A 56,365-nucleotide genomic window follows, 5' to 3' on the forward strand; every position below is an offset into this window, starting at 1 on the left:
ATCAAGATCAAGCTGCCCCTCGAACCACTCCTGGCGCTGTTTCAGGATGTCTGGCCGGTCTTGTTCGGATGCGTGGAGCGTCTTTTTTTTCGAGTGATGGCGTGACGCACGAAGAAGCGTTGAATCGTGCCGAATCCGAAGCGGTGACCACGCGCGCTCAGAGCTTGCCGCAACTCCTTGATCGTAATGTCGGGCGCCTCCTCCAGCAGCGGTAGGATCAAAACCTTACAGGCGTCGATGCGTCCGGATCGAAGATCACCGCCCAGCGCCTTGGGACGAGGCGCTCCCTGATCGCGCTCACGCGTCCTCCAGCGGCTGACACTCGCAGCGCTGACACCAAAGCGTTCAACTGCCTGGCGATGGCTGAGCCCGCTGGCCCGGCGGCGAAAACACTTCTGCGAAGGTCGAGCGAGAGAGCTTTAGACATGTCCACCGGCCTCCTCATCCGGCAGACATGATGAATCAGAAACGCGTTGATTTGGGAACCCGCACCGATTCATTCAGCTCGGGTGACGCTCTAGCCGGACAACAGCCTCATTCACCTATTCCTGGCTCCGTCCCGTCAGGAACACCTTGGCCCCTTCGGAGATGAGCTTTTCGGCCACCGCGAAACCTATTCCTCTGGTTCCCCCTACCACAAGGGCGATCTTATCCATCATCATTCGGCGCTCCTTTAGCGAACTATTGATGGCCATCTAGATATACGCAATAAATCTGCTATCAAGAACGCACTTAAGGTAGCGCAGATATGGTTGACTATACTGACTGGTCCTCCGGCATAGCTTGCACTGCGCCCAACCTGAAACTGGTGCGGCCCACTCTTGAAAGAATTGCCGACAAATGGACGATACTTATCGTCACCGTGATTAGTGGGCGCCCAATGCGGTTCAATGAGATCAAGCGGAGCCTGGATGGCATCACGCACAAGGCATTGTCCGATGCGTTGAAGCGGCTGGAACGAAATGGTCTCGTCACTAGGACGATACTGCCGACCAAACCAATCGGCGTGGAATATGCCATCACGCCATTGGCGTTGTCGCTGGGTCCTCCATTCCAGGCACTTTTCCGTTGGGCGCTGGAATTCGGCGAACAAATGGATGCAGCCAGCGCAAAGTATGACGCCGGCCAGCCAACGACCTAGATCCAGTCAATTTTCTGATACGCCCATTCCGGTCGCTTCCGGGATTTATGGATCTGCCTTGAACGGCAAAGATTGCGTCGACTGCGGAACGTCAGCTTTGCCATTTCCTCCCCGAAACCCGCCGGTCCGGAATCGGCCCCCGATTCTGCCCCGATTTTGCGAGCTGAAACTGCTTTCAGTCATCTTTCACGAACTCATCTGGCAAATGCACACAGAAGTGCATACCCATCGGGTCGCTTGGACCAATAGCTTTCAAAATCAGCAACATAACTGAATAGAATGGCGGAGAGGAAGGGATTCGAACCCTCGAGACAGTTACCCGCCTACGCCCTTAGCAGGGGCGCGCCTTCGACCACTCGGCCACCTCTCCGAGCGGGGTGGTAGCCCGGATCATGCCGGTAGTGCAAGGCATTTTTCCCTCCCGGGGATGGAAACGCACAGCACACTGCCGCGAAGTGCGCTGCTTGAAAAGCAATGGGCGCGGGATGACCGCGCCCATAAGGCTTGCGACGAGTAATCGTATGTCGGATCAGAACACGGGCGGGTAGGGACGTCCGCCGCGATCCAGCGTGATCCAGCGGGTTTCGGTGAACGTCTCCAGCGACCAGCGCCCGCCATGCTTGCCGACGCCCGAGGCCTTGAAACCACCGAACGGAACATGCGGCTCGTCGTTCACCGAGGAGCAGTTGATGTGGCAGTTGCCTGTATCAAGCCGGTTGACGATGGCCAGCCCGCGGCCTTCGTCGCGCGTCATCACGCCCGCGGAAAGCCCGTACTCGGTGTCGTTGGCAATCTGGATTGCCTCGTCGTCCGTGCGGAACGGGATGACCGGCACGACCGGCCCGAATGTCTCGTCCTGATAGAGCTTCATGTCGGGGGTGACGCCGGTGAGAATGGTCGGCTCGACGAAGCGCCCGTCGATCTTACCGCCCAGCACCACTTTGGCGCCCTTGGCGACTGCGTCCTCCAACTGCTCGCGCACCTTGCCAGCCTGCTTGTCGTTGATGAGCGGGCCGATGATGTTCTCCTTGCTTTTGGTTGGATCGCCAACCTTGAGCTTGGACGCGCGTTCGACAAATCGCTTGAGGAAATCGTCGTAAATCTTTTCGTGGACGAGAACTTTTTCGACTGACATGCAGATCTGGCCTTGATGCATGAACGAACCGAAATTTGCCGCTTGTGTTGCACGCTCCATGTCCGCGTCCTCAAGGACGATGAGCGAGTCCTTGCCGCCGAGTTCCACGCAGCATTTTTTCAAATGCGCCCCGGCCTTGGCGGCGATCTGGCGGCCCACAGGGGTCGAGCCGGTAAAGGAAATGCCCTTGACGTAAGGATGCTCGATCAGTTCGTCGCCGACTTCGGCAACGTTTTCACGCGAACAGGTGACGACGTTGAATACGCCCTTGGGCAGCCCGGCTTCCTCGAAGACTTCGGCAAACAGCAGCCCGCCCAGATACGGTGTTTCCTCCGAGGGTTTCAGGACGATCGTGTTCCCCGCGGCTAGCGGGAACAGGAAACCACGGGCCGAGAGAATGCAGGGGAAGTTCCACGGGCTGATGACGGACACGACGCCCATCGGGCGGCGGACGGCCATGGAGACCTTGCCGTATTCGGATGGCAGCACCTCGCCGGTCGATTGCCACACCGAGGCAGCGGCGGCGTGGAAGACCTCGGTCACATAGCCCGTTTCGAACATGCCCTTGCCGAACCATCCGCCACCTTCGGCCTGAATGGCATCGACGATGTCCATCCTGCGTTTTTCCCAGACCTCTGCGGCCTTGTGCAACACATGGGCGCGCTTGGAGAAGGGGAGCTGAGACCACTCCGGGAAGGCGGCGTGTGCGGCTTCGATGGCCGCAGCGGTTTCGCTGCGACCGGCATCGGGCACTTCCGCCCAAACCGAGCCGTCCGCCGGATTAAGGTCCTTGAAGGTCTTGCTCGCAGCGGTCCAATTGCCGCCGATATACATGCCTCCGAAAGAGCGGGCCATTTTCAGGTCTCCTTGTCTATTTCCTGCCCGTCGGGGTCAGGGTTGTCGTGGTTCTCGTAAGGGGCGGCCGCAAGGGCCGGCATCTTGAAAGCCTTGAGGCGGTGTCGCTCTTCCGCGGAAGGAAAAGCCGAAACTGCCTTGCGTTGGCGCGCTATGTGCGCGGCATGGATGGCAGCCGCACGCGCAACGATATCGGCGATGGACAAGCCGCTGGCCGAATCCTTGGCTGCGTCCTGCTCGGGCTCGTTTTCGATTCCGAACGCCGCGCTATTGTGGCCAATTTGCCCGTGGCGACCGGTCTGGTCGGGGGGAGGCGTAACTTCTGCGGCGCTGGAAATCTCGCGGTGCGACTTTGCTTCGGCAAAAGCGCTGGGCAGGGCCGCCGACATGCGCATTTTTGCGATATGAGCGCTCATCCTCTCGCTGGCCCGGCGCGCCAGATCGATGGGCGACTCGATGGTTGAATCGGTTGTCCGGCTGGAAGGCGCGGTTGTCGCCGGCGGCGGCGCTTTCTGCTGGCGGGCCTGGGCAAAGGCGCTGGGCTGGCGCTGCGAGAGGCGCAGGGAGCGGATATGCGCCGCGAGCCGGTCGGTCGCCTGCCGCACCATGGCGTCGGTGCGCCCAGCCAGGTTCCGTACATCAGCACCGACGGCGGGCGGGCTGGAGGGAAACGTTTCCCGGGGTACCATTGCGATGTCCTCCCATGGATCAGGCCCGGCTTTGGGATCGTAGCGCCCGACAAAGGCCGAGGGCAGGGCGCTGCTGCGCCTGAGTGCGCGAATATGGGCCTTCTGAATATCTCCGGCCCGGGCACCGAGCGCGGGGACCGATCTGCCGATCCCGGAAAGCGAACCGGGGAGGCGAAACGGCGGAGGCAGGGTGACGGTGGGCTTGACGGGCGTCCTGCCACCGCCGCCGCCAAGATAGGCACTGATGACCGCAGGATCGTCGGCCAGCGCATCGGCCGTGCCTTCCCCAACCACGTGGCCGTTCTCGATAAGGTATCCGCGCCTGGCGATCTTGAGGCTCTGCTTGGCGTTCTGTTCAACGAGAAGAATGCCGACGCCGCTCTTTGCAACTTCACCCAGAGAACGAAAGAGCTCAAGGCTCAGAAGAGGGGAAAGACCGAGGGAAGGCTCGTCGAGCATCAGGATATGCGGCTTGGACATCAGCGCGCGGCCGATGGCGACCATCTGCTGCTCGCCGCCCGACATCGTGCGTGCGATCTGCCGCTTGCGCTCGGCAAGGCGCGGGAAGAGTTCATAGATCCGACGCAGCGTCGTCGCTTCCTCGCCGCGCGCGCGGGCAGCGAACGCGCCAAGCTGGAGGTTTTCGGCGACCGTCAGGTCACCGAAAATCCCGCGCCCCTCGGGGACGAGGGCAATGCCGGCCTCCACGATCTTGTGCGGCTTGAGCTTTGTGATGGACATTCCATTCATCACGATCTCGCTGCCGGGATCGGCCCGTTCCATCCCCGCGATAGCCTTGAGCAGCGAGGATTTGCCAGCGCCGTTGGCGCCGAGAATGACGCATATCTCGCCTTTCTCGACGGAGAGGTCGATCGCCTCCAGGGCGCGATGGAACCCGTAGGTAACCGAGAGATTCTTGACCTCAAGCATCGTCGTCCCCGAGGTAGGCGCGTATGACTTCGGGGTTCGACAAGGTCTCGTCGACGCCGCCTTCGGCGATCTTGACGCCGCTCGACATGACGACGCACCGCCCGCATAGCGAACGAATGGCGTCCATGACGTGCTCCACCATGATGATGGTACGGCCCTCGCGGTTCACCTGCTCGATCAACGCGATGCCGATCTTGAGCTCGCTCGGATTAAGCCCCGCCAGCCATTCGTCAAGCAGCAGGACCCGAGGGTCCGAGGCGAGTGCCCGCGCAAGCTCTACCCGTTTCTGGTCGATATAGGTCATGGCGCCGACGGGCATGTCGCCTCGACCCTTCAGGCCTACCCGCTCAAGCAACTCGTGGGAGAGATGCAAGGCCGCCTCGCCCCAAAGCCGTCGACGACCAAAGACGGCCCCCGCCATGACGTTCTGGGCAGCACTCATCGAGGGCAGGACACGCACGAGTTGGAAGGTCCGCGCCACGCCCTTGCGGGCAATCCTGTGAGCGGAAAGGCCCGAAATGCGTTCCCCCTCCAACGCGATTTCGCCCGTAGTGGGTTTGAGCGCACCGGAGATGAGATTGAGCATCGTGGTCTTGCCGGAGCCGTTCGGACCGATGAGCCCCAGCAATTCGCCTTGCCTGACCTCAAAGCTAACATCATTGACGGCAACGAGGCCGCCGAAGGCCTTGCGTGCGGCGTGGACGCCTAAGATAACCGCGCTCATGCTGCCTTCTCCGCAGCGGGCTTGGCGGTGCGGCGCGATTGGAGCCTGTTCCAAACCTGCTCGAGGCGTCCAGTGACTCCCTGCGGGAGAAGAAAGACAATGGCCAGGAAGGAAAGACCCATGGCGATCGGCATGTAGTTTGAGAACCGGACTGTGATGAAGTCCATGAGGATCACGAAGGGGATTACCCCGACGATCGGACCCCAAAGCCGTTTGGTGCCACCGAGAAGAGCCATGATGACGACAAGGAACGAAGTCATGGGATTGAAAGCCGTAGTCGCCTGGATGTAGCCGTAACGCGGCGCGCATATGGCACCGGCGATGCCGATGAAGGCGCCGGAAATGACGAACAGGGCAATCTTGGCTTTGGCGGTATCGATGCCCGAGTGGCGCGCCACCGTTTCGTCGTCGCCGATGATGCGCATGGCAAAACCGAGGCGCGAGCGGTTGATGAGCCAACCCGTGAGGAACACCAGCGCCGTAAGCGCGAGCAGCATCCAGTAGATGTGCATTTCCCGCAAGTCGGTGAATACATACAGCCCCATCCGGGTCGTGAATTTGCCCTGGGCCCAAGTGACGATCTGGCGCACAAGTTCTGCAAGGCCGAGCGTGAAGATCACGAAATAGACCCCCGAGAGGCGAAGCGTAGCAACGCCCACGAGCGCCGCCAATGCGCCTGCGGCAACTGCTCCGAACCCAACGAGAAGCGGGAAGGGGAGCACGTCCACCCAGAGCGCCACGGCGTACGTGCCGAGACCGAAGAACGCGGCTGTCGCCAGCGAAACATAATGGGTCGGCCCGGAAAAGAGGGTCCAGGCCGTGCAGAGCGCGGCGTAAAGCGTGATGTTTACCGCAAGGGAGAGGTAATAACCCTGATCGACGAAAGGCAACATTGCCGCTAGTGCGAGAAAGAGAATGGCGGCAACGCCGATGGCGATTTCCTTTTGCGAGAGGCGCGTCATGTGGTCTGCCTCCCAAACATGCCCTGCGGGCGGAAGAGAAGAACCACGATAAAGAGCGTGTAGGTGGCGGCCAGCGTCAGGCTCGGATCGATCAAGCTGGCGACGGCGGTTTCCGCAACGCCGAGGATCAACGCCGCCAGCACCGCGCCGCGCACGTCACCCACCCCGCCCATAATGACGATAATCAGCGCCTTCATGGTGAACACCACACCCATTGAGGCATTGAAGGTGTAAAACGTTGAGAGCAATGCGCCGCCGCAGGCCGTCAACGCACCCCCTAGCGCAAACGCAATTGCGGCCGTGCGCGCAACGTCGATGGCGACGAGATTGGCCGATTTCGGATCAACTGCCACGGCGCGCATGGCGGTGCCGTGGCGCGTCCGATAGAGGAAAAAGTAAAGCGCAACGGCGATAGCCACGGCGGCAGCGAACGCTACGACCCGATTGAGACCATAGCCCGAGCCCAGGATTTCAAAGCGCTGGGCGAGAAATGTGTAGTTGAAATATTCTCCGCCGAAGGTAAGCAGCATGATGCCCTGGAAAAGGAACAACAGACCGAAAGTCGCCAGAATCGAGTCGACCTCCAACTGTCCTCGGCTCTTGGCGCGTTTGACGAGCGGCTCGAGCGCGACCCGGTAAATACCCCAGTTGGCCGCGAAGGCCGCCGGCGCAATGATGAGCAGGCCGACGACTGGATTAATCGTGAGGGTCGCGAATAGCCACATCGCGATGAAACAACCGGCAACTAGGGTTTCCCCATTTGCCAGGTTCATGATGCGGGCGACGCCGTATTGCAGGGTCAGCCCCAGGGCAATCAAGGCGTATGTGCCGCTCAGCAAGATGCCGGTGACTAGAATTTGGGTCATGAACTCATTCTACCATCGAACCGCTCCGCCGCGCCCGCACTCGCAACGGAAGGTTTTATAAAGGCAGCGGGCGCGCCTACCCTGGAAGCAGGCGCGCCAAGTACCAGGACTACCAGGCCGGCTTGACGACCGGATCGGCGCCAACCGAAATACCATCGGCCGCTACCGCGACGAACTTGCCGTCGCGCCACTGGCCAACGGTCCAGACATTGGGGTTGACGTTATCGATGAAGTCGATGGTGCCGATAACGGTGTCGAATGTGCCGTTCTTGATGGTCTCGATCACCGCGGCCTTGTCGGTCGATCCGGTCTGTTCGATAGCCTGAGCGAGGACCTGGAGGCCGGCATAGGTCGTAGCGCTAGCCCAATAGTCAGGTTCTGAACCGGCGATCTCCTGATGGCGCGCAAAGTAGTCCGCTACCTTGGGATCTTCCGCGTTGACCCCGCCAATGCCCATGATGCCTTCTGAGGCATCACCGAAGCGGTCGCGGAATCCGGGGAAAGCCGTGCCGACACCGGTATAGAACGCGCCGACCTCAAGCCCCTGGATCTGGGCCTGCTCGGTGAGCGCGAAGGTATCGCCGGGATAGGAAAAAGCAATGAAGCCATCGGGTTCGGCAGCCTTGGCAGCAGCAACGATCGGTGCCACGTCCTGGGTACCGAACGGGTAGGACGCCTCGTAAACGATGTCGAAACCGGCTTCGAGAAGCTGGGGCTTCGCCGCGGTCACGAGTTCCTGCCCGAATGCGTCACCGACATAGACAAGAGCGATCCTGTCGCCGATATCGCCGGCATCGCGCAGTTGCGAGAATGCCTGAACCACACCCTCGCCCAACTGGCTGGCCGTGCCGAGCATCCAGAACGAGTTCGGCCAGCGCCGGGCGAATTCCACGACGCCATCGGTCGCTGCGCTGGTCGTGATGTGGGGATAGCCGTGCTGATTAATCATCGGCGCGGTGGCGACGTTGATGCCGGTCGAGTATGGCGTGACGATGAAGTCGACATTGTCGACGGTTGCGAGGCGCTGGATGTTCTGAATCGCAATTTCGGGGTTGGTCTGATCGTCATATTCGATCAACTCGATAGTCATCCGACGATCACCGACCTGCAGCCCGCCGGCCTCGTTGATCTCGTGCATCCAGAGCCGGATGTTTGGCCAATGGGTCACGGCGCCACCGCCACCAAGTGGCCCGGTCTTGGGCGCACTGGCGCCGATTCTGAGCACGTCCTGCGCGAACGCGCCGGGGGCAACCAATAACCCGGCAGCGCACACCGCCGTTGCGAACAAGGTTCTTCTTTTCATAGCCTGGATCCTCCCAAGGGTTCTTATGATCTACACCTGCCGCCCCATCCGGCATATGTTCTTTTCGCTGCCTGGTCGGCAGCGGTCTTCCGGCAATTGCCGCTCAAGCGTAGTGAATAGTCTTTGTCTCGAGATAGTTCTCGAGGCCTTCCGGACCGCCCTCACGTCCCATGCCGGACTGCTTGTAGCCGCCGAACGGGTGCTTCGGATCAACGATCATGCCGTTAATCGTGACGCTTCCCGTCCGCATCCGGCGCGCGACAGCATAGCCGCGCTCGGGATTGGTCGTGTAGACTGCACCCGAGAGCCCGTAGGGCGAATTGTTGGCCTTGGCGATGGCGTCGTCTTCGTCCGAATAGGTCAGCACGGAAACGACTGGTCCGAAGATCTCCTCCTGAACGATCTTCATGTGCGGCGTGACATCTGTGAACACTGTCGGTTCGACATAATAGCCGCGCTCCAGCCCGGCAGGGCGACCGCCGCCGCATGCGACCATTGCCCCTTCCGCGCGGCCGGCGGCGATATAGCTTTCAACGCGGGCCCGCTGGCGGGCCATTGAAAGAGGCCCCATCTGGGTATCGGGATCGAACGGGTCGCCCACCCTGATGTTCCTGACCGCGCCCACATAGAGATCGAGAAACTCCTGCTTGCGGGTTTCGGGCACCAGAATTCGGGTGAGCGAGAAGCAAACTTGGCCGGTGATGGGCATTGTATAGACCATGAGGCTGGGCAGGGCCGCCTTGAAATCGGCATCGTCGAGCAGGATTGCGGCGGACTTCCCTCCCAGTTCGAGGCTGACGCGGGCCAGCCTATCGGCGCAGATCTTCGCGATGGCCTTGCCCGCTGCCGTTGAACCGGTAAAGGCAACCTTGTCGATGGATTTATGGCTGACGAGGTATTCGCCGCCTTCTCGATCGGCTGGGACGAGGTTGAAAACGCCCGCTGGCAGCCCGGCCTTTTCGATACACTCGGCAAGTATATAGGCTTCGAGGGGCGTTTCGGGCGAAGGTTTGGCTACGACGGTGCAGCCTGCGGCAAGCGCCGCGGAAACCTTATAGCTCAGAAGCACCATCGGTGCATTCCAGGGCGAAATCGCCGCACAAACGCCCACCGGCTCCTTGGCAACTCGGACGCGCCCGCCATCGTCGCGCTTGCGCTCATCCACGAAGGGGAAGGATTCGATGAGATCGGCATAATAATTGAACAGCGTGGGGTTCTGGCCGACGAGCTTTTTTGTAAGCATGATCGGCGCGCCAACCTGAAGCGTCCATGCTTGGGCGATGTCCTCGAGCCGTTCGGAGAGATATTCGGCGACCTTGCGCAAATAGCGCGCGCGCTCGGAAGGCGACATGCTTGGCCAAGGTCCATTGTCGAACGCATCGCGCGCTGCGGCAACGGCGCGGTCGATATCCGCTCTACCCGCTTCGGGATAACTGATGACGAGCTCTTCGGTAACCGGGGAGACGACTTTGAGCTGCTGGACGGAGATCGGCTCAACCCACTTGCCACCGATAAAGAACCGTTCCGGTGCTTTCGGCGCCGCGATATTGCGAAACGCTACGTTCATTACCTGTTCCTCCCTACCGCCCCGCTGCTTCGCCCTTAAGGGTTCCTATGCTGCAGTTAGGCATATTTTCGGGCGTTCCGCCATGCGCGGCATCGCAGAACTCCCGACCTCTCCCCACAGAATGTATACATAAATACATTGTCTGCAAATATCAATCTGTCAGCTTCGTCGCCAGACATGTCAATCCTACCTCTTTGAGTATCTGGTTAAACTGACTTTTCCTAGAAGCTCACCTCCAGTCCATTTGGTATACATTTTGTTTCTATCCCGGCACTGCGTTGCCAGAAATTTGACGTGGTGGCATCCAGCGAAGGGCGCCCATGCCGGGGCATCCTTCCCCTGCAGTGTATTTGCACGAGGCCAACTCACTGTAGCTGGTTGGTAGGACCAGTTAGGCATAAACACTGCCACAATTGACGGTTGCGCTTGGAAAATCCAATTGACAGCGGTATCATCGCTCAATTAGCGTCTGCTGGTCCAACAAATAAGCGCGGGATACGCTCGAAATGTCGGCCGCCGGAAGCGCATTGCGAAATGAAGATGGCGGGGAGCCTTCGGATAGGCGCGCGTACTTGGCTGATTCTGCAGTGGAGACGGTGGTCGACGGCATCAAGTCACTCATCGACAAACGCAATCTCAGCGTCGGCGACGCGCTGCCGTCCGAACGCGAGCTCTGTGAGATGTTTGCCTCATCCCGGAACACGGTACGCGAGGCCATGCGCATCCTGAAGGCCTACGGCGTGGTGGATGTGAAGCCCAAGATCGGGGCTATCATCATCGATCGGCGTATGGATGCGGTGTTTGAGCTTTATTCCTTCAATACGCTGGAACTAAGCCGCGAGACGTTTCTCGACACCCAAGGATTCCGCACTCTCGTGGAAGTTGGCGCTGTGGATCAGTTGTTCGAAAAGGCTGAGCCTGCCGATATTGCCGAACTGCGCCGCCTTAACGAGGTCATGGCGGCCGCAAGAGAAACGCGTCAGGCCGCGGAGGGCGACTTCGCTTTTCACTACTACCTCATCAGCATTCTCGATAACCGCCAGCTCAAGGATGTCTATCGCATCATGAAGCCGGTGATGCTCAAGATTATGGAAAATGGCATCGCCAAAAGGAAACAGGGTTGGGAGAGCTTTGTCGAACATGGAGCGATCATCGACGCACTGGAGGTGCGGAACAGGATCGCGTTCAAGTTTGAAATGAGCAGGCACCTCGAAGCGGGCCTTGCTCTTTTCAAGGAGGGCGCCGGACCCGGGTAGGGAGTTGGGGTCGTGCGTCAACGTGGGAGGACGGCCGTCGGAGGATCGGTTGTCCTTTGGCGATAAGCCAAAACAATGGGAGGAACTGTTATGATACGCATTGGTACCGCTATCATCGCTGTCTCGGCTTTGATGGCATCTACATCCATGACATATGCCGGCCCTGAGATCGTCTCGGGTCCTGGCCATGATCCCGCCTGCTTTGCACCTTGGGACGACGATGTCAGCTATTTCCAGTGGCCGGCGCGCGAAGGTCCATTCCGCATTGCTCTTGTCAACGGCTTCGTCGGTAACACCTGGCGCATCCAGATGGTGCAGACGGCAAAGGCTGCTGTTGCCGAGCAGGATATCGGCGAAAAGGTCTCCGAATTCCGTGTTGTGTCCACGGGCACCGACGCTCCGGCCCAACTCGGTGCAATCGAGGACTTCATCAACCAGGGATTCGATGCCATCGTGACCATTGCCGTCGCGCCGGAAGGCTTTGACCGTGTGATCCGCCTGGCAGATCAGAACGATGTGGTGCTCGTGCCGTTCGACAACGTGCTCGACACCGGTGCCGTGATGCAGATCAACGAGAACCAGATCGAAATGGGCCGGACTTGGGCTCAGTTCGTCGTCGACGAACTCGCCGCACAAGGAAAGACTTCTGGCCGTCTATTGGAGGTCCGTGGGCTTGCCGGCAACTCGGTCGATCGTGACCGCTCGATCGGCATCCACCAGGTGCTCGATGAATCGGGCGGTGACTGGGAAGTCATCCAGGTCGTCGGCAATTGGGACGACGGCACCGCGCAACGGGTGACTGCTGACGCTATCGCCGTTCACGGCCATTTCGACGCCCTTCTGGTACAGGGTGGAACCACCGGTGCCGTTCAGGCGCTGATTGATGCAGGCCACCCCTTCGTGCCCGTTGCCGGTGAATCGGAGAATGGCTTCCGTAAGCTCGTGGCTACGCACGCCGACGACGGCCTCAAAGGGCTCTCCATCGGCCAATCGCCAGGTATGGTTGCCGTTGCGATAAAGGCGGCGATTGCGGCGTTGGAAGGCAATGTCATGCCGAACCTGATCGCGATTCCCCTGCCGATGGCTCGTTACGACGAACTGGAAGATGGGGTGAATTACTGGTCGAATCTGCCCGACAATTTCTTCACCACCAATGAATTTGCGCCCTGTGGCGTGAATATCTCCGGGCCCTCGATCATGGCCCAGACTGAAGCCGATTCCTGAGCTCAGTAATGCGGCGCCGGTTTTTGCCGGCGCCGCAATATCCAAGTTTCTTGCCGAACGGGGATGATCCCGGGCGTGGAAACTGTGCCGCCATCGGAACTGCGGGACGCAAATGAATACCAGTTTATACGAACACCCATTTGTCGAGTTGAATGGCGTTTCCAAATTCTACGCGGGAGTCCGGGCACTCGAGGGTGTCGACTTCGCCTGTCGGCGCGGCTCGATCCATGCCGTGCTCGGCGAAAACGGCGCAGGCAAATCCACCTTGATCAAGGTTATGGCGGGCGTCGTAAGCCCCACCGAGGGTACATTGCGGGTCGAAGGCAGGGCGTGCAGCTTTTCCGGTCCTTCCGAGGCGGTGAGCGAGGGAATTGTCTGCGTTTTCCAGGAACTTTCCCTGATGCCCGACCTGTCCGTGGCGGACAATATCTCGATTTCCGACCCACCGCGCCGGATGGGCCTGATCGACAGGGGCGCCCAGAACCGGCGCGCCGAGGAGCTGCTGGCACGCATCAATTGCGAGGATGTAGACCCACGGATGCTGGTGCGCGAGCTTTCCTTGTCCCGCCGACAGATGGTCGAAATCGCCAAGGCGCTTGGCAAGAATCCAAAATTGCTCATCCTCGATGAAGCGACCTCTGCACTGACCGCGCGGGACGTCGAGACCGTCTATCGCGTTCTTGGCGAATTGCGGGATGAAGGCGTGGGTATGCTGTTCATCTCGCACCGCATGCATGAGGTCGAAGCTCTCTGCGACCGACTGTCCGTCTTCCGCAACGGCAAGCATATCGAAACTTTCGACAGGGGAGAGCGTACGCAGGACGATATCGTCAAGTTGATGATCGGTCGCGAAGTTGAGCACCAGTTTCCACCCAAGCCCGAGCCCGTTGCACGCCCGGCGCATCTGATCGTCTCGAATCTTGCCTGGGAGAACCGGCTGAACGGCGTCGATCTGGCTGTTGGACGTGGGGAGATCGTCGGTCTCGGAGGGCTGGACGGCCAGGGGCAGAAGGAGCTTTTGCTCGCCCTATTCGGCTGCCTGCGTGGCGTGAAGGGGAGCGCGAGTATTGGCGGTAATAATGCGCTTACGCTGTCGCCGGCTGAGGCCAAATCCTCTGCACGTCGTATTGCCCTGGTTCCCGAGGATCGCAAAACCGAAGGTCTGATGCTGCCAATGTCGATCACGGACAATCTGCTGGCCGCATCCTTCAGCCGGGTTTCACGGGGCCCGTTCATCGATCCCCAGAAGGCGAAAGCCGCGGTTGCCGCAGGTATCGAGAAGTTGCGGATCAAGGCCGGAAGTCCCGACGCCGCCGTTGCGACGCTCTCGGGCGGCAACCAGCAGAAGGTGGTGATCGCCAAATGGTTGATGACTGACCCTGAACTGATTCTCCTCAATGATCCTACGCGCGGCATCGATGTCGGCACCAAGCAGGAGATCTACCGCTTGATGCGCGACCTCGCCGACGCCGGCAACGCGATCCTTTTCTATTCGACTGACTACGCCGAACTCATTGGCTGCTGCGACCGGGTTGCCGTCATGTATGGCGGGCGCATCGTCGCCGAGCTCCAGGGAGAGGCCATAACCGAGGAAGCGATCATCGCGGCCTCGCTCAACATTTCTACCGCCCGGACGGCGGCTATATATGCGGAGTCAGGCGTATGAGGAGCCTGTTTGCCACCCTTGGCGTTTCCATCCGCCAGAACCGCGGTTTTTATGGCGCGCTGGCGATGTTCTGCATCATCTACTTTTTCTATCATGTTCTGCATCCGCGCGGGTTCTCGACCAACGTCCTCGTCGCCAATGCCAATGAATCCGTAGCGCTGGCCTTCGTCGCGATGGCACAGGCAATCCCGGTGCTGATCGGGGGACTCGACCTATCGGTTGGTGCCGTCATGACCCTAACCGCCTGTATCGCCTCCGGGTTGCTCCATGGCAGCCCGGAACAGATCGTCTTCGGCATGGTCGTGACCGTACTGACGGGCACGGCATTCGGCTTTTTCAATGGCCTCGTCATCGTCTTGGGCCGTTTGCAGCCCATTATCGTAACGCTCGCCACTGGCGCTATCGCCATGGGTTTCGCCCTACTCGTCCGGCCGTCACCTGGTGGGCGCGTGGATGGCGATCTCAACTGGGCACTGACCAACTCTCTCCGCGAATTTGCTGATGTCTATGGACTGGCAGACGGGGGGAGGGCGGATTGGTTCCAGCCTGTCGCCTGGGTACCAGTCCCGTTGATCATCCTTTTTGGCGTGGCGGCTCTGGTCTGGGTGCCGTTCCGGCGTACCGTTACGGGCCGGACGCTGTATGCGATTGGTTCGGCGGAAGGCGCGGCTTACATGTCGGGCCTGCCGATAGCGCGCGCCAAGATCGCCGCCTTCACGCTGGCTGGCTTCTTTGCAGGCTGCGGGGGTCTTTATCTGGCCATCCAGACGTCGACCGGCAACGCCGACATTCCGCAGGCAGGCGCCTATACGCTCAATTCGATTGCCTCGGTGGTTCTTGGCGGTGTCTCGCTGCTGGGAGGCATCGGGTCGGCCATTGGTGCCTTGATCGGAGCACTCATCCTGCGCGTCATTTCCTTCTATTTCCGGATTCTGGCCATCGATCCGCTACTCCAGCCGCTGGTCGAAGGTATTGTCCTGTTGCTCGCGGTGAGCCTTGGGGCGGTGCGCGCCCTGCGCGTCAAGAACCGCCTCGAGCTGTTCCGATAAGGGGAGGGAACGATGAACGCGATCATTAATCGCATCAAACCGGATGATTTTCCAATTCTCATCGCCGGCGGTTTCGTGGTGATCATCCTTCTCGCAGGCACCGCCTACACCATGACGGTAATGGGGACCGCGCCGCTGCTCACTCCCAATTACCTCATGACACAGTTGCAGATTGGCGCCTTTCTGGGCATCGCGGCAATCGGGATGATGATGGTCATCCTGCTCGGGCATATCGATCTTTCCATTCCCTGGACAATGGCGGCGGCGGCCATGATGGCGACCTCGGTGGGCGGGCCTGCGGCCATTCCCACCGGGCTCGCCATCGGGTTGCTCGTCGGGTTGTTCAACGGTTTTGGCGTCGCTTACCTGCGCATACCGTCAATGATCTTCACGCTCGGCGTGGATACGGTCTTGCGCGGGCTGATGGTTGCTCATACCGGAGGCTACGCGCCACAGACCGAAGCGACCGAGTTGATGCGTTGGCTCGCTTCGGGCCGCGTATTGGGCATTCCCAATGCCCTGTTCGTCTGGGCCGCAATTGCTCTGATCATCGGCGTGGTCCTGCAACGCACGGCGTTCGGTCGTGCCATCTATGCGACCGGCAACAAGGAAGCGGCTGCTTACCTTTCGGGAATCCGCACGCGCTGGGTGATCGTCGGATCCTTCGTCGTCTGCGGCCTGTGCGCCGCCGCCGCCGGGATGCTGCTTGCCGGATATTCGACCCGGGCCTATCAGGGCATGGGTAACGCCTATCTGTTGCCATCCATCGCCGCGGTCGTCATCGGCGGGACGCGCATTCTGGGCGGGAGTGGGCGACTGACTGGGACCGTCGTCGGCGTTATCCTGATCGTATTGCTCAACTCGGTCCTATCGATCATGCAAATGCCCGAGGCAGGACGGCAAATCATCTATGGGACTGTGATCGTGGGGATGCTGCTCGTCTATGGCCGCAACGCCAAAATCACCTCGTGAGCCACCGCCCTACAGCCGACCGGTCACTCGGAACTGGTCCACTTGGCGACGACTTCCGCGCTTGGAGCAGTGCCCTTTGCATGTGCTTCGACGCTCACCGGTTTGTGGTGCACGCTGATGACCGTGAGGAAATGCGTGGCACCGTCATAATCGCACGCGATCCGGTCACCCGGGGAGGGTGCGGAGAGAAAAGTATAGTCGCCCCAATCCTGGGACTGGAAATTGACCGACCCGCGTTCGACCAGAAGCCGGGCTGAATACATCTGCACTTACTCCCACAGATAAGGACAGCGCGATACCGGAAGTTGTTGATTTTCTGCGCGAACCACGCGCCGCGACCGGCCCGTCGCAATACTAGAATGAACGTTTTTTGTGAGACGTGTCCAGCGTATTTTTGCACAGCATTGCGCTTTGGGCTTGGCTTATGGGGGCAGGCGCGGTAGTAACCGCGCCCGTATCGCATTGCTCGGAGACCGAGAAATGAGAGTTGTCGTTTGCGGGGCCGGCCAGGTCGGCACCACTATTGCCCGACATCTCGCGACCGAAGGCGTTAACGTCACCGTCATCGATAACGATCAGGACCAGGTTCGCCGGGTCGATGAGAGCTATGACGTGCGGGGTATCGTTGGGTATGCCTCTCATCCGGCAACGCTGCGCAAGGCTGGTGCCAAGGACGCGGACATGCTGATTGCCGTCACGCGGTCCGACGAAGTGAATATGGTGGCCTGTCAGGTGGCCTATTCGCTGTTCGGCGTCAAACGCCGCATAGCGCGCCTGCGGCACGCCGGTTATCTGTCACAAGACAAGACGGGGCTGTACGCGGCCGAGCATTTGCCGATCGACGTCATTATCTCGCCCGAAATCGAAATCGCCGAAGGCATCTCCCGCCGCCTGCGCACGCCGGGTGCGTTCGATATGGTCCCGATGGCCAATGGCGAGGTGGAACTGCTCGGCATTCACGTCGAATCCAACCGCTGCGCCGTTGTCGGCGAGCGCTTGATGGACATTTCGCGTAGCGACGAGCTCGACGGTGTGTCCATTGTGGCCGTTATCCGAAAGGGTCGGTTCTTTGTCCCTGACGATAACGACAGGGTCGAGGTTGGCGACGACGTTTACGTCATCGCGCGCGCCGACATGGTGGATCAGGTGATGATGGCCTTCGGGCATCGAGAACGCGTGGCGCGGCGGCTGGTGATGGTGGGGGCGGGCAACGTCGGGCTTCATCTCGTGCGAAAGGCCCGCAAGGCATCTCCGGGCATCGACATCAAGATTATCGAACGCGATCGCCAGCGTGCAGAATATGTCTCGGGCGAATTGGGCGGCGCCGCCGTCGTCCTTCAGGGCGATGCGCTGGACCGCGCGCTACTTGAGGAGGCGCAGGCTGGACTGGCGGAAACCATCGTTGCCGTAACCAATGACGACGAGACCAACATTTTCGCTTCGGTGCTTGCCAAGCAGGCGGGCTGCAAGCGTGCCATTACGCTCGTCAACAAGAGTTCGTATGAAAGCCTTATCCCCACGTTGGGGATCGACGCTGTGGTCAATCCAAGTGCGGTGACCATCTCCACTGTATTACGCCATATCCGCCGCGGGCCGATTGCCGCGCTCTACACCTTGCGCGAAGATTTCGGCGAGGTCATCGAGGCCGAAATTACCGAAGGCTCTCGCATGTTGCGGCGCCCGCTCGACCAACTGGGCCTACCCCAGGGCATGAAGATCGGTGCAGTCGTCAGGCAGGGCAGGGTTTTCATCCCCGAGCCCAGCACTCAGCTTGAGCAGGGAGATCATGTCGTGGCTATGGTGACCTACAGTTACCTGCGGCTAGCCGAGGCGCTGTTGGGCGCCGAAAGGACACATCTGGGATGATGCCCGCCCGCGCCAGAAGCGTAGGTGTTAAATCCACCGTCGCACCGGGGCTGAAGCCGGTGCTCTACCTCGTGGGGCTGGTACTCCTGACCGCCGCCGCCATGATGGTCTTCCCGATGCTCGTGGACATTTACTACCGCAACCCCGATTGGCAGGCGTTTGCGTCAGCTGCCATGCTGGCGGCGGTCATAGGCGGATTGCTGGTCCGCTACGGGCGCAAATCGCTCAAGGTTGGGCTGACGTTGCGCCAAGCCTTTTTGCTGACACCTTTGAGCTGGTTCAGTGTCGCCGCCGTAGGGGCATTGCCGTTCTATTTCTCCGAATACGGGATTGTCAGCCGATCCATCGTCGATTCGGTCTTTGAATCGGTTTCGGGCATTACGACCACGGGCTCCACGGTCCTGAGCGGGCTCGACGGAGCGCCGCCAGGCATGTTGCTCTGGCGCGCGTTGCTGCAATGGATGGGTGGCATCGGGATTATCGGGACGGCCATCGCCATTCTTCCCGCTCTCGGCATCGGCGGTATGCAGCTGTTCCGGACCGAATCCTCGGACCGCTCGGAAAAAGCCATGCCCCGGGTCAGGCAGATCGCCGCGAGCATCGTTCTCGTCTACCTCGGGCTTACCGTCCTCGCCGCAATCGTCTACTGGGCGGCCGGCATGCGGCTCTTCGATGCTGTAGCCCACGCGCTGACGTCGATCGCCACCGGCGGTTATTCCACCTCGGACTCCTCGTTTGGCAATTGGGAAGAGAACGGCATTCAGTGGTTCGCGACCTTGTTCATGCTCTCAGGAGCTATTCCCTTCGTGCTTTACGTCCGCCTGATCGCGGGAGAGGGTAGGGCGCTGTGGGATCAGCAGGTCCGCACGCTGGTCGCCTTTCTCGCCGTTGTTATCCTGGCGCTAGGCCTTTGGCTGACCTTGTCCGGGCAATACGATCCCGAGCCAGCCTTCCGGCACGCCGCATTCAATGTGGTGTCGGTCGTAACCACGACGGGTTACGCCACGGCGGATTATGGCCTTTGGGGCAATTTTGCCATTGGCCTGTTCTTCGGCTTGACGTTTATCGGCGGCTGCACTGGTTCGACATCCGGCGGGATCAAGATCTTCCGCTTCGAAGTCATGGCATTGATGCTCAAGGCGCATTTCATGCGCTTGCTGTATCCGCGCGGTGTTTTCCGCAGCTACTACGGCGAGCGCCCGGTCGGCGATGAGGTCATCGGTTCCGTCGTGGCGTTCTTCGCCGTGTTTTTCCTCTGCTATGCGGTGTTCACAATCGCGCTGATGGCACTGGGGCTCGATTTCCTCACAAGTGCCAGTGGGGCAGTAACTGCGCTGGCGAACGTAGGCCCCGGATTGGGTGAAATTATCGGCCCTGCCGGCAACTTCGGAACGCTGCCCGATGCCGCGAAATGGCTCCTGAGCCTTGCAATGCTGCTCGGACGGCTGGAACTGTTCACCGTACTGATCCTGTTCGTTCCTCGCTTCTGGCGAGGGTAGGTCTCAGGTTCGCGCCGCTCCAGCGTTGATATTTTCGAGCATCTCGTCGGGAATGTCGTCAAAGCTGGCGTAGTTCATGTTGTAGAGCTTGGCATAGAGCCCGCCTTTTTCCATCAGTTGGTCGTGGTTCCCCTCTTCGATCAGTTCGCCGTTCTGGAGGACGATAATGCGATCCGCACCGCGGATGGTGGCGAGACGATGCGCAATGACCATCCCCGTGCGGCCCTTGAGCAGTGTTTCGAGCGCCTTCTGTATTTCCCGCTCTGTATAGGAGTCGATACTGGCGGTCGCCTCGTCCAATACGAGGATTTTCGCGTCCGCAACTAGCGCGCGGGCAAAGCTCAGAAGCTGTCGCTGACCAAGCGAAAGATTCGAGCCGCGCTGTTCGAGAATTGTGTCGTAGCCTTGCGGCAGTCGCTCGATAAATTCGTGCGCGCCGACGGCTTTAGCCGCGGCAACGACATCATCACGATGGGCCCTTTCAGAATTGTAGCGAATGTTCTCCAGAACCGAGCCGGTAAACAGAAACGGCTCCTGCAAGACCATTGCCACCTGCCGGCCGAGCGATTCCTGGGTGACTTCGCGCACATCATGGCCCCCCACCAGAACGGCACCCGATTGTACTTCGTAAAACCGGTGTACCAGCGCCATCGCGCTCGTCTTGCCTGAACCCGTCGGTCCGACGATGGCCACCGTTTCCCCCGGATTGACCCGGAACGAGACGTTTTTGAGCACGGGACGATTGGGGTCGTATCCGAATACGACATCGCGGAACTCGACCGAGCCATCCATATCGGCAGTGAGCGCAACGGCGTCCGGCTTGTCGTCTATAGCGACAGGCAGATCCAGCACTTCGATAATGCGCCGCCCTGACGTCATGGCGCGCTGCATGATCGAGTACTGCATGGTCAGCGAACGTATGGGATCAAAGAACCTCTGAATGTAAAAGAGGAAGGCGACGACGATACCGACCTGCAGGCTTCCATTGAGCACCAGCGATCCGCCAGCGACGATCACCGTCGCCATCGCAATCCCGGTCAGTGTATCGACGATGGGCACCATCACCTGGGCATATTTGGAGCCGGTGAGTTGGGTCCTGAGATTGTGATAAGCGCGGTCGTCGTAAAGGTCGAGATTGACCTGCTGGCGGTCTAGGTTCTGGATGGTCCGCACCCCGTTGATGCCCTCGGCCATCGCTCCATTGGTGAGCGAATTGGTTTCGTGCGCCTTCCAGAAGGCCCGCTTTGCACGCGGCAGCCAGAACAGGCGGACGACGAACAGGGCCGGCATGGTGGATAGCGTGAGCAGCCCCAGTCCCCAATCAAGGCTAAGCAGCACGACGACGATGCCAACGAGAAGCACTGCGTCACCCACCGAAACGATGGACGTTTCGAGGAATTCCTGCATGGAGTTGACGTCGCCTTGAAGCCGGCTCATTAGCCGCCCCACCTCGGTCTTGTCCATGAAACTCAGCGACACGGCCTGAAGGCGAGCGAACATGGCCCGGCGCATGTCGAACAGGACGTTTTCCGCGACGTGGCCGACCTGGATTTCCTGCAGGTAGGAGGCTCCGTAATTGAGCAGTACCATGGCGGCGAAGGCCGCAATGGCCCAGCCGAGATTAGTAAGGTTGCCCCCTTCCACCATGCCGCTGTCGATGGCGTAGCCGATGATTAGCGGAATCGCGAGTTGGGTCACGGTGAAGGCGAGTACCGCAGCGATGGAAATGTATATCCGGCGCCGGTAGGGGTGCACGAACTTCCAGATCCGGCGGACCGTCCGGGGGTCATAGGCCTTGCCGAAGACTTCTTCCTCGATTGTGTGGCTGCCTACGGTTGCGTGCGGCGGGCGGCGCTGGGTGGAATAGGCGCTGGCCATTTGTTCTTCGTCGGGATTTGTCGTCTTCATTGGGCCGCACCTCCAAGTTCCAGCACTTCCGGAGGACGGGTCTGCAGATCATAGAGCGCCCTGTACCGCCCTCCCAACGCGAGGAGGGTTTCGTGATTACCTTCCTCCGTGACGCATCCACACTCGAGGAACAGAATCTTGTCCGCGTGCATGAGTGAACTCAAACGGTGCGAGATGATGATGGTGACGCGATCTTCTGCATAACGCCTGATAGCTCTGCGGATGCGGTGTTCGGTGCCCGCATCGATTGCGGCCGTCGAGTCGTCGAAGATCATGATGGCTGGCTTGAGCAAGAGGCTGCGCGCGATGGCCAACCTCTGGCGCTGGCCGCCTGAAAGCGAAACCCCCCGCTCGCCCACAACCGTATCGTAGTCGGCCGGAAGGCCCGCGATGTAGTTATGAAGCTGCGCGCTTTCCGCTGCCCGCTCGATGCGGGTTTCCTTGGCCCAGGGGTCGCCATAAGCGATGTTGTTTTCAATGGTGGTGGTGAACAGGAAAGTATCCTGCTGCACCACGGCTACGGCGCGCCTCAGCGAGTCCAGTGTGACATCACGGATGTCCTGGCCGTCGATAGTGATCCGGCCCGCCGTTACGTCATAGAGCCGAGGAACAAGATGGGCGATAGTGGATTTCCCGCTTCCCGGCGCACCGACGATTCCAATCGTCTGACCAGCACGAGCCTCGAAACTGACCCCGCTCAAAGTGGAATGTTTCGCGCCGCCATAGGCAAAGTGGACATTCTCGAAGCGGAGCGTGCCCTTCGTTACCTCAAGTGGCTTGGCATCGGGCCTGTCTTCAATTTCGACAGGCAGGTCGAGCACCGAAAAGAAGCGATCGCCACAGATCGAGGCGCGGGCAAAGGAATTGACCATCAGCCCCAACTGACGCACTGGCATTTGCAGGATCGTCATGAAGGTGAGGAACGAGGCAAGTGTGCCCACGGTCATCTCGCCGGCGATGACCTTGGTGCCGCCGGCCCACAGCACGAGGCCCATCGCGATAAAGAAGGAGAATGTCATGACCGAGGTATTGCGCACCCTGATGCCGACTCGCTCATGCGCCAATTCGAGCGCGTCGCGGGACGCCGCGTCAAATTTTTCGAGTTCGTGTTTCTGCCCCGAAAAGGCGCGCACGACACGGATGCCGCCCAGGTTCTCGTCCATGACTCTGGTGAGGGCGGAAAGCTTGTCCTGAAGAATCAGCCAGGTCTTGCGCAGAGCGAGCTGCGCAGACGAAGAGCGCCAGGCGACAAAGGGGGCGAAGCTCAGCGAAAGCAGGCCCAGCAAGAGGTCGGTGGAAATCAAAAGCCAGGCGCCAAATCCAAGCAGGACCGACAGCAGAACAACCCGGATGAGACCCGTCGAGAAAAAGATGCGAAGGCCTTCGAGATCGAGCAGGCCGACGGTGATGAGGTCACCCGAATGTACCTTGTCGTGATAGGAATAGGGAAGCCGCTGCACCTTGTCGTAAAAGGCCAGGCGCAACTCGTAGCCGACATGGTGACCGACCGATTCCGCGAAATAGTTTTGTAATAGCGTGAAGATACCGCGCCCGATCGAGACGGCGAGCAAGGTGAGCGCGCTCCACCATAGCGCCTGTTCAGCCCCTTCCGTGGTAACCGAGAGTATATTCTGCGCCCGGTCGATCGCTTCGCCAAGCAGACGCGGTATCGTCAATTGCAGCAATGCGGCAATAACAGTCGCACCTATGGCAATGGTCGCCTGCCAGTAGTGGCGCAGGGAAAAGAGCGTCAAACGGACGAGCGGAACGCGGCCTTTCCCGCTATGGGCAGCCGCAATATGGCTTCTCGCATCGCCGCGAGCACGATCGCGGCCAGCCTTGAGCGTGATCAAGGGATATTCCAGACGTCAAAAGGCGACGAAAGGGGGCTTCGTCGGCGAAATTGTGTGAATAGACTCGCAAAGAATGATTGAAGGGCGATTTTTTCGCCAGATCAAGGGGTAAGGCAATAAAAGATGAGCCCTTGACCTTCCCATGATGGGAACCTCTACATTGCGTTCACAATGAGGATACGCCCATGAGTGAACTGGATTTGGAGCCCAAACGCACGCCGCTGATCTTCCCGGTCCGAGGAATGAGCTGCGCTTCTTGTGTAAAGCGGGTTGAAGGGGCTGCCGCTAAGGTGCCGGGCGTCTTGCACGCAACGGCCAATTACGCCAGCGACACGCTGAGCGTCGAAACCGACGGCGAATTCGATCCCACTGCGCTGGAGCAGGCGGTGCGGGAAGCGGGCTATGATCTTTCCGTCTCGCATGTCGAGATCGGCATCGAGGGCATGTCGTGTGCGTCCTGCGTCAAGCGTGTCGAGAACGCGATTTCCGCTGTGCCCGGCGTCGTTTCGGCATCGGTCAATCTCGTTTCCGAGCGCGCCACGATCGCATTGGTCCAGGGAGACGCTGGGCTGGCCGACGTGGAAGCCGCGATAACCAGGGCGGGCTATACGCCGCGCCGGCTTTCAGGGCGGACCGGAGCATTGCGCCAGGATGCCAAGGAAAAGGAAAGCGATGAGCTCAAGCGCGACGTTCTGATTGCCGGGCTGCTGACGATCCCGCTCTTCGTTCTTGAAATGGGCGGGCATCTTTATCCGCCTCTACATCATTGGCTTATGGGCATTGTTTCGATGCAGTGGCTGTATGTCGGCTACTTTGTCCTGGCCAGTATCGTCATGTTCGGTCCGGGGCGCCGGTTTTATGTCAAAGGCTTCCCCGCACTTATCCGGGGCGCTCCCGACATGAATTCGCTGGTGGCGATCGGAACAAGCGCCGCCTGGCTCTATTCAAGCGTCGTCACCTTTGCGCCGCACCTGTTGCCCGCTTCCGCGCGCAATATCTACTTCGAGGCCGCCGCCGTTATAGTCGCGCTGATCCTCGTCGGCAGGCTGCTCGAAGCAAGGGCAAAGGGCCGGACCAACGAAGCCGTCAGGCGACTGATCGGCCTGCAGGCCAAAACCGCACGCGTGGAGCGCGGCGGCGAAACGGTGGATGTACCCATCGATCAGGTAAGACTCGATGACATCATCATCATCCGACCAGGCGAGAAAATCGCCGTCGACGGAAAGGTGACCGAGGGTGCATCCTATGTCGATGAATCGATGATCTCGGGTGAGCCGGTGCCGGTTGCCAAGGCAGCAGGGGACTCGGTTATCGGCGGCACGATCAACAAGACCGGCAGTTTCCGCTTTCGCGCAACCCGCATCGGGGGCGATACGATGCTGGCCCAGATCATCCGGCTGGTCGAAGCGGCACAGGGCAGTAAGCTGCCCATTCAGGCGCTGGTCGATCAGGTTACGGCATGGTTCGTTCCAGTCGTGATCGCCATCTCGGTCCTGACCTTCGGCGTCTGGGCAATCTTTGGCCCCGAACCGGCGCATACGTTTGGACTTATAAATGCCGTCGCCGTACTCATCATTGCGTGTCCGTGTGCGATGGGGCTTGCGACGCCGACTTCAATCATGGTCGGGACGGGGAGGGCGGCCGAATTTGGCGTCCTGTTCCGCAAAGGCGAGGCGTTGCAGCGGCTGCGCGATGTCGGCGTTGTCGCGTTGGACAAAACCGGTACGCTGACCAAAGGCGCACCGGAAATGACCGATTTCATCGTTGCCGACGGGTGGGATGAAGCCGAAACGCTGGCGCTCGTCGCGGCCGCCGAGGTCGGTTCGGAACACCCGATTGGAGAGTCGATCGTTGCTGCGGCGAAGGCCCGCGGCTTGGCGCTGGAAAGCGCACAACAGTTCGATACGGTCGCCGGTTCGGGCGTAGTCGCGACAGTCGCCGGTAAAAAGATCGAGATCGGAACCGACCGGTTCATGACCGGCTTGGGCTATGACACATCGGGGTTTGTGCCGACAGTTGCGGCCCTTGGCGAAGAAGGCAAGACCCCCGTGCTTGCCGCCATCGATGGTAGGATCGCCGCTGTCATCGCCGTCTCCGATCCAATCAAGCCGACGAGCCGGGAGGCGATAGACCATTTCCACGCGATGGGTCTAAAGGTGACGATGATAACCGGCGACAACCGGCGAACGGCCGATGCCATCGCGCGCCGCCTCGGCATCGACACCGTGGTGGCTGAGGTCCTTCCCGCCGGCAAGGTGGACGCCATCAAGAGCCTCAAGAGCGAAGGGATGCTCGCTTTTGTAGGAGACGGGATCAACGACGCGCCAGCGCTTGCAGAAGCCGATGTTGGGATCGCGGTCGGGACGGGAACCGATGTCGCCATCGAAAGCGCTGATGTGGTGCTGGTGGGCGGCGACATGCGCGGCACCGTTCAGGCGATCGCCATCTCCCGCGCTACCTTGCGCAATATTCGCCAAAATCTTGTCTGGGCGTTCGGATATAACATGCTGCTCATCCCGGTGGCGGCGGGCGTGCTCTATCCGCCCTTCGGTATTCTGCTTTCGCCGGCACTCGCAGCCGGAGCCATGGCGCTATCGAGCGTTTGCGTGCTGGCGAACGCCCTGCGGCTCAAGGGATATGTGCCGCCCCTCGCGGAAAGAGGAGGACAGGAATGATGAACATCGGGGAGGCCGCTAAAGCCTCAGGCGTCTCAGCTAAGATGATCCGCTACTATGAGTCGATCGGACTCATCTCCGAGGCCGATCGCACCCATAGCAATTACCGCGTCTATGGAACGAACGACGTGCATACGCTGCGCTTCATCAAGCGAGCACGAAATCTGGGATTTTCGATGGAAGAAACGTCGGCGTTGCTGGCGCTTTGGCACGACAGGACGCGCGCGAGTGCCGACGTTAAACAGATCGCGACCGAACACGTTCAAGCTCTGGAAACGCGCATCTCCGAACTCCAGGAGATGGCGGATACGCTCCGCCACCTCGTTCATTGCTGCTCGGGTGATAATCGCCCGGATTGCCCCATACTGAGCAATCTGGCCGGGCAGGATAGGGCGGTCGGGCAGGCCTGACAGTGGGATTTACTGGGCGCTGCGTGCAAGCCATTCGCGCATCCAGGCAATCTCGGCTTCCTGTGCCGCAATGATCTCTTCGGCAAGCGCGCGGATTTCGGGGTCTTCGCCATGTTCCAGAACCACGCGCGCCATGTCGATGGCGCCTTGATGGTGGGGGATCATCCCGCGCACGAAATCGACGTCGGCGTTACCGGAATAGTCGATGTTCATGCCTTCGTGCATGCGCGCATTGGCGTCGACATAACCGCGAATAGCGGGGTTGTCAGCGTTGTTTCCGGTATCGAGGTGCTGGTGGTCTTGTGCAAATGCGAAACTCGCGGCAAAGGCAGCGGATCCGAACAGGAGGGCACGTTTCTTCATCGTTTTAGGACCTTTCTACGGTTACTAGCGTGCCGATGTTCGGGCTTTCTACCGTGGGAAGGTCAAGGCCGGCATTGGAGCAAATTGCCCACCTTAGCGCCAAGATATTCCAATGCCCGCCAGATCGTGACGGAGATGATTGTCTCGTTATCCGAGAGGACTGATTGCGCCCGGGGGTTGAACGGGTCGGAGTGCCCGTTGACCGGCGATGCCGAATCCGTCAGTGCGTCCAGGGGAACTTGCGGTCGTGGCGGAAATTGTCCGGATAGCTGACCTTCTTGACCGAAGCGTCGTGCGCCGGTTCGATCCGATAGGGAATGCCGCTGCGGCGCGCATAGGATTCCGCCTCTTCGACCGTATCGAAACGCAGCTTGACCTGCTGGCGCATGTCGGTCGAGGACGTATAGCCCATAAGCGGATCGATGGAACGCGGCGCTTCGGGCTCGTATTCGAGCACCCAGTTGCGGCTTTTGCCCCTGCCGGACTGCATCGCATTCGGTGCTGGGCGATAGATACGTGCGACCATTCCCGTCATCCCTTGTATTCGTGGTTGGTCGGGGCAGCAAGATTCGAACTTGCGACCCCCGGTTCCCAAAACCGGTGCTCTACCAGGCTGAGCTATACCCCGACGTGGCCACGACGATCCGATACACATTCTTTTCTGACAGGGCAAGGCGTGTTACCCGGTTGCGCCCGCGCAATTTACCACACGGGAGACGCGTCAGCTTGTTTGCAGACAATACTTTCAGTGATCGCTTCTGGCGTTGGATCGCGCAGGAGCATCTGAGTCGCCGCATATATCTGCGTTGGCTGCCGGCGATTGTGCTGGCGCTTCTAGTTACGGCCGTGTTTTTCGATGCGCCTGTCAGCGTTGCCCTGCGGAATTGGCCTGCCTATGAGCGCGCCTTCTTCACCTTCCTCACCGGCTTTGGAAAATCCGACTGGATTCTGATCCCCACGCTCCTGGGTATGATTCTCGGTTTTGCCGCCCGGTATGCAAATCTGACCTATAGCTGGCGCTGGGCTGCACGCGGGGTTTTGGGGGTCTCGGCTTACGTTTTCACGTCCGTTGCCCTGGCTGGTCTGGTCACGGTGGTTCTCAAGCGCGTGATCGGCCGCGCCCGGCCAATGTATCTCGAACAGTACGGAACGCTGCATATTGAGCCCTTCAATATACTCGACTGGTCGATGCATAGTTTTCCGTCCGGGCATTCGACCACCGCGCTCGCTTTCACCGTCGTGCTGATAACCCTTGCGAACGGGCGGTTCGCAAGAACACTCACGGCGATTGGCCTGGGAATCGGCCTGAGCCGCATCGTGGTGGGCGATCACTTTTTGTCCGACGTGGCCGCAGGTTGTGTGGTCGGAACCCTGGTCGCTCTGCTCGTGCGCGACTATTTCGCGACCAGGGGCTGGACCATGCGCGTCGAAGGCAAGGCGGTCCGATTCCGCATGTTTGCTGCGTTCTTGCCGCTCTTGCGCTGGCTGAGGCGCCGTCACGTTCCCAAACTGTTTAGGTAGCGTGCGAATCCGGCTGCCAGGTCCGCCTTGAGGTCATCGATATCCTCGAAGCCCACATGGATGCGGAAGGTGTTCCCTGCCTCGTCCCAGGGAACCGCAGTGCGGAATTTCCGCGGATCGACGGGAAGGAGCAGGCTTTCGAAGCCTCCCCAGGAATATCCCATCCCGAATAATTCCAGTCCATCCACAAACGCGGCAATTGCCGTACGGCCTGCTGGTGGCAGGACGAAGGAAAAAAGCGAACCTGACCCGGAAAAATCGCGCTTGAACAACGCATGATCGGGATGGGATCGTAGGGCAGGGTGGAGCACCCGGGTGACGAGATCCTGCTCCTCCAGCCACTGGGCCAGATCGAGCGCCCGCGCCTCATGCGCTTTCATGCGCACGCCCAGTGTGCGTGTGCCGCGCATCGTGAGGAAAGTATCGTCCGGCGATGCAACGATGCCCAGGACGTGAGCCGTTCTGAGAAGCTGCGGCCAATAAGCAGCGTTTGCAGAGACGGTTCCGAGCATCAGGTCGGAATGGCCGCCGAGCATCTTGGTGCCCGAATGCACAACGATATCCGCGCCAAGCTGGAGGGGGCGGCAGAACAGCGGCGTCGCCCAGCTGTTATCGGCCACAATAGCGATGTTCTTGCCAGCCAGAGCGGACTTGATTGCAGGAATATCCTGCAGTTCGAAGGTTAGCGAGCCGGGGCTTTCCACGAACACGGCGCGCGTGTCGGGCCCGACGAGGTCGGCAATGCTGGAGCCGATGCGAGGATCGAAATATCGAGCCTTGATTCCGTACCCACAGAGGAAGGTGTCGGCCAGCTTTCGCGTGGGATCGTAAGCGCTGTCGGTGACGAGAATTTCGTCACCACCGTTGAGACAAGCAAGCAGCGCAAGCGAAATGGCGCTTATCCCACTCGGCGCCAGATACGTTCCCGCCGAACCCTCCAGCCCCGAGACTATCTCCTCAAGACCAGTTGTCAGCGGGGTTCCTTGGCGCCCGTAGCGATAGCGGATGGTATAGTCATCCAGTTCCGCAAGCGTCTCGAAGATGACTGTGCTCCCCCTGTAGACTGGCGTATTAACGAACCCCGATTGCGCGGCCGGATTTCGCCCGCCATGTGTAAGGAACGTTTCGGCACCTACCGAGAATCCCTGATCATTTTGAGATTTTTTCATTTCGATGGACAATTTCCGAGCTTCAATAGGTCAGTGCTATTGCTTCTATTTTAGGCGCAAGTCCAAGAGTGGTTAAATTCGTATCGGTAGCCCTTGACGGCGGCGGCAAACCGGGCTTCGATGCTGGCCATCAAATCGTCCGATGGCAATAGGGCGTTTGATCTCAATACCAACGTCTGGCACGGAGCAGGCAGTCCTCGCTTTGGAAGCCGGATAATCAAGGGTTAGGAAAAAAGGCAATCCAATGAAAAATAAACTTTTGACTCTCGCCGTTGCGACCGCAACGGCTGTGGCGGCGCCTGCAGCATTCGCCGACACGCTCGATGACGTAATCGAGCGCGGCTATGTGCAATGCGGCGTTACCCTTGGTGTGCCCGGCTTCTCCATGCCGGACGAGAACAACAATTGGTCCGGGCTTGAGGTCGATTATTGCCGCGCGCTGGCTGCGGCCATCTTCGATGACCCCGACGCCGTCCGCTATACCGGCCTCACCTCACAGGCCCGTTTCGAGAGCCTGGGCAATGGCAACGTGGACGTGCTGTCCCGTACCACGACGTGGACGATGACACGTGACACTGACCTCGGTCTCACCTTCGTGGGCACGATGTTCTATGACGGCCAAGGCTTCCTCGTTAAGGCTGCGGACGGCATTTCGTCCGCCCTTGAGCTTTCGGGTGCTGCGGTGTGCATCGAGGCCGGTACCACGACCGAACTCAACGCCGCCGACTATTTTGCAGCCAACGGCATGGACCTTTCCAACGCCGTTATCTTCGTGACGCGCGATGAGGTGACGCAAGCCTATCTCGACGGTCGGTGCGACGTCTATACCACCGACGCTTCGGCGATCGCCGCCGAGCGCACCCAGTTCCCCGATCCTTCGGCACACGTCATCCTGCCCGAAATCATTTCCAAGGAGCCGCTCGGCCCCGTGGTTCGCTCGGGCGACACCCGTTGGTTCAACATCACCCGCTGGACGTATTTCGCCCTGCTCAATGCTGAAGAACTCGGTGTAACCCAGGCCAACGTCGATGAAATGCTGGGCTCGGATAACCCTGAGATCAAGCGCCTGCTCGGTGTTGAAGGCGACTTCGGTTCGCCGATCGGACTTTCCGCCGATTGGGCTTACCGCATCATCAAGCACATCGGCAACTATGGCGAGGCTTACGACCGCCATGTCGGCCCGAACACCCCGCTCGGTATTCCGCGTGGCATCAACGCCCTTTGGTCGCAGGGCGGCATCCAGTACGCTCCGCCGATCCGCTAGGATCTGAGCGCCCTATCGAACCCGGCGCCTTGGCGCCGGGTTCAGCAATAAGGGCCTGCTGCAAACAGGAACGATCCGCCGGACCAACTCGTGGCGCCGCAGGAATCGGATACCGGCTCGCAACGTTGCCGAGGGCTGGGCAGGGGGTATGAATGTCTGTAGAAAACGGGGCGTCGCCCAGGGCGCAGACCGCGTCATCCATATTAAATAATCCCACCGTTCGCGCGGTCTTTTATCAGGTTGCGCTGGTCATATCGGTGGTCGTGCTGTTCTGGTGGCTGTGGTCCAATGCCATGCAGAACCTGGCCTTGCAGAACAAGGCTACGGGCTTTGGCTTTCTCAATCAGGTTTCCGGATTCAACATCAGCTTCGCGCTCATTCCGTTCGAGCGTACGTCTAGCTATTTGACGGTCTATTTCGTCGGCATCCTCAATACGTTGCTCGTTGCGGCTATCGGTATCGTCCTGGCGACGATCCTCGGGTTTACGATGGGTATCGCGCGGCTTTCCAAGAACGTGCTGATCCGCGGATTTGCGGCCGTCTACGTCGAATTGACCCGCAATACCCCCCTTCTGCTACAACTGATATTTTGGTATTTCCTCTCGCTCAACGCCTTTCCGCCTGTCAGGCAGAGCTGGGAGCTTCCCGGTTCCATTGTCGTCAATCAGCGCGGCCTCTCCTTTCCAGCGCCCGCTTTCGACGGCCCTTTCCTTTTGCTCGTAGCGGTCGCGCTTCTGGCGGTTGTGATTGTCTTCGTGATGCGGCGATGGGCGATGAAGGCGAGGGACGTCAGTGGCACAATTCCCTCCGGGATTGTCACCGCGGCCCATTATACCGACGTGATCGTCGTGTTCGCCATTGCCTGGTTGCTGGCGCTGTTTGCGCAGGTGATGATATTGGGCGAGGCCAATACAATCGCCTCGACGCTTACCGCCGCTGTGATCGCGGCCGTTTCCGCCACCCGTTATGAACGCCTGGCCCGGCTGGCGATTATCGCGCTGGTGGTGGTGGGCGCCGGCGTTCCCGCGATGCTTGCGGCGCTCAGTGCGCTACCCGCGTTTCTTTCAAACGGGTTCGATGCAGTCGGCGCGGCAATTGGCGGGACCCAGGGCCTGGAGGCGGACGCAGGACGGACTGTCATCGCCCGGGTGCTTGCGTTCGTTCTTGCCGCCGCCGCAATCTGGCACGCCTTTAGGACGATCCCGGAGAAGCGCGGGAGCCGCAACCTGCGTTTTCCCGTTTCGCTAAGCGTGGTGCTGATCGTCGGATTGCCCACCCTTTTCTATTTCTTGAGCGGGGCCGAACTGGCCTTCGATCCACCCGAATTGCAGGGCTTCAACTTCCGGGGCGGATGGACGGCACCGCCTGAATTGACAGCGTTGATATTCGGGCTTGTCGTCTACACCGCAGCCTTCATCGCCGAGATCGTTCGTGCAGGCATCCAAGCGGTGAATTACGGACAGACCGAGGCAGCTGCTTCGCTCGGGCTGAAGGACGGCGATCGGTTGCGCCTTGTGATCATTCCCCAGGCGCAGCGCATCATTGTACCGCCCCTCACCAGCCAGTATCTGAACCTCACGAAAAACTCGTCGCTCGGCGCGGCAATCGGCTTCCCCGAACTGGTGAACGTCTTCGTGGGCACGGCGCTCAACCAGAGCGGCCGCGCCATCGAGATCATCGGCATGACGATGTTGGTCTACCTGACGTTCTCGCTTGCGACCTCGCTGTTCATGAACTGGTATAATGCGCGCGTTGCGCTGGTGGAACGTTGAGGAGCCGGCCATGAGTGATCTGACCTTCGTTCGTTCCGATATGCAGCCGGCGCTTCCGCCTCCGGTCAGGACGACCGGTGCTATAGCCTGGACGCGCAAGAACCTTTTTCCCTCGGTCTCCAACGGCGTGTGGACGATCGTGGCAATTCTGTTCCTGCTCTGGCTCGTCCCGCGCCTTTATGGTTTTCTCATTGGGGACGCCATTTTTACCGATCCGGAAGGGCTGCGCGGAGAGGCCTGCCGCTTCGAGGGGGTAGGTGCGTGCTGGGCCTATGTGGCTGCGCGTTTCAATTTCTTTATTTATGGGTTCTTCCCCTTGGGTGAGGTCTGGCGGGTGAACATCATGTTCATCCTCGGGATCATCTTCCTTGCCCCGCTGCTGATTCCGAAGGCCCCGTTGCAAAAGACCGCCGCGCTGATGTTCTTCGTCGTCTATCCCATCGTCTCCTATTGGCTGATGGCGGGCGGAGAATTCCTCGGTATTCCGGGTACGGCACTGCGCACGGTTCCTACCAATCAGTGGGGCGGCCTGACCCTGACTCTGATCATCTCGATGATCGGTATCATCGTCTCGATGCCACTCGGCATTCTCCTTGCCCTTGGTCGCCAGTCGAAGCTGCCGATCATCAAATGGTTCTGCGTGGCCTTTATCGAGCTCTGGCGCGCCGTACCCCTGATCACCGTGCTGTTCATGGCTTCGGTGATGTTCCCGCTGTTCATGCCGCAGGGCGTCAATCCCGATACGCTCCTCCGCGCCATCGTCGGCATTTGCCTCTTCCAGGCCGCCTACATGGCCGAGGTCGTCCGCGGCGGGCTGCAAGCCATGCCGCGCGGCCAGTACGAGGCGGCTTCGGCCTTGGGGCTCAGCAAACCCAAGACGATGGGGCTGATCATACTTCCTCAGGCGCTCAAGCATGTGATCCCCGGGATCGTCAACAACTTCATCGCGTTGTTCAAGGATACCTCGCTGGTATCGATCATCGGCGTCTTTGAGTTGCTCAATACCGTCCGCGCTGCGGCGCGCGATCTCGACTGGTCATCACCGACACAGGCCGTAACCGGCTACATTTTTGCTGGCTTCGTCTTCTGGATATTCTGTTTCGGCATGTCCCGGTATTCCATCTACATGGAGAACCGCCTGCATACCGGACACAAGAGGTAAACCGACATGTCCCTTGAACTCGATATCGATCATACGCCCGACCGCTCCAAGATGACGGTCTCACAGACCGACATCGCCATCGAAATCAGGTCGATGAACAAATGGTACGGCGATTTCCATGTCCTGAGGGATATCGACCTCAAGGTCATGCGGGGCGAGCGGATTGTCATTGCGGGACCGTCCGGCTCCGGCAAGTCGACGCTTATCCGCTGCATCAACCGCCTCGAGGAGCATCAGGACGGCGACATCATTGTCGACGGCATCGAACTGACGTCGGACCTCAAGCGCATCGATGAGGTGCGCCGGGAAGTGGGAATGGTGTTCCAGCATTTCAACCTGTTCCCGCATCTGACCATCCTCCAGAACCTCACGCTCGCGCCGATCTGGGTTCGGGGCGTTCCCAAGGCGGAAGCCGAGGAAACCGCGATGAAGTATCTCGAGCGCGTAAAGATTCCCGAACAGGCGAACAAGTTCCCCGGCCAGCTTTCGGGTGGCCAGCAGCAGCGCGTGGCGATTGCCCGTTCACTGTGCATGAACCCCAAGATCATGCTGTTCGACGAACCCACCTCTGCCCTCGATCCTGAGATGATCAAGGAAGTATTGGAGGTCATGGTGCAACTTGCCGAAGACGGCATGACCATGCTGTGCGTGACCCACGAAATGGGTTTCGCCCGCCAAGTGGCTAATCGCGTGATCTTTATGGACCAGGGGCAGATCATCGAGCAAAACGAGCCCGAGGCGTTCTTCTCCAACCCGCAGCATGAGCGGACAAAGCTGTTCCTGAGCCAGATTCTGCACTGAGTTTGAATTGTGCCGGATGGCGGCACGCTTGCCGCCATCCGGAACAAACTTAGTAAAATTAGACGGGATTGCGCCGGGTTCGCCTTGACCCCCCACTGAGCAATGCCAATATGGCGCAAGGACCACAAGGAGCGGCTGGCGCCGTATCAGCTTTGCACGCCACAGCGAAATCGATAAGCCGCCTGGTGCGCTTAGTCCTTGCATTGGTCTTGATGGCAGGGGCTGCCGCATCACCCGTCCTCTCTCAGACGGAAGGGGAGACTGCGAGCCCGCCGTTCTCGATTTCTACGCTCGAGACGGTTCGCACGCGTGGCTACGTCATTTGCGCCGCCGCCCGCCCGATGCCGGGCTTCGCGCAAATCAGCCCGGAAAGCCTTTGGTCCGGTTTCGACGTTGATATCTGCCGCGCCGTCGCGGCGGCGATCTTTGGCGATCCGTCCCGCGTGGAGTTCCGGCCCCTCTCAGGCGAAAGCCGCTTTGCGCATTTGGTCCAGGGCGAAGTCGATCTCGTTTCCCGCACCGCGTCATGGACCATGTCGCGGGATACCAATTACGGCATCACCTACGTGGGCACGTCATTTTTCGATGGTCAGGCGTTCATGGTCTCCGACAGTGTCGGCGCCGTATCGGCTTATGAACTCGAGAACCTGGTCGTATGCGCTACAACGGGCACAGAATCGCTGGGGCGGATGCGCGATTTCTTCTTTGCCGGCCAGGTGAGTTACGAAGAGCTGCTCTATGAGGATCGCGAAGATATCGCTGTTGCTTATCGGTCGGGACGTTGTGATGCGATCACGGGTCCCGCGAGCTGGCTCCACGCGATCCGTCGCACGATGCCTGAGCCGGGCACCCACCGCATCCTTCCTGAGCGCATTTCCAAGGAGCCCTACGGCCCGGTGGTTCGCAGCGGCGACAAGCAGTGGGAAGATCTGGTCCGCTGGACGTTATTCACCGTTATCAACGCCGAGGAACTGGGTGTCACTTCGGTCAACATTGATTCCATGCTCTCGGCTCGCACGCCTGCCATTCGTAGGCTCCTCGGCGTCGAGGGTGATTTCGGCGCGCCGTTCGGGCTCGAACGCACGTGGATGCGGGACGTCATCCGCGCGGTAGGGAGCTACGGTGAGCTCTACGAGCGCCATTTCGGCGCCGCCAACGGCACACCGTTGCGGAGAGGGCAGAATGCGCTGTGGACCAATGGAGGCTTGATCTTCGCGCCGCCGATCACCTAAGCGTCTAAAGAATGGGCGAAAACAGCCTTGCGCCCTGGCATACTACGCGGAAGAGGTAGGAGCGGCTCTTCAAGTTTTCTTCTGTAGTGAGCCGCGATGATGCGAAATCGACCTCGAGCATGGACTTGACGTTCTCAATCGTCTTCTGTCCGGTAAACCAGAGGGTTACCTCGAAATTGATATTGAATGACCGGTAATCGAAGTTGACCGTTCCGACACCAGCGATGGCGTCATCGACCAGGATGACCTTCTGATGGAGGAAGCCGCCTTCGTAACGATGCACCTTGATCCCGTGTGCAACCATCTGATCGGCATGCGCGTAGCTTGCCAGCCATACAAGCTTGTGATCGGCCTTTTCAGGCAAGAGGATGCGTACATCGACCCCGCGGAGTGAAGCGGCAAAGAGTGCCGTTTGCACCTCGATCCCGGGCACGAAGTAAGGGCTCACGATCCATAGCCGTTCGCGGGCCCGCGAAATCACGTCGGTAAACGCTATCGAACAGTCTTCCAGCTTGTCGGCCGGTCCCGTAGGCATCACCAGCACCGATTGATCGCCGGGGGTAGGGATCTCGGACGGATACCGCGCGGGCAGTTCCTCGCCTGTCGCCCAGTGCCAGTCCTCGCGGAACATCAGCGCGCAAGCCAACGCCGCCGGTCCAGCCACATGAACATGGGTGTCGCGCCAACGCCCGAACCGTGGATCGCGGCCGAGATACTCGACGCCGATATTATGACCGCCGACCCAGGCCTCGCGTCCGTCAACGACGACGTTCTTCCGATGATTGCGGTAATTTATGCGGGTCAGCCCGAAGAGCCGCAGATAGGGATGCCGATGATTGAACGAATAGATATTGACGCCGGCATCCTTAAGTCGGCGCTTGTAGGATCCCGGCAGCTGGTGACTGCCTGCTTCGTCGTAAAGGAAGTATATCTTGACGCCTGCGCGCGCGCGCGCTTCCAGGGCGTCGGCTACCCGTTTACCGAGGTCGTCGTCGCGGACGATGTAAAACTGCATCAGGATATAGTCTTGGGCCCGCGCGATGCCGTCGAGGATTGAGGCGAAGGTGTCCTCACCGTCGACCAGCAAGCTGACAGCGTTGCCATAAAGGAAAGGCAATTCCGCTACACGGTATAGGACCGGCCATTCTTTCGCCGTTTCCGCATCGACGATCCGCAGGTCCTCGGAATGGGCCAGGCGCCAGGACCGCCCGGAATGCGTTTGGGATTCCGCATAGTCGTCGAAAAGCTTCCATCCGAAGACGAGATAGATGAACGTCGTCGGGAAGGGCAGGAGGAGGAGGGAGATCAGCCAGGCGATTGTGCCCTGCGAGGTCCGCGAATTCATCAACTCGCGCACTGCGCAGACAGCCGCGAGCCCGTAATTGAGAATATAGAGCGTCGCGATGAAGCTGAAATTCTCGATGAACGCCCTGACGAAATCCACGTCCGCTTTCTTTTTCTATTTTCTAGAGATCGGGTTCGAGCACCGCCTGGATGTCCACACTCGCCTCTGCCTCAAGCCATGCGGGAACCGGAAGGTCCTTGGACCGCAGGAACGAGGGGTTAAACAGCTTTGACTGGTATCGGTTCCCGTAGTCGCAAAGAACGGTAACGATCGTTTTGCCAGGGCCGAGCTCCTTTGCCATGTGCACTGCACCGGCGATATTAATGGCGGACGAGCCACCAAGGCAAAGCCCTTCGTCCTTTATGAGATCGAAGACATAGGGCAGGGCTTCGGCGTCGGGGATCCGGTAAGCCATATCGACTTCGAGATCGGTAAGGTTCGCCGTTATTCGCCCTTGACCGATCCCCTCGGTAATGGAAGAGCCTTCGGCCTTGAGCTCGCCGTGCTTGTAGTAGCTGTAAAGCGCTGCGCCTTCAGGGTCGGCGATGCCGATTCGGATATCCTTGTTCCGGTCCTTGAGCGCAATCGCGACACCACCGAGCGTGCCGCCAGACCCGACGGCGCAGATGAACCCGTCGACCTTTCCTTCAGTTTGGGCGAAGATTTCCGGGCCAGTTGTCTCGATGTGGGCCTGCCGGTTTGCGACGTTATCGAACTGGTTTGCCCAGACCGCACCGTTGGGGAGTTCTCCTGCCAGTTTTTCGGCAAGTCGGCCAGAAACCTTTACGTAGTTGTTGGGGTTCTTGTAGGGCTTGGCCGGAACCTCGATCAATTCGGCGCCGGCAAGGCGGATGGCATCCTTCTTTTCCTGGCTCTGCGTATCAGGAATGACGATGACCGTCCGGAACCCCAGCGCATTGCCGACGAGCGCCAGCCCGATGCCGGTATTGCCGGCAGTTCCTTCGACAATGGTGCCTCCCGGTCCCAGCGCTCCGCGCGCAATAGCATCGCGGATGATGTAAAGTGCCGCGCGGTCCTTGACCGACTGGCCAGGATTCAAGAACTCGGCCTTGCCCCATATCTCGCAACCTGTGGCCTCGGAAACCTTGTGGAGACGAATGAGCGGCGTATTGCCGATCGCCTGGGTAACATCGCTGAAACGGGACATCGAACCTTGGAGCATAGCTTTAACGAAGGACCATCGTATTCAGGCCCCCCATGGTGGGCAAGCCGTATAAGTCCGCTACGAGATGGCTTTTCCATCCATGGCCACTCCCACGCAATTGCATGGCGCTGTAGGGAGTTTCGCGGAAACGACTTGCCCTTTTTCAGGAGGATGGGCCCTTTGGCGGGAACGTTTCGCTTGGAATGAAATAGTTTTCTCTCTCTTCGCCGTAGTTTCGCAAGCCTGGAGCCATTTACGCGAGCAGCGCGAAACCTGCCCATCGACTAAACCCGCTTCGGAGAAAACCACTCGTCCATCCTGCCTTAGTTCTTCCCAGAACGCTTGTTATCGCGCCGTTTCAGTCGTATTCGGGCATCTCGCAGATATTGACCACGAAAGTATAGCAATGGCTATTGCACGCGCAGGTTTGACCCATCTCGAGCGCCTCGAGTCCGAGAGCATCGAGATATTTCGAGAGGTCGCGGCGAGTTTTGAGCGTCCGGTCATGATGTATTCGATCGGCAAGGATTCCTCGGTCCTGCTGCATCTGGCGCGCAAGGCTTTCTATCCCTCGCGGATACCATTCCCGCTCCTGCACATCGACACGACCTGGAAATTCCGGGAGATGATCGCCTTCCGTGACAGGACCGCGGAAGAATACGGGTTCGAGTTGCGCGTGCATACCAATCCTGAGGGGCTCGCTGCCAATATCAACCCATTCGATCATGGCTCGGCTCGCTACACCGACATCATGAAGACCCAGGCGCTCCGCCAGGCGCTCAATGCTGGGCAGTACGATGCCGCGATCGGCGGTGCGCGGCGCGACGAGGAAAAGAGCCGGGCCAAGGAGCGAATCTTCTCCCACCGCAATGCGTCCCATGCTTGGGACCCCAAGAACCAACGACCCGAACTTTGGCGCGTGTTTAACACGCGTCTCAATCCCGGCGAGTCGATGCGCGTCTTCCCGCTTTCGAACTGGACCGAGCTCGATATCTGGACCTACATCTACGCCGAGAATATTCCAATTGTTCCGCTCTACTTTGCCGACAAGCGTCCGGTCGTCGAACGTTCTGGTACGCTGATCATGGTCGATGACGACCGCTTCCGGCTCGAATCCGGGGAGGAGCCCCGCGAAGAAGTGGTCCGGTTCAGGACACTTGGTTGTTACCCCCTGACCGGTGCCATTCGCTCGAGCGCGGCGACTTTGGCCGAGGTGATCATGGAAATGCAGGCTTCGCGGACGTCCGAGCGTGAAGGGCGGCTTATCGATTCCGATCAGGCCGGCTCGATGGAAAAGAAAAAGCAGGAAGGGTATTTCTGATGAGCGTCACCGCATCCGTTACACCCGATACCGACATCGCCCTCTGGCTTGCCCAGCAGACGGACAAGTCGCTGCTGCGTTTTTTAACCTGCGGATCGGTGGACGATGGCAAGTCGACGCTGATCGGGCGGCTGCTCTATGACAGCCAGCTGATCCTCGATGACCAGCTCGCTTCCCTCAAGAAGGAGAGCAGAAACCGCCACGTGGGTGACGAGGGCATCGACTTCTCGCTGCTTGTCGACGGCCTTGTGGCCGAGCGCGAACAGGGCATCACTATCGATGTGGCGTACCGCTTCTTTTCCACCGACAAGCGCAAGTTCATCGTTGCCGACACCCCCGGCCACGAACAGTACACACGCAATATGGCAACAGGCGCTTCGAACGCCGATCTCGCCCTGCTGCTGGTCGATGCGCGCAAAGGACTTCTGACCCAGACCCGGCGCCATAGCTTCATCCTCTCGCTGATCGGGGTGAAGCACGTCGTGCTTGTGGTCAACAAGATCGATCTGGTTGGCTATGACGCCGATACCTTCGCGGCGATTGAGAGCGACTATCGTCGGTTTGCGCAAGGGTTAGGTTTCAAATCGATCGCTGCGGTCCCAGTTTCTGCGCTCAGGGGCGACAACATTGTCACCTCGAGCGCCAATACACCCTGGTACCAGGGTGCGCCGCTGCTGCCCTATCTCGAAGAGATTGTCGTTGACGAGGACCGCTCCGATGCGCCGTTCCGCTTCCCGGTCCAATGGGTTAACCGGCCCAATCTCGATTTCCGAGGCTTTTCGGGCACCGTCGCGTCTGGAACTGTCGCGATTGGCGACGAAATTCTCGTCGCCGCCTCCCGCAAGCCGGCAAAAATCGCCCGGATCGTCACGATGGATGGCGACCGCGAAGAGGCGATTGCCGGGCAGGCCGTAACCCTCGTCCTCGACCGGGAAATCGACATCTCGCGCGGCGATGTTCTCACTCATCCAGGCAAGACGCCGGAATACTCCAACCAGTTCCAGGCCGAGGTGGTCTGGATGGCCGAGGAGCCGGCCTTTCCTGGCCGTTCCTATCTCCTGAAGCTCGGCACCCAGCTGATCCCCGCGACCATCACCGATCTCAAATACCGCACGGACGTCAACACGCTCGACAAGATTGCAGCCAAAAGCCTCGAACTCAACGAGGTCGGCACGATTACCATCGCGACCGACAAGCCGATTGCATTCGATCCTTATGCCGAAAACGGGACTACGGGCGGCTTCATTCTGATCGACCGTATTGCCAATCAGACGCTGGGCGCTGGAACTGTCACCTTCGGCCTTCGGCGGGCGCACAATCTCACATACCAGTCCTTTGACGTGAACCGTGAGGTGCGGGCGCAGCTCAAGGGGCAAAGCCCGTCCATCGTCTGGTTCACGGGGCTTTCGGGCTCGGGTAAGTCGACGGTCGCCAACCTTATGGAAAAGCGGCTGACAGCCGAAGGGCGGCATACCTACATTCTCGATGGCGACAATGTTCGGCATGGACTGAACAAGGATCTCGGCTTTACCGAAGCCGCTCGCGTGGAAAACATCCGTCGGGTCGCAGAAGTGGCGCGGCTGATGGCCGATGCCGGGTTGATCGTACTGGTCTCGTTCATTTCGCCGTTCCGCAACGAACGCCGCATTGCGCGCGAAATCGCCGGCGACATCCGCTTTCTCGAAGCCTATGTCGATACGCCGCTCGAAGTGTGCGAAGCCCGCGACCCCAAGGGCCTTTATGCACGTGCACGGGCCGGTGAGATCAAGAACTTCACGGGCATCGACAGTCCCTTCGAGGCGCCTGAACGCGCAGATATTACTCTGCACGGTGCGGAAAAAACGCCGGAAGAAATGGCCGACGAGCTTTATGCAAGGCTTATGGGATAGAGGTGCGCGCTCCCTCTATCCAAAAAGATCCAGCATCACAGGTTCGGGCGCGGGAGTGGGCGTTGATCTGGGCTTGGGCTCCGGCTTTCGGGAAGGCGTGACAGTCTTGGTAGGTTCTGGCGCCACGAACGCCGTGAGCCAAGTCCTGACCGCATTCAAGCCGGCGCTGTCGAGGGTATAGAACCGCCGCTGGCGGTCGGCGCGGACGGTAACTAGGCCGGAATCCCGCAAGACCTTCAAATGCTGCGAAATCGCCGGCTGGCTGACATTGGGAAAGGCCGCGACCAGTTCGCCGGCTGCGCGCTCGCCCGCTACCAACATTTCGAGCATGGTCCGGCGCGTTGGATCGGCAATGACAGTAAATACGTCCATAAGCGCCGATTTATATTAGGCGTGGTTGAGCGCAAGGCGGCACGCTTCATTCCGCTGTTTTTGCTGTGGAAATCGACCTATTCGAGGAGTTCGGCCAACTCATCGAGCGCGGCGCTCCACGCATCGATCGAAAAGATGCGCGACTCCGCATCCGCATGGGACTCAGCGACCTCGACCAGCGTGATTTCGGTTCGCTCCTCATCGAGAGGCCGGAAGCTTATGATTAATGTCGATTCATCGGTCTCGGCATCCCCAAATTGCCACGTCTCCACGAGCTTGTGATCCTGCTCGATGGCGAGCACACGACCGTTGACGATGTGGCGTTCGCTCGGATTGTCCTCATTGGTGGTCTCAAAACGGAATATCCCGCCTTCGAAAGCTTCGAACTCGACATGTTCGGCCTGCCACTGCTCAAGCAGAGCCGGGTCCGTCCAGGCGGCGAACACCTCCTCGACGGGAGCCTCGATAGTCCTGGTGAGAGTGATGCTCTTTTCTGCTTCGTCGGCCATGGCTTCCTCTTCTAGACGTTCGTGCGCGGCAGAAAAACGGTCAGGAGGCCGATAGCGGGAAGAAACGAGCAAAGCTGGAAGACGAAGATGATGCTCGTCTGGTCCGCGATAATGCCCATGAGCGCTGCACCCAGCGCGCCTGCGCCGAACGCCGCCCCGAACATGAGCCCCGCGATCGTTCCGACCCGGCTTGGAGCCAACTCCTGCCCATAAACGACTATAGCAGAAAATGCCGACGCCATCACGAAGCCGATAATCCCAGTCAGGACGATGGACACTTCCAGCCCGGCATAGGGCAGGGCGAGCGTAAAGGGAAGAGGCCCGAGGATCGAAACCCAAATCACGATCTTGCGCCCAACCCGATCCCCGATCGGGCCACCCAGGAATGTGCCTGCGGCGGCTGCGCCGAGAAAGACAAAGAGGTAAACTTGGGCCTGGCTGGCGGTCAGTGCAAATTTCTCGATGAGAAAGAACGCGTAAAAGCTCGTCATAGAGGCCATGTAGACGTTCTTGGAAACGACCAGCAGGCCAAGAACGAGAAAGATCCAGAAAAGCTTCCTGCGCGAGATATCGATGCTCCGCCTGGGTGCAACCGTGGGTTTGGCGATGCGGTTTTGCCCGGCATACCAGCGGCCGACCGCCCACAGCACAGCAATCGCGACCAGGGCCACCCCGGCATACCAGCTCACTGTACCCTGACCACGCGGGATGATGATGAACGCGGCCATCAACGGCCCGATTGCCGTACCGATATTGCCGCCGACCTGAAAGAGCGACTGCGCAAAACCGAGCCGTCCGCCGGAAGCCATACGCGCGACGCGGGATGATTCTGGATGGAAAATCGCCGAGCCAACCCCGATCAGCGCACCGGACACGAGGATTGCCGGGAAGCTGGACGCATTGGCAAGCAGCAGCAGCCCGCACAGCGTGAAGCACATCGCGATCGGCAGGGAATAAGGCCTCGGATGCTTGTCTGTGTAATATCCGACGAGCGGTTGCAGGAACGAGGCAGTCAATTGGTTGACGAGTGTGATCAGCCCGATCTGCGTGAAGTCCAACGCATAAACGTCACGCAGCAGCGGATAGACGGCCGGGAGCAGGGCCTGCATCAGGTCGTTGAGGAAATGCGAAAAGCTGACCGCGAAGATGACCCAAAGGGAGGTATTCCGGGCAGCGGGAACCGGCCCTGCCGTCGTGGTGGACATTTGGAGAAAGCTCAAGATTGAACGTGCCCGAGCAATGCGCCCGAGGCAGCGGCAAGTCAAGCGGCGAACGCCATTCGGGCGTTCGCCGGGTAAGCGGTTATTTCTTGCCCAGTGGGGCGTGCTCGTCCACAAGCGGCTGCTCGCCGCGGGTTTTCCAGAGCGAATATCCGATGCCCGAGCCAAGTATGCTCACGGTGACGAAAAGGGACAGCGCCGTATGGATATGAATGTCGAGCGGAACGAGGAAAATCTTGATCCCGACAAGGATCAGGATGATCGCCAGTGCCGTTTGGAGATAGCGGAACCGCACAAGCGCTGCTGACAGCGCAAAGAACAGTGCACGCAGGCCCAGCACAGCAAAGACGTTGGACGTATAGACGATGAAGGGATCCTGCGTGATGGCAAAGATCGCCGGCACGCTATCGACTGCAAAAATGACATCGACAATCTCGACCATGATCAGCGCAACGGCCAGCGGCGTCAGCCACAACACCAGCCGACCCGTTTGGGGGTGGGGTTGCTCGACGATGAACCTGTTGCCATGGAACTGCGGGGTGATGCGGAAGCGCCGTCGCAGAAAGACGAGTATCTTGTTGTGCTCGACCTCCTCGGCCGTCTCGACCTTGGAGAACATCTTGGCGCCGGTGAAAATGAGGAATGCGCCGAACAGGAAGAGGATTGGCTCGAACGCATGCACCAACGCCACGCCCGCGCCGATCAGCAATGCGCGGAAGAACAGCACCCCGATGATGCCCCAGAACAGAACGCGGTGCTGATAGAGTCTGGGAACGCCGAGGAAGGCAAAGATCGAGGCGATGACGAAGATATTGTCCATCGCTAGGGACTGCTCGATAATGTATCCGGTGAAGAACTCGAGCCCGGCGTCCGCGCCGCGCACCGCCCACACCCAGCCGCCGAAGGCGAAGGCGACAGCCATGTAAAGGCCGTAGAGAACAAAGCTCTCCTTGGCGCTGATGACCTTCTGCTCCTTGTGCAGCACGCCGAGGTCGAAAACGAGAATTGCCGTAACCACGGCAAGGAAGGCCAACCAGAACCAGGTTGGCGTGCCCAGAAACCGGGCATCGAAAAACGAGGCGGGGAAAGACATCGCCGGACCATCTCCATTTCAACTGGAGCAGTTCCGACATCACGTGGCGCTCAAGGGCGCCGCGCCAGAGGGGCCCGGCACTGCGCGCGCAGATATAGGCGCTGGGCCGGCATATGTGAAGGGGTATAATGAACTGGCAGTAAATGGCTCCCCGGGCCGGATTCGAACCAGCGACCAACCGGTTAACAGCCGGTTGCTCTACCACTGAGCTACCGGGGAACAAGGCAGCACTGCTTGGCAGGTGCGTCCATCTAGCCAATTTGCTTGCGGTTGCCAACCCCATTTAGCGCAGTTTCGTCATCCTTTTGCACGGCGCGGGAAAGTGCCAGCAGGTCGGCCAAGGTATTGATGCCTGCAAAGGGGTTTTGGCGGCGCTCGTCATAGCTGCAGACGGTCACTCCTATTCGCGCCGCGATATCGCGCAGCCGCGGCCCGCGGGCGGCGCGCGTTTCGGCCTTCAGGGCGTCGAGCAGGGCAGGGACCCGCCACAGGGCGTTGGTGGGGTAGTCGCGCCCGCCATAGGCAGCAACGACGCAGCCGATGTCGGGCCCCAGAAGCGCCAAAGCGCGTGAGCAAAAATCTTCGGGGAAGCATGGCGTGTCGACAGAGACCGAAACCATCAGCGCGTCGGAATCGCGCGCCGCGCACCAGAGTGCGCCAGCCCACAGGCCGGCCGCCGGTCCGGTCACGCCGTCGGGCAAATCGGGCAGGAGGACAAGACCGCTATAGACCGCTGCAGACTCCTTGCCCTCTGGAATGGAGTGCAGAACGGCATCCACTTGCGGCGCGAGTCGGGCAATCGCTCTCTGCAGGAATGTAACGTTGCCGAGCCGTAGATCCCCCTTGCGGATGCCGCCGAACCGACGGCCTGACCCTCCATCCAGAATCAATCCCGATATCATCGACAGCGGTCCCGCGTTACTCGAGCCAACGGGTAATACTAGTGCCATTGCAATGTATATCGATCGATTCGAACGGCGCCGTCCCCAGCACGGCGAATTTGTGCGGAACCTCAGTGGCACAGACGAGAATCTGCCCCTCGCCGGCTTCCACCTCGGTATCGCCGAGGGTAAATAGCGCACGGCCAGCGCGGATGATGAAGATCTCAGGATAGGGATGCCTATGGAGCCGCGGGCCGAACCCGGCGACCACCGTCGAATTGAAGATTATGGTGACCGGCGCGCCAAGTGCGCCACCCTCCCACATGCCGTGCCAGAGACCCGGCACCTCGGCCCACTCGTTCTGTTCGATGAGCGTCATAAATCCTCCTCTCGCGCCAAACGCTTCGGAATTTGGAGGAAGTGGAGGCCTCGACCGGAATCGAACCGGTGTACACGGATTTGCAATCCGCTGCGTCACCACTCCGCCACGAGGCCTCTGGCGCAGGGTTCTATGTCACCCCGGTGAGCGACGCAAGGGGCGTTCGGGATTTCTCTTTCGGCGATAACCAAGGCCACCGGAACCGTGCGTATCGCACGGGCGTTTCCACTCCAATCCACTGGCGGTGTACCCATGACTTCTGAATGCCCGAATTGCCGAGCGGTGATTAGCGGCCAGAGCACGATCTGCCCGGGTTGCCATGCACCACTGTTTCAACCGTCCCATGATCCGGCGCGTCCGGTATTCGTCTGGGCATTTGCCGTTTTCAACGTCCTGATGGCGGGATGGGTGGTGTTTTATCTCCTCACCGGCAGGACCAGCGTGATGGCGCCGCGCATCCTCAACGCTTCGTTCGGAGGCGGGGACGCAGCAGGTGTTCCCGTTGGAGGGAACTTCGGCCTCGGCTATCTCGTTGTTTTATGGATATGGGGCACTGTCGTCCTCGGCCTATTTGCCTTCCCGATCTGGGCAAACGGGGCGAAACGAGGCGCCGGGTCGCGCAAACCGAATGGATCATGATATGCGCTCAACGATCGTTATATCCCCCCTCGCGCCCCGCCGGAAACTCGAGCCCCGGGCTCAACCGGTCGCTTCGGCGCTCCAGGGGCTCGGCATCGGAGCTCTTCTGTTGGCGCTCGGCATTTTCTATCTGATTTTCACACCTGTCGCTTGGCTCGCGCGAACGCTTGGACGCTTGCGTTTAGGCCGGTGAGAATGAGCAGGGCGCAGACAGAGCCGCGCCCGGCCCGTGTTGAACTTATTTGTTCTTGCCCGGGGGTGTGCCGTGTTGCACGGACCCTTTTTCTTCGCCGATTTGTTCGGTCGTTGTTTTGTTTTGTCCGGGGACTGGATTGCCGCTTTGCGTATTGGTCGCCTTCTCCACATAGTCTTGCAGAATAGGCGTTACCTCCCGCGAGTTATGGCTGTTGCCGATCTGGACAGTCACCGTCTCGCCAAGATACGGGTCGCCGACTGGCTCCGGGTCTCCGTAGACTATATTCGGGTTTGCAAATGCCGGAGCGGCAAGTAATCCCACCGCCGCTATAGAGACGATCAATCTGCGCATTTTTGGTTACCTCCTCAAGGGCCATTACCCATGTCGGGTGGCCCGCTGTTGCGGGCCCTTCCCACCAAGCCCGTGGGGAGGAGAATACCGATGGTTATTGAAAGGTTAAATATATCCTTGGATATAGAGAAAATACTTATAAAACAAGAATCTATAAAAAATTGTTATCTGCCGTCATTGCCCAAGTCACTCAGATATCAATATGCGTTAGAGAGATCCTTTTGCAAATAGACAATTTAACAAATATGTTGTGTAGATGAACTTTAATCGTTCCGTGAGCAAGGTTTAGTTTTGACGCTATCTGTTTATTTGAGTTTCCAGCGCAGACTAAATGCACAATTTCCTTTTCCCGCTCGGACAATTTCTCTCCAACCGAGGGTATTCTGTGTTTGATGTTCCCGAAATCGAGAGCTGCAACTCCGTCCGATATCTTGCATAACCGTGACGCGAAATCAGTCGCCGACAGCGTATCCGCCAATACGACAAAGGCGCCTGCTTCGATCGCCTTGCATACCGCTGTATTGTTTGGATCTGACGTGACGACGGCAAAGCGGGGAGGGCGGACAAGGCGCCGCGCGGCGTTTACCACGGCGAGGGCGCCCACCGGCGGAATTTCGATGTCGAGTATGGCTATTTGGGGCTGGTTCGTAGCAAGGGCTTCGAGGGTCTGGTCGCCGTCGCCGCAACAGGCCCTGATGTCGAACGCGCTTTTCAGCAGCGCTCTCATCCCCTGCAGGTAGATCGGGTTGCTATGGGCCAGCACGGCTGCTGGCCGCGCACGTCGCGGATCCACAATGCACTCCCACTTCCCGCTAACATTTTAGCGCGATGGGGAGGGCTCCACAATTAAACAACCCGTGATCAGGCGGCGGTTCCGGTTGCTCGACCATCGTCAGGTTTGGCCGTGATCCATTTGGATGCCCGGCTTCCCAGTTCCCGGAATTTGGAAGACGCGCCTTCAATACGCGCGCTCCATTCAGGGTCGGGCGTCTGGCCCGCAGTAACCTTGAAGAAGACCTGCATCATGCAGGCCACGGCGAAGGGCTCTATGAGCGCCGCCTTCACCGCCCAGGCAAAGACGAGAGCGAAAACAAAACCTCCGGCCGACCAGCCGCCCGGAATCAGATAGACCACGAGCGCAGCGGGAGCCAGCATCACAAGAAATACGATGAAGCTCAGACCATAAGTGAAGATCGTCAACCAAGCGGCATTGATGAGCATAGGCTTATAGTTTTGCGCATAGAGCACCAGGGCTGTCTGGGCCGACGCCCAGGGATTTATGGCGCGGGTCCTGATGCCATATGCAAGAATGACCTCGTCGATCAGTCCAACCGCGATACGCAGGAAGGCCCGGACCAACCCCATGAACTGCTGCAGGCCGGGGAGGGGAAGGAACGAGGCCACGCCCTGCAGGAGCCCGGTGATCGCGCGAAGGACGCCCTTGACCAGCTGATCGACCGCAAACAATACGCTCGCCTCGGCGAACCGATCCTTCACGACCGCGCTTGCATACTCGATCTGGCTCCGGCCATCCGGGATTTCCTTGCCGTCGATGAGTTCCACCAGCACCGCGATATGACCGGCCTTGACGATATAGAGGATGTACTCGCGCAGGAAATAGATAACCCCCGCCGTCAGCCCGAAACCGATCGCGCCGCCCCAGAAGATCGAGGCGATTCGGAAATCCTCATCGCCAAACGCCCCGATGCCCCATCCGACGCCGGCGCCGACGCTCGTCGCCAGCACATAGGCGACGGCAATTCCGAAGTAGACGATTATCCGGAAGATAACGAAAGGCAGAGTCTTGCCCATCAGGCCAATTGATCGGCTAATCGAAAAATCCCACAACATATGATGATGCCCCCTGAATCTGGTATAGATACCTATTCCTGTTCGTCCGCTTTCGGCGCTGGCATTTCAGTCCCATCGGGCCGGACGGTCTGGAAAGCCGATCCTTCCTGCGAAGAGCGGAACATGGTCAGCGTTCCGGCCCAAAGCAGTCTCGCTGGTGAATCGCTGTCGTTGGCCCAGCTATGGCTGCGATTGCCACGGAAGTGAATACTGTCCCCGGGCCCGATCTGCATCTCGTCGTCCTCGATGCGCAGCATGAGGTGTCCGTCCAGCACCACGACCAGTTCTTCGCCTTCGTGATTGGCAATTTCCGACCGGTAGCCTGGCGCGATGGTAATGAGAAAGGACGACATCACGTTGCCGGGGAATTCGGCGTGGAGGCGTTCATAAGAAATGCGAGGATCGTTCACCGAAAACCGCATGCGCTCGCCCCCTCGTGTCAGGGCGTCCTGCGTACTCGGCGCGGCAATGAAATAATCGACTCCCACCTTGAGCGCACGCGCAACGGAGGCGAGCGTGCTGATGGAGGGAGAGGCCTGGTCGCGCTCCACTTGACTGAGATAGCCCACCGAGATGCCCGCTTCCTGGCCGAGAGTCTGTAGCGTCATGCGCAATGCGTGCCGCCGCGCCCGAATGAGCGCGCCTACTCGCGCGGCCTGCAACATACTGGTCATCCGTTCCGTCCCTAACCCGGCTATAGATTCTAACGGCTGCGACGCGGATGACAACGACAAACGTTGCTTGGGGACAACGCCTGCTTTTTGGAGGGGAGAGGCTTAAACTCACGCCAAATTCTGCAGGATTTACCGCACAGTAACCATGAATGCGTTGCTTTTGAGCAACATCGACGGCTTGCCCCATTCTTGCCATGTGCTGGCCCCACTTCGTCCGCACTCGAACGTGACAGTCCGGCCCATCGCACAGGAACGATCCGTCCGAGACTGTTGTGGCAGCAAGGCAACACCTCCCATGTCTTGCTTGATCGGGCTGCGGCGGACTGGAACCGGTGCTCGCCGACACCATTTTTGATTACACGTCGGCAAACAAGGAGAATATTTATGAACACGCTCAAGAAAGTGGCTCTCGTCGCTCTTTTCACTTCGACCGCCACTGGCGGCGCACTTGCCGCCGACGCGATCGGTCTTCCCCCTCCGGCGATGCCGGCAGCGCCTGTCGTCGACTACGGCGGGTTTGATTGGAACGGCTTTTATGCTGGCGTGAGCGCCGGTATGCAGAACGAGACCGTGTCGGGCGACAACAGCTGGACGCTCGGCGGGCAGCTCGGTGTCAACGCGACGTTCGATTTCGTCCTCGTCGGTGCTGAAGTCGGCATCGAAGGCGTGTTCGATACGCCCGATACCTATGCCTATGGTACCGTGCTGGGTCGCGCCGGTGTGCTCGTCAGCAACGAGCTGCTTGCTTACGGTGTTGTCGGTTACGGCAGCGACTTCGGAGCCGCCAACGGTTCGGGCAACCACATTCTCGCAGGTGGTGGTCTTGAATTCGCTGCGACCGACAATGTGTCGATTCGCGGTCAGTACACCTATGGTTGGGAACAGTCTGGTGCTGCAGGCACCTCCGACATCCACAAGTTCTCGATCGGCGCGAACTTCCACTTCTAGAATCTGCTCGCCGGTTATCCGGTCGACGGTTTCGGAACGGCCTCGCTTCGGCGAGGCCGTTTTCGTTTGTTATTGATTTGTTAGGGTTATCAGATTGCGTGTGCCGAAAAGGCAACAGCTCTATACAATGCGACCAATTCGAGGCGCGTTTGTGAAAAAACGATGGTGCAAGACTCGGAACTCGGACCGCTTTGCGTTATATAACGGTCAATACCAATCGCGTTCGTTGAGGTGAATCCATGAAGCTCTTTAATTCCATCCTGCTCGCTGGCGCTGCCACTGTGGTCCTTGCGGGGTCCGCTGTTGCTGCCGATGCTATCCGGCCTGCGCCCATTGCTCCTATCGCGCCGATTCCCGCAGCATTCGACTGGAACGGCTTTTACGCCGGCGTCCGGGTTGGTGCCGAGAATCAGGTGACTCCTTCGGTAACGAATTGGCTCATCGGTGGTGAGCTCGGTGTGAATGCCGCCTTTGACATGTTCGTCCTCGGTGCAGAGCTTGCCGTCGACGCCGTGTTCGCGACGGAAACCTTTGCCTACGGTGAAATTACCGTCCGTGGCGGTGTGCTCGTTGCTCCGGAAGTTCTGTTGTACGGCACCGTCGGCTACGGTTCGGACTTTGGTTCTACCGCCGTTGGTGCTTCGGGCCACCACATCCTGGCCGGCCTTGGTGCCGAGTTCGCTGTCACCGATAGCGTTACGCTCGATGCACGCTATGTCTACGGTTGGGCACAGGGTGCTTCTCCGACCGACATTCACAAGTTCACCATCGGCGCCAACTTCCACTTCTAGTCGCCGCTGGATACAGATAATTACGGCCTCGCTTCGGCGGGGCCGTTTTCGTTTGTGCTGGTGAATCTTGTTTGCAATTTTAGTAAAGTCTTATCCACGTTTCCAAGGTTTGGTTGTCGGAGCGGGATCGCGCGCAATAATGGGCGTCCATTAACCTTAATTGGGGGTGAGGCGCGTGTCCGCTGTTCACAAATTCGCTCTTGCGACCGCCATTCTTTTGGCCGTTGCCGCGCCTGCAAATGCGCAAAATTACGGCCCTTACGGGCAGAATACCGGTTTTGATTGGGATGGCTTTTATGCTGGCGTGTACGGGGGCGGCGTCCCTGTAGGTACGACATCCTGGAACGTCGGCATCTTTACCGGCGTCAATGTGGCGATCGATAGCGCGGTATTTGGCGTCGAGGCACAACTCGGTGCCGATTTTGGCCCGGGCCTTGGTCTCGATGCACTGCTGCTTGGCAAGGCCGGCATGACGCTGGGCGACATTCTGGTGTACGGAACGGCCGGTACGGGTTTCGTCCATGGCGGTTTTGGTTACGCGGTCGGCGGCGGCGGCGAATACGCCTTTACCGATTCGATGTCCGGTCGAGTCGAGGCGCTTGGCCTCGGAACCTGGGGTGGGGGTCTGTCAGCCCTGCGTCTCACGGCCGGTGTAGCCTTCCATCTCTGAGCCGACGCGCGCTCACTATTATTATTGAGCAATTTGCCGCAGGGTGCCTGGCAGCCTGCGGATTTGCTCATTCTTAAAACAAGAGTAATTTCATCAAGTTTATGCCCCCTTGAAACCCGTATGGGGGTGGGTTAATCCCACTCCCAACGGCAGGCCTTCTCCGCGCGGTGAAGGCTGCCCTGCGCCCGGTTCTCCTCCTTCGGGCCTCATCGACAAGGCACGGCTGTCCTATGAACGAATTGCTCGGCGATTATCTGCCAATTCTGATTTTCGTAGGTTTGTCGGGCGTTATCGGCCTCGCGCTTCTGGTCGCTCCCTTTCTCGTGGCGATCAAACGCCCTGACCCGGAAAAGGTTTCGGCATATGAATGCGGCTTTGAGGCCTTTGACGACGCCCGCATGAAATTCGATGTGCGATTCTACCTCGTCGCCATCCTGTTCATCATTTTCGACCTTGAAGTGGCCTTTCTCTTCCCCTGGGCCGTCGCGTTCGGCGATGTCGGTTGGTACGGCTTCTGGTCGATGATGATCTTCCTGGGCGTTCTCACTGTCGGTTTTATCTATGAATGGCGCAAAGGGGCGCTCGAATGGGATTGAGCAATAGCAACACCCTTGTCGCACCCCGTCCCCGCGGTGTGATCGACCCGGCGACCAATCTCCCGGTTGGCGCGACTGATCCCTATTATGTGGAGATCAACAACGAGCTGGCCGACAAGGGCTTTCTCGTCACTTCGACCGACGAACTTATCAACTGGGCCCGCACGGGCTCGTTGATGTGGATGACCTTCGGCCTTGCCTGCTGCGCGGTCGAGATGATGCAGATGTCGATGCCCCGTTATGACGGAGAGCGCTTCGGCTTCGCCCCACGCGCATCCCCGCGTCAGTCGGACGTGATGATCGTTGCCGGTACGCTCACCAACAAGATGGCCCCCGCGCTTCGCAAGGTCTACGACCAGATGCCCGAGCCGCGCTACGTGATATCGATGGGAAGCTGCGCCAATGGCGGCGGCTATTATCACTATTCCTATTCGGTGGTTCGTGGCTGTGATCGCGTCGTGCCGGTCGATATCTATGTGCCGGGCTGCCCTCCGACCGCAGAAGCGCTGCTCTATGGCGTCCTGCTCCTGCAAAAGAAAATCCGCCGAACAGGCACGATCGAGCGATAAGGCTTGGCGATTATGGCAGATGCCCTTTCCGAACTCGGTGCGCATATCGCGAACGTCGCTGGCGACGCGCTCGAGGGTTACAACGTGGCGTTCGGTGAATTGACGCTGGATGCCCGCCGTGAAAAGATCGTCGATCTGATGCAGGTGCTGCGGGACGATGCCGCGTGTGCCTTCATTTCGATTATCGACGTCTGCGGCGTCGACTATCCGGATCGCGCCGAACGCTTCGATGTTGTCTACCATCTCCTGAGCCCGACCCGGAACATCCGCGTGCGTGTGCGCGTGACCACGGACGAGACGACGCCGGTTCCCTCGATCACCGGCGTTTTCCCTGGCGCGGACTGGTTCGAGCGCGAAGCCTACGATCTTTACGGCATCCTCTTCTCCGGTCACCACGACCTGCGTCGCATCCTCACCGACTACGGGTTTGACGGCCATCCGCTGCGCAAGGACTTCCCGCTCACCGGATTCGTGGAAGTCCGCTACGACGAGGCGCGCAAGCGAGTCGTCTATGAACCTGTGACCCTGGCGCAGGAATTCCGCAATTTCGACTACCTGTCCCCGTGGGAAGGCACAGACTACGTGCTTCCGGGCGATGAGAAGGCCAAGCAATGACCGAACACGACGTACGGACATTCAACATCAACTTCGGCCCTCAGCACCCGGCAGCGCACGGTGTGCTGCGCCTTGTGCTGGAGTTGGACGGCGAAGTGGTCGAGCGTGTCGATCCCCATATCGGTCTCTTGCACCGCGGCACCGAAAAGCTGATAGAGCACAAGACCTATCTTCAAGCTGTTCCCTATTTCGACCGCCTCGATTACGTGGCGCCGATGAATCAGGAACATGCCTTCGCGCTGGCGGTCGAAAAGCTGTTCGGCATCGAGGTTCCGTTCCGCGGGCAGTTGATCCGGGTGCTCTATTCTGAGATCGGCCGTCTCCTGTCCCATTTGCTCAACGTCACGACACAAGCGCTGGACGTTGGCGCGCTGACCCCGCCTCTGTGGGGTTTCGAGCAGCGCGAGCAGCTAATGATTTTTTACGAGCGCGCGTGTGGCGCCCGTATGCACGCAGCATACTTCCGCCCTGGTGGTGTCCATCAGGATCTGCCGCAAGCGCTGATCGACGATATCGAAAAGTTCACTGAAACCTTTCCGCAGGCGCTCGCTGATCTCGACCAACTGATCACCGGCAACCGCATCTTCAAGCAGCGTAATGCCGATATCGGCGTCGTTTCGCTCGAGGATGCGTGGGCCTGGGGCTTCTCGGGCGTCATGGTGCGGGGATCGGGTGCAGCATGGGATTTGCGCAAGAGCCAGCCCTACGAGTGCTACGACCGGCTCGAGTTCGACATCCCGGTTGGTAAGAACGGCGACTGTTACGACCGCTATCTCATCCGCATGGAAGAGATGCGCCAGTCAAACCATATCATGAAGCAGTGCATCGACCTGCTCAATTCGCCTGAAGGGCAGGGGCCCGTCTCGACCACCGACGGCAAGATCGTGCCGCCTAAGCGTGGCGAGATGAAGCGCTCGATGGAAGCGCTTATTCATCACTTCAAGCTCTACACCGAAGGCTATCGCGTGCCCGAGGGCGAAGTGTACGCCGCCGTCGAAGCTCCCAAGGGCGAGTTCGGCGTCTATCTGGTGTCTGACGGCACCAACAAGCCCTACCGCTGCAAGATTCGCGCGCCCGGATTTGCGCATCTGCAGGCAATGGATTTCCTGACCCGCGGACACCTTCTGGCTGACGTCTCGGCCATTCTGGGTTCGCTCGATATCGTGTTCGGAGAGGTTGATCGCTGATGAGCGTGCGCCGCCTAGCTGACGAGTCCATCCAGCCCGCTTCCTTCGCGTTCACGAAGGAAAATGCTGCTTGGGCTAAAAAGCGCATCGCAATGTATCCCGAGGGGCGCCAGCAATCGGCTGTGATCCCGTTGCTGATGCGCGCGCAGGAGCAGGACGGTTGGGTATCCCGCGCCACCATCGAGACGGTCGCCGATATGCTCGACATGCCCTATATCAGGGTGCTGGAAGTCGCGACGTTCTACACCCAGTTTCAGCTTCAACCGGTTGGTTCGCGTGCCCATATCCAGGTATGCGGCACGACGCCGTGCATGTTGCGCGGCGCAGAAGATATCCGCGCGGTCTGCCAGAAGCACATACATCCCGATCCGCACCACCTCAACGAGGATGGGACGCTGAGCTGGGAGGAGGTCGAATGCGCTGGCGCCTGCGTCAACGCGCCGATGGTTACCATCGGTTTCGATACCTACGAGGATCTGACACCCAACCGCTTCGAGGAGATCCTTATCGCCTTCCGCGACGGCAAGGGTGATACGATCCCGACCGGCCCACAGAACGGACGTCGTTTCTCGGCCCCGCTCGACGGCCAGACCACGTTGATTGACGTGTCCGAGCCCGTGGAGCCGAGTCCGACGACGACCGCGCCTGCCGACGTGCCAACGCCGCCTGCCACGCGGCCGGGCCGCAAGCGCAAGATCGAGGACGAGGCCGCACCCGCAGTTCGGAGCCCCGCGCCGCAGGAGGCGGAGGTCTCGGAAGCCGAAGTCGAGGCGGAAAAGGCAAGAATCTCCGGTCGTACCCGCCGCCGGCCGGATCAGGCCATGCGCGAAGGCGCCACGGGGGCGGAGTCGCCTGCGATCGAGAAAACTGGCAGCAAGACCGGTGAAAAGGTCAAGACCACCAGCCGCAAGCCCGTATCCCCAGAGACCAAGGAGTAGGCGATGCTGACGGACAAGGATCGCATTTTCACCAATCTCTACGGTCAGGGCGACTGGGGCCTCGAGGGCGCGAGGCGTCGGGGCTCGTGGAACGGAACCAAGGAACTGCTCGACCAGGGCCGTGAATGGCTGACCAATGAGGTCAAGGCCTCGGGCCTGCGCGGCCGTGGCGGTGCGGGGTTTTCGACCGGCCTCAAATGGTCTTTCATGCCCAAAGTCAATGACGGGCGCCCGCACTATCTCGTCGTCAACGCCGACGAATCCGAGCCGGGCACTTGCAAGGACCGCGAAATCCTGCGCCACGACCCGCACCATCTGATCGAGGGGTGTCT

At 59.6% G+C, this 56,365-nt stretch carries 53 protein-coding genes, 4 tRNA genes and 3 pseudogenes (1 of these 60 cut by a window edge); 29 read left to right on the forward strand and 31 right to left on the reverse strand.

Annotation, left to right across the window (positions count from 1 at the left end; translation table 11 throughout):
- Together I2G20_RS17195 and I2G20_RS02975 are read right to left on the reverse strand one after the other, a co-directional pair.
- Window positions 1-427, reverse strand: a pseudogene (locus tag I2G20_RS17195) (transposase); the annotation flags it as partial.
- A gap of 115 nt (window positions 428-542) precedes the next feature.
- Window positions 543-662: an SDR family NAD(P)-dependent oxidoreductase gene (locus tag I2G20_RS02975; protein ID WP_196258218.1), complete on the reverse strand. Its 120-nt coding sequence runs from the start codon at window positions 660-662 to the stop codon at window positions 543-545.
- An 86-nt stretch (window positions 663-748) separates the two neighbouring features.
- Here I2G20_RS02975 and I2G20_RS02980 point away from each other — a divergent pair, with 86 nt between their 5' ends.
- A complete protein-coding gene (locus tag I2G20_RS02980) occupies window positions 749-1,141 on the forward strand; it encodes a winged helix-turn-helix transcriptional regulator (RefSeq protein ID WP_196258219.1) in 393 nt (130 codons plus the stop codon).
- 280 nt (window positions 1,142-1,421) lie between these two features.
- Here the strand turns inward: I2G20_RS02980 and I2G20_RS02985 are convergent.
- The 8 genes and pseudogenes from I2G20_RS02985 to I2G20_RS03020 form a co-directional block, all read right to left on the reverse strand.
- A tRNA-Ser gene (locus tag I2G20_RS02985) sits at window positions 1,422-1,511 on the reverse strand.
- Between the two features lie 159 nt (window positions 1,512-1,670).
- Window positions 1,671-3,131, reverse strand: a complete 1,461-nt coding sequence (locus I2G20_RS02990; protein ID WP_246472817.1) for an aldehyde dehydrogenase family protein — start codon at window positions 3,129-3,131, stop codon at window positions 1,671-1,673.
- A gap of 914 nt (window positions 3,132-4,045) precedes the next feature.
- Window positions 4,046-4,750: pseudogene (locus I2G20_RS17200) on the reverse strand (ABC transporter ATP-binding protein); the annotation flags it as partial.
- Complete coding sequence (locus I2G20_RS03000) at window positions 4,743-5,474, reverse strand: ABC transporter ATP-binding protein (protein WP_196258221.1); 732 nt, start codon at window positions 5,472-5,474, stop codon at window positions 4,743-4,745. The gene I2G20_RS03000 and the pseudogene I2G20_RS17200, both read right to left, overlap by 8 nt.
- Window positions 5,471-6,436, reverse strand: a complete 966-nt coding sequence (locus I2G20_RS03005; RefSeq protein ID WP_196258222.1) for a branched-chain amino acid ABC transporter permease — start codon at window positions 6,434-6,436, stop codon at window positions 5,471-5,473. Before I2G20_RS03005 ends, I2G20_RS03000 begins: the two co-directional genes overlap by 4 nt.
- Window positions 6,433-7,302, reverse strand: a complete 870-nt coding sequence (locus I2G20_RS03010) for a branched-chain amino acid ABC transporter permease (RefSeq protein WP_196258223.1) — start codon at window positions 7,300-7,302, stop codon at window positions 6,433-6,435. Before I2G20_RS03010 ends, I2G20_RS03005 begins: the two co-directional genes overlap by 4 nt.
- A gap of 109 nt (window positions 7,303-7,411) precedes the next feature.
- On the reverse strand, window positions 7,412-8,605 hold the full coding sequence (locus tag I2G20_RS03015; protein WP_196258224.1) for an amino acid ABC transporter substrate-binding protein: 1,194 nt from the start codon (window positions 8,603-8,605) through the stop codon (window positions 7,412-7,414).
- 103 nt (window positions 8,606-8,708) lie between these two features.
- On the reverse strand, window positions 8,709-10,172 hold the full coding sequence (locus I2G20_RS03020; protein ID WP_196258225.1) for an aldehyde dehydrogenase: 1,464 nt from the start codon (window positions 10,170-10,172) through the stop codon (window positions 8,709-8,711).
- Between the two features lie 572 nt (window positions 10,173-10,744).
- On the opposite strand from I2G20_RS03020, the gene I2G20_RS03025 reads away from it, so the two are divergent.
- From I2G20_RS03025 to I2G20_RS03045, 5 genes are all read left to right on the forward strand, one after another.
- Window positions 10,745-11,428 (forward strand): FadR/GntR family transcriptional regulator, encoded by a 684-nt coding sequence (locus I2G20_RS03025; protein WP_246472819.1) that lies wholly within the window; start codon window positions 10,745-10,747, stop codon window positions 11,426-11,428.
- A gap of 90 nt (window positions 11,429-11,518) precedes the next feature.
- A complete protein-coding gene (locus tag I2G20_RS03030; RefSeq protein ID WP_196258227.1) occupies window positions 11,519-12,652 on the forward strand; it encodes a substrate-binding domain-containing protein in 1,134 nt (377 codons plus the stop codon).
- A gap of 112 nt (window positions 12,653-12,764) precedes the next feature.
- A complete protein-coding gene (locus tag I2G20_RS03035) occupies window positions 12,765-14,318 on the forward strand; it encodes a sugar ABC transporter ATP-binding protein (RefSeq protein WP_196258228.1) in 1,554 nt (517 codons plus the stop codon).
- Window positions 14,315-15,367 (forward strand): ABC transporter permease, encoded by a 1,053-nt coding sequence (locus I2G20_RS03040; RefSeq protein WP_196258229.1) that lies wholly within the window; start codon window positions 14,315-14,317, stop codon window positions 15,365-15,367. Before I2G20_RS03035 ends, I2G20_RS03040 begins: the two co-directional genes overlap by 4 nt.
- Window positions 15,368-15,379: 12 nt before the next feature.
- On the forward strand, window positions 15,380-16,339 hold the full coding sequence (locus tag I2G20_RS03045; protein WP_196258230.1) for an ABC transporter permease: 960 nt from the start codon (window positions 15,380-15,382) through the stop codon (window positions 16,337-16,339).
- Window positions 16,340-16,362: 23 nt separating this feature from the next.
- On the opposite strand, the gene I2G20_RS03050 is transcribed toward I2G20_RS03045, so the two are convergent.
- A complete protein-coding gene (locus I2G20_RS03050; RefSeq protein ID WP_196258231.1) occupies window positions 16,363-16,602 on the reverse strand; it encodes a hypothetical protein in 240 nt (79 codons plus the stop codon).
- Between the two features lie 217 nt (window positions 16,603-16,819).
- Between I2G20_RS03050 and trkA the strand changes: the two genes are divergently transcribed.
- Window positions 16,820-18,205: a Trk system potassium transporter TrkA gene (gene trkA, locus I2G20_RS03055; RefSeq protein WP_196258232.1), complete on the forward strand. Its 1,386-nt coding sequence runs from the start codon at window positions 16,820-16,822 to the stop codon at window positions 18,203-18,205.
- Window positions 18,202-19,704, forward strand: a complete 1,503-nt coding sequence (locus I2G20_RS03060; RefSeq protein WP_246472821.1) for a TrkH family potassium uptake protein — start codon at window positions 18,202-18,204, stop codon at window positions 19,702-19,704. Before trkA ends, I2G20_RS03060 begins: the two co-directional genes overlap by 4 nt.
- A 3-nt stretch (window positions 19,705-19,707) precedes the next feature.
- Here the strand turns inward: I2G20_RS03060 and I2G20_RS03065 are convergent, their stop codons facing one another.
- Together I2G20_RS03065 and I2G20_RS03070 are read right to left on the reverse strand one after the other, a co-directional pair.
- Entirely contained in the window at window positions 19,708-21,612 is a 1,905-nt protein-coding gene (locus I2G20_RS03065) for an ABC transporter ATP-binding protein (protein WP_196258233.1), read from the reverse strand.
- Window positions 21,609-23,462, reverse strand: coding sequence for an ABC transporter ATP-binding protein (locus tag I2G20_RS03070; RefSeq protein WP_425502621.1), 1,854 nt, complete (start codon window positions 23,460-23,462; stop codon window positions 21,609-21,611). Before I2G20_RS03070 ends, I2G20_RS03065 begins: the two co-directional genes overlap by 4 nt.
- A 188-nt stretch (window positions 23,463-23,650) precedes the next feature.
- Between I2G20_RS03070 and I2G20_RS03075 the strand changes: the two genes are divergently transcribed.
- Together I2G20_RS03075 and cueR are read left to right on the forward strand one after the other, a co-directional pair.
- Window positions 23,651-26,140, forward strand: a complete 2,490-nt coding sequence (locus tag I2G20_RS03075) for a heavy metal translocating P-type ATPase (RefSeq protein ID WP_196258235.1) — start codon at window positions 23,651-23,653, stop codon at window positions 26,138-26,140.
- The gene (cueR, locus tag I2G20_RS03080; protein ID WP_196258782.1) at window positions 26,140-26,550 is read left to right on the forward strand and encodes a Cu(I)-responsive transcriptional regulator; all 411 of its coding nucleotides are present in this window, start codon (window positions 26,140-26,142) and stop codon (window positions 26,548-26,550) included. Before I2G20_RS03075 ends, cueR begins: the two co-directional genes overlap by 1 nt.
- A gap of 9 nt (window positions 26,551-26,559) precedes the next feature.
- Here cueR and copM read toward each other — a convergent pair whose 3' ends face one another.
- From copM to I2G20_RS03095, 3 genes are all read right to left on the reverse strand, one after another.
- Entirely contained in the window at window positions 26,560-26,913 is a 354-nt protein-coding gene (copM, locus tag I2G20_RS03085; RefSeq protein ID WP_196258236.1) for a CopM family metallochaperone, read from the reverse strand.
- A gap of 220 nt (window positions 26,914-27,133) precedes the next feature.
- Entirely contained in the window at window positions 27,134-27,439 is a 306-nt protein-coding gene (locus I2G20_RS03090; protein ID WP_196258237.1) for an ETC complex I subunit, read from the reverse strand.
- A gap of 25 nt (window positions 27,440-27,464) precedes the next feature.
- Window positions 27,465-27,541: transfer RNA gene (locus I2G20_RS03095), tRNA-Pro, on the reverse strand.
- Between the two features lie 98 nt (window positions 27,542-27,639).
- Here I2G20_RS03095 and I2G20_RS03100 point away from each other — a divergent pair.
- Window positions 27,640-28,434, forward strand: a complete 795-nt coding sequence (locus I2G20_RS03100) for a phosphatase PAP2 family protein (protein ID WP_196258238.1) — start codon at window positions 27,640-27,642, stop codon at window positions 28,432-28,434.
- On the opposite strand, the gene metC is transcribed toward I2G20_RS03100, so the two are convergent.
- On the reverse strand, window positions 28,410-29,603 hold the full coding sequence (metC, locus tag I2G20_RS03105; protein WP_196258239.1) for a cystathionine beta-lyase: 1,194 nt from the start codon (window positions 29,601-29,603) through the stop codon (window positions 28,410-28,412). The two genes, I2G20_RS03100 and metC, sit on opposite strands and share 25 nt — an antisense overlap.
- A gap of 244 nt (window positions 29,604-29,847) precedes the next feature.
- On the opposite strand from metC, the gene I2G20_RS03110 reads away from it, so the two are divergent.
- The 6 genes and pseudogenes from I2G20_RS03110 to I2G20_RS03135 all read left to right on the forward strand — a co-directional run bounded on the left by I2G20_RS03110 (window position 29,848) and on the right by I2G20_RS03135 (window position 35,834).
- The gene (locus I2G20_RS03110) at window positions 29,848-30,867 is read left to right on the forward strand and encodes an amino acid ABC transporter substrate-binding protein (RefSeq protein ID WP_196258240.1); all 1,020 of its coding nucleotides are present in this window, start codon (window positions 29,848-29,850) and stop codon (window positions 30,865-30,867) included.
- A 293-nt stretch (window positions 30,868-31,160) separates the two neighbouring features.
- Window positions 31,161-31,457, forward strand: a pseudogene (locus tag I2G20_RS17435) (ABC transporter permease subunit); the annotation flags it as partial.
- A gap of 183 nt (window positions 31,458-31,640) precedes the next feature.
- A complete protein-coding gene (locus I2G20_RS17440) occupies window positions 31,641-32,639 on the forward strand; it encodes an ABC transporter permease subunit (RefSeq protein WP_343070310.1) in 999 nt (332 codons plus the stop codon).
- Window positions 32,640-32,649: 10 nt separating this feature from the next.
- A complete protein-coding gene (locus I2G20_RS03125) occupies window positions 32,650-33,801 on the forward strand; it encodes an amino acid ABC transporter permease (protein ID WP_196258241.1) in 1,152 nt (383 codons plus the stop codon).
- A 6-nt stretch (window positions 33,802-33,807) separates the two neighbouring features.
- A complete protein-coding gene (locus I2G20_RS03130; protein ID WP_281389575.1) occupies window positions 33,808-34,602 on the forward strand; it encodes an amino acid ABC transporter ATP-binding protein in 795 nt (264 codons plus the stop codon).
- A gap of 185 nt (window positions 34,603-34,787) precedes the next feature.
- A complete protein-coding gene (locus tag I2G20_RS03135) occupies window positions 34,788-35,834 on the forward strand; it encodes a transporter substrate-binding domain-containing protein (protein ID WP_196258242.1) in 1,047 nt (348 codons plus the stop codon).
- Between the two features lie 4 nt (window positions 35,835-35,838).
- Here the strand turns inward: I2G20_RS03135 and cls are convergent, their stop codons facing one another.
- Window positions 35,839-37,278, reverse strand: a complete 1,440-nt coding sequence (gene cls / locus I2G20_RS03140) for a cardiolipin synthase (protein ID WP_196258243.1) — start codon at window positions 37,276-37,278, stop codon at window positions 35,839-35,841.
- Between the two features lie 22 nt (window positions 37,279-37,300).
- Window positions 37,301-38,347 carry a cysteine synthase A gene (locus tag I2G20_RS03145; protein ID WP_196258244.1) on the reverse strand — a complete coding sequence of 349 codons (1,047 nt, stop codon included), beginning with the start codon at window positions 38,345-38,347 and terminating at the stop codon, window positions 37,301-37,303.
- A gap of 403 nt (window positions 38,348-38,750) precedes the next feature.
- Here I2G20_RS03145 and cysD point away from each other — a divergent pair, with 403 nt between their 5' ends.
- Together cysD and cysN are read left to right on the forward strand one after the other, a co-directional pair.
- A complete protein-coding gene (cysD, locus tag I2G20_RS03150) occupies window positions 38,751-39,665 on the forward strand; it encodes a sulfate adenylyltransferase subunit CysD (protein WP_207747528.1) in 915 nt (304 codons plus the stop codon).
- Window positions 39,665-41,554: a sulfate adenylyltransferase subunit CysN gene (cysN, locus tag I2G20_RS03155; RefSeq protein WP_196258245.1), complete on the forward strand. Its 1,890-nt coding sequence runs from the start codon at window positions 39,665-39,667 to the stop codon at window positions 41,552-41,554. The genes cysD and cysN overlap by 1 nt, the downstream gene beginning before the upstream one ends.
- Window positions 41,555-41,569: 15 nt before the next feature.
- Here cysN and I2G20_RS03160 read toward each other — a convergent pair whose 3' ends face one another.
- The 8 genes from I2G20_RS03160 to I2G20_RS03195 all read right to left on the reverse strand — a co-directional run bounded on the left by I2G20_RS03160 (window position 41,570) and on the right by I2G20_RS03195 (window position 46,124).
- Window positions 41,570-41,926, reverse strand: a complete 357-nt coding sequence (locus tag I2G20_RS03160; protein ID WP_196258246.1) for an ArsR/SmtB family transcription factor — start codon at window positions 41,924-41,926, stop codon at window positions 41,570-41,572.
- A 77-nt stretch (window positions 41,927-42,003) separates the two neighbouring features.
- A complete protein-coding gene (locus I2G20_RS03165; protein WP_196258247.1) occupies window positions 42,004-42,435 on the reverse strand; it encodes an SRPBCC family protein in 432 nt (143 codons plus the stop codon).
- Between the two features lie 11 nt (window positions 42,436-42,446).
- Complete coding sequence (locus tag I2G20_RS03170) at window positions 42,447-43,640, reverse strand: MFS transporter (protein WP_196258248.1); 1,194 nt, start codon at window positions 43,638-43,640, stop codon at window positions 42,447-42,449.
- Between the two features lie 97 nt (window positions 43,641-43,737).
- The gene (locus tag I2G20_RS03175; protein WP_196258249.1) at window positions 43,738-44,748 is read right to left on the reverse strand and encodes a TerC family protein; all 1,011 of its coding nucleotides are present in this window, start codon (window positions 44,746-44,748) and stop codon (window positions 43,738-43,740) included.
- Window positions 44,749-44,892: 144 nt separating this feature from the next.
- Window positions 44,893-44,967: transfer RNA gene (locus tag I2G20_RS03180), tRNA-Asn, on the reverse strand.
- A gap of 32 nt (window positions 44,968-44,999) precedes the next feature.
- Window positions 45,000-45,650: a molybdenum cofactor guanylyltransferase gene (mobA, locus tag I2G20_RS03185; protein WP_196258250.1), complete on the reverse strand. Its 651-nt coding sequence runs from the start codon at window positions 45,648-45,650 to the stop codon at window positions 45,000-45,002.
- A gap of 16 nt (window positions 45,651-45,666) precedes the next feature.
- Window positions 45,667-46,008, reverse strand: a complete 342-nt coding sequence (locus I2G20_RS03190; protein ID WP_196258251.1) for a cupin domain-containing protein — start codon at window positions 46,006-46,008, stop codon at window positions 45,667-45,669.
- Between the two features lie 42 nt (window positions 46,009-46,050).
- Window positions 46,051-46,124 (reverse strand) — tRNA-Cys (locus I2G20_RS03195).
- 136 nt (window positions 46,125-46,260) lie between these two features.
- Between I2G20_RS03195 and I2G20_RS03200 the strand changes: the two genes are divergently transcribed.
- Window positions 46,261-46,647, forward strand: coding sequence for a hypothetical protein (locus I2G20_RS03200; protein WP_196258252.1), 387 nt, complete (start codon window positions 46,261-46,263; stop codon window positions 46,645-46,647).
- A 238-nt stretch (window positions 46,648-46,885) separates the two neighbouring features.
- Here the strand turns inward: I2G20_RS03200 and I2G20_RS03205 are convergent, their stop codons facing one another.
- The 4 genes from I2G20_RS03205 to I2G20_RS03220 form a co-directional block, all read right to left on the reverse strand.
- On the reverse strand, window positions 46,886-47,194 hold the full coding sequence (locus tag I2G20_RS03205) for a hypothetical protein (RefSeq protein ID WP_196258253.1): 309 nt from the start codon (window positions 47,192-47,194) through the stop codon (window positions 46,886-46,888).
- A gap of 190 nt (window positions 47,195-47,384) precedes the next feature.
- On the reverse strand, window positions 47,385-47,987 hold the full coding sequence (locus I2G20_RS03210; RefSeq protein WP_196258254.1) for a LuxR C-terminal-related transcriptional regulator: 603 nt from the start codon (window positions 47,985-47,987) through the stop codon (window positions 47,385-47,387).
- Window positions 47,988-48,055: 68 nt separating this feature from the next.
- Window positions 48,056-49,042 (reverse strand): hypothetical protein, encoded by a 987-nt coding sequence (locus I2G20_RS03215; RefSeq protein ID WP_196258786.1) that lies wholly within the window; start codon window positions 49,040-49,042, stop codon window positions 48,056-48,058.
- A 35-nt stretch (window positions 49,043-49,077) separates the two neighbouring features.
- Window positions 49,078-49,719, reverse strand: coding sequence for a helix-turn-helix domain-containing protein (locus I2G20_RS03220; RefSeq protein ID WP_196258255.1), 642 nt, complete (start codon window positions 49,717-49,719; stop codon window positions 49,078-49,080).
- 384 nt (window positions 49,720-50,103) lie between these two features.
- On the opposite strand from I2G20_RS03220, the gene I2G20_RS03225 reads away from it, so the two are divergent.
- The 9 genes from I2G20_RS03225 to nuoF form a co-directional block, all read left to right on the forward strand.
- Window positions 50,104-50,667, forward strand: coding sequence for an outer membrane protein (locus I2G20_RS03225; protein ID WP_196258256.1), 564 nt, complete (start codon window positions 50,104-50,106; stop codon window positions 50,665-50,667).
- A 239-nt stretch (window positions 50,668-50,906) separates the two neighbouring features.
- The gene (locus I2G20_RS03230; RefSeq protein ID WP_196258257.1) at window positions 50,907-51,458 is read left to right on the forward strand and encodes an outer membrane protein; all 552 of its coding nucleotides are present in this window, start codon (window positions 50,907-50,909) and stop codon (window positions 51,456-51,458) included.
- Between the two features lie 175 nt (window positions 51,459-51,633).
- Window positions 51,634-52,128, forward strand: a complete 495-nt coding sequence (locus tag I2G20_RS03235; RefSeq protein ID WP_196258258.1) for a hypothetical protein — start codon at window positions 51,634-51,636, stop codon at window positions 52,126-52,128.
- Between the two features lie 230 nt (window positions 52,129-52,358).
- The gene (locus I2G20_RS03240; protein WP_196258259.1) at window positions 52,359-52,724 is read left to right on the forward strand and encodes an NADH-quinone oxidoreductase subunit A; all 366 of its coding nucleotides are present in this window, start codon (window positions 52,359-52,361) and stop codon (window positions 52,722-52,724) included.
- Window positions 52,715-53,293 carry a NuoB/complex I 20 kDa subunit family protein gene (locus tag I2G20_RS03245; RefSeq protein ID WP_196258260.1) on the forward strand — a complete coding sequence of 193 codons (579 nt, stop codon included), beginning with the start codon at window positions 52,715-52,717 and terminating at the stop codon, window positions 53,291-53,293. Before I2G20_RS03240 ends, I2G20_RS03245 begins: the two co-directional genes overlap by 10 nt.
- 12 nt (window positions 53,294-53,305) lie before the next feature.
- Window positions 53,306-53,908 carry an NADH-quinone oxidoreductase subunit C gene (locus I2G20_RS03250; protein WP_196258261.1) on the forward strand — a complete coding sequence of 201 codons (603 nt, stop codon included), beginning with the start codon at window positions 53,306-53,308 and terminating at the stop codon, window positions 53,906-53,908.
- Window positions 53,905-55,095, forward strand: coding sequence for an NADH-quinone oxidoreductase subunit D (locus I2G20_RS03255; protein ID WP_196258262.1), 1,191 nt, complete (start codon window positions 53,905-53,907; stop codon window positions 55,093-55,095). The genes I2G20_RS03250 and I2G20_RS03255 overlap by 4 nt, the downstream gene beginning before the upstream one ends.
- Window positions 55,095-56,033, forward strand: a complete 939-nt coding sequence (gene nuoE / locus I2G20_RS03260) for an NADH-quinone oxidoreductase subunit NuoE (RefSeq protein ID WP_196258263.1) — start codon at window positions 55,095-55,097, stop codon at window positions 56,031-56,033. The genes I2G20_RS03255 and nuoE overlap by 1 nt, the downstream gene beginning before the upstream one ends.
- A 3-nt stretch (window positions 56,034-56,036) precedes the next feature.
- On the forward strand, window positions 56,037-56,365 hold the start of the coding sequence (gene nuoF / locus I2G20_RS03265; RefSeq protein ID WP_196258264.1) for an NADH-quinone oxidoreductase subunit NuoF. Its footprint extends 979 nt past the window's final position; 329 of the gene's 1,308 nt are visible here — the first part of the coding sequence; its start codon is at window positions 56,037-56,039; the stop codon falls past the right edge of the window.

The organism is Pelagibacterium limicola (assembly GCF_015694405.1).
Lineage (GTDB): Bacteria > Pseudomonadota > Alphaproteobacteria > Rhizobiales > Devosiaceae > Pelagibacterium > Pelagibacterium limicola.

What these genes read in the sequence shown, in the direction of transcription:
- I2G20_RS02975 (WP_196258218.1), bottom strand. Translation starts at nt 662, where the DNA reads ATGATGATGGATAAGATCGCCCTTGTGGTAGGGGGAACCAGAGGAATA.
- I2G20_RS02980 (WP_196258219.1), top strand. Translation starts at nt 749, where the DNA reads ATGGTTGACTATACTGACTGGTCCTCCGGCATAGCTTGCACTGCGCCC.
- I2G20_RS02990 (WP_246472817.1), bottom strand. Translation starts at nt 3,131, where the DNA reads ATGGCCCGCTCTTTCGGAGGCATGTATATCGGCGGCAATTGGACCGCT.
- I2G20_RS03000 (WP_196258221.1), bottom strand. Translation starts at nt 5,474, where the DNA reads ATGAGCGCGGTTATCTTAGGCGTCCACGCCGCACGCAAGGCCTTCGGC.
- I2G20_RS03005 (WP_196258222.1), bottom strand. Translation starts at nt 6,436, where the DNA reads ATGACGCGCCTCTCGCAAAAGGAAATCGCCATCGGCGTTGCCGCCATT.
- I2G20_RS03010 (WP_196258223.1), bottom strand. Translation starts at nt 7,302, where the DNA reads ATGACCCAAATTCTAGTCACCGGCATCTTGCTGAGCGGCACATACGCC.
- I2G20_RS03015 (WP_196258224.1), bottom strand. Translation starts at nt 8,605, where the DNA reads ATGAAAAGAAGAACCTTGTTCGCAACGGCGGTGTGCGCTGCCGGGTTA.
- I2G20_RS03020 (WP_196258225.1), bottom strand. Translation starts at nt 10,172, where the DNA reads ATGAACGTAGCGTTTCGCAATATCGCGGCGCCGAAAGCACCGGAACGG.
- I2G20_RS03030 (WP_196258227.1), top strand. Translation starts at nt 11,519, where the DNA reads ATGATACGCATTGGTACCGCTATCATCGCTGTCTCGGCTTTGATGGCA.
- I2G20_RS03035 (WP_196258228.1), top strand. Translation starts at nt 12,765, where the DNA reads ATGAATACCAGTTTATACGAACACCCATTTGTCGAGTTGAATGGCGTT.
- I2G20_RS03040 (WP_196258229.1), top strand. Translation starts at nt 14,315, where the DNA reads ATGAGGAGCCTGTTTGCCACCCTTGGCGTTTCCATCCGCCAGAACCGC.
- I2G20_RS03045 (WP_196258230.1), top strand. Translation starts at nt 15,380, where the DNA reads ATGAACGCGATCATTAATCGCATCAAACCGGATGATTTTCCAATTCTC.
- I2G20_RS03050 (WP_196258231.1), bottom strand. Translation starts at nt 16,602, where the DNA reads ATGTATTCAGCCCGGCTTCTGGTCGAACGCGGGTCGGTCAATTTCCAG.
- trkA (WP_196258232.1), top strand. Translation starts at nt 16,820, where the DNA reads ATGAGAGTTGTCGTTTGCGGGGCCGGCCAGGTCGGCACCACTATTGCC.
- I2G20_RS03060 (WP_246472821.1), top strand. Translation starts at nt 18,202, where the DNA reads ATGATGCCCGCCCGCGCCAGAAGCGTAGGTGTTAAATCCACCGTCGCA.
- I2G20_RS03065 (WP_196258233.1), bottom strand. Translation starts at nt 21,612, where the DNA reads ATGAAGACGACAAATCCCGACGAAGAACAAATGGCCAGCGCCTATTCC.
- I2G20_RS03075 (WP_196258235.1), top strand. Translation starts at nt 23,651, where the DNA reads ATGAGTGAACTGGATTTGGAGCCCAAACGCACGCCGCTGATCTTCCCG.
- cueR (WP_196258782.1), top strand. Translation starts at nt 26,140, where the DNA reads ATGAACATCGGGGAGGCCGCTAAAGCCTCAGGCGTCTCAGCTAAGATG.
- copM (WP_196258236.1), bottom strand. Translation starts at nt 26,913, where the DNA reads ATGAAGAAACGTGCCCTCCTGTTCGGATCCGCTGCCTTTGCCGCGAGT.
- I2G20_RS03090 (WP_196258237.1), bottom strand. Translation starts at nt 27,439, where the DNA reads ATGGTCGCACGTATCTATCGCCCAGCACCGAATGCGATGCAGTCCGGC.
- metC (WP_196258239.1), bottom strand. Translation starts at nt 29,603, where the DNA reads ATGAAAAAATCTCAAAATGATCAGGGATTCTCGGTAGGTGCCGAAACG.
- I2G20_RS03110 (WP_196258240.1), top strand. Translation starts at nt 29,848, where the DNA reads ATGAAAAATAAACTTTTGACTCTCGCCGTTGCGACCGCAACGGCTGTG.
- I2G20_RS17440 (WP_343070310.1), top strand. Translation starts at nt 31,641, where the DNA reads ATGAAGGCGAGGGACGTCAGTGGCACAATTCCCTCCGGGATTGTCACC.
- I2G20_RS03125 (WP_196258241.1), top strand. Translation starts at nt 32,650, where the DNA reads ATGAGTGATCTGACCTTCGTTCGTTCCGATATGCAGCCGGCGCTTCCG.
- I2G20_RS03130 (WP_281389575.1), top strand. Translation starts at nt 33,808, where the DNA reads ATGTCCCTTGAACTCGATATCGATCATACGCCCGACCGCTCCAAGATG.
- I2G20_RS03145 (WP_196258244.1), bottom strand. Translation starts at nt 38,347, where the DNA reads ATGTCCCGTTTCAGCGATGTTACCCAGGCGATCGGCAATACGCCGCTC.
- cysD (WP_207747528.1), top strand. Translation starts at nt 38,751, where the DNA reads ATGGCTATTGCACGCGCAGGTTTGACCCATCTCGAGCGCCTCGAGTCC.
- cysN (WP_196258245.1), top strand. Translation starts at nt 39,665, where the DNA reads ATGAGCGTCACCGCATCCGTTACACCCGATACCGACATCGCCCTCTGG.
- I2G20_RS03160 (WP_196258246.1), bottom strand. Translation starts at nt 41,926, where the DNA reads ATGGACGTATTTACTGTCATTGCCGATCCAACGCGCCGGACCATGCTC.
- I2G20_RS03165 (WP_196258247.1), bottom strand. Translation starts at nt 42,435, where the DNA reads ATGGCCGACGAAGCAGAAAAGAGCATCACTCTCACCAGGACTATCGAG.
- I2G20_RS03170 (WP_196258248.1), bottom strand. Translation starts at nt 43,640, where the DNA reads ATGTCCACCACGACGGCAGGGCCGGTTCCCGCTGCCCGGAATACCTCC.
- I2G20_RS03175 (WP_196258249.1), bottom strand. Translation starts at nt 44,748, where the DNA reads ATGTCTTTCCCCGCCTCGTTTTTCGATGCCCGGTTTCTGGGCACGCCA.
- mobA (WP_196258250.1), bottom strand. Translation starts at nt 45,650, where the DNA reads ATGATATCGGGATTGATTCTGGATGGAGGGTCAGGCCGTCGGTTCGGC.
- I2G20_RS03190 (WP_196258251.1), bottom strand. Translation starts at nt 46,008, where the DNA reads ATGACGCTCATCGAACAGAACGAGTGGGCCGAGGTGCCGGGTCTCTGG.
- I2G20_RS03200 (WP_196258252.1), top strand. Translation starts at nt 46,261, where the DNA reads ATGACTTCTGAATGCCCGAATTGCCGAGCGGTGATTAGCGGCCAGAGC.
- I2G20_RS03205 (WP_196258253.1), bottom strand. Translation starts at nt 47,194, where the DNA reads ATGCGCAGATTGATCGTCTCTATAGCGGCGGTGGGATTACTTGCCGCT.
- I2G20_RS03220 (WP_196258255.1), bottom strand. Translation starts at nt 49,719, where the DNA reads ATGACCAGTATGTTGCAGGCCGCGCGAGTAGGCGCGCTCATTCGGGCG.
- I2G20_RS03225 (WP_196258256.1), top strand. Translation starts at nt 50,104, where the DNA reads ATGAACACGCTCAAGAAAGTGGCTCTCGTCGCTCTTTTCACTTCGACC.
- I2G20_RS03230 (WP_196258257.1), top strand. Translation starts at nt 50,907, where the DNA reads ATGAAGCTCTTTAATTCCATCCTGCTCGCTGGCGCTGCCACTGTGGTC.
- I2G20_RS03240 (WP_196258259.1), top strand. Translation starts at nt 52,359, where the DNA reads ATGAACGAATTGCTCGGCGATTATCTGCCAATTCTGATTTTCGTAGGT.
- I2G20_RS03245 (WP_196258260.1), top strand. Translation starts at nt 52,715, where the DNA reads ATGGGATTGAGCAATAGCAACACCCTTGTCGCACCCCGTCCCCGCGGT.
- I2G20_RS03250 (WP_196258261.1), top strand. Translation starts at nt 53,306, where the DNA reads ATGGCAGATGCCCTTTCCGAACTCGGTGCGCATATCGCGAACGTCGCT.
- I2G20_RS03255 (WP_196258262.1), top strand. Translation starts at nt 53,905, where the DNA reads ATGACCGAACACGACGTACGGACATTCAACATCAACTTCGGCCCTCAG.
- nuoE (WP_196258263.1), top strand. Translation starts at nt 55,095, where the DNA reads ATGAGCGTGCGCCGCCTAGCTGACGAGTCCATCCAGCCCGCTTCCTTC.